This is a genomic window from Rhizobium sp. Leaf384 (genome assembly GCF_001424065.1).
GTDB lineage: Bacteria > Pseudomonadota > Alphaproteobacteria > Rhizobiales > Rhizobiaceae > Ferranicluibacter.
The window spans coordinates 280,953-338,623 of the sequence record NZ_LMQE01000001.1; the positions used below are offsets into that span (position 1 = coordinate 280,953).

The 57,671-nt window shown below is 64.0% G+C and carries 48 protein-coding genes, 2 tRNA genes and 1 pseudogene (1 of these 51 only partly in view); 14 read left to right on the top strand and 37 right to left on the bottom strand.

The genetic code is table 11. From position 1 onward, the window contains the following. Nucleotides 1–215 precede the first annotated feature (215 nt). From topA to rpmG, 6 genes are all read left to right on the top strand, one after another. Nucleotides 216–2,924 carry a type I DNA topoisomerase gene (topA, locus tag ASG25_RS01430; RefSeq protein WP_062471858.1) on the top strand — a complete coding sequence of 903 codons (2,709 nt, stop codon included), beginning with the start codon at nucleotides 216–218 and terminating at the stop codon, nucleotides 2,922–2,924. 138 nt (nucleotides 2,925–3,062) lie between these two features. Next, the gene (rnr, locus tag ASG25_RS01435) at nucleotides 3,063–5,300 is read left to right on the top strand and encodes a ribonuclease R (protein ID WP_244479335.1); all 2,238 of its coding nucleotides are present in this window, start codon (nucleotides 3,063–3,065) and stop codon (nucleotides 5,298–5,300) included. A 23-nt stretch (nucleotides 5,301–5,323) separates the two neighbouring features. Continuing rightward, nucleotides 5,324–5,782 carry a DUF983 domain-containing protein gene (locus ASG25_RS01440; RefSeq protein ID WP_062468358.1) on the top strand — a complete coding sequence of 153 codons (459 nt, stop codon included), beginning with the start codon at nucleotides 5,324–5,326 and terminating at the stop codon, nucleotides 5,780–5,782. Continuing rightward, a complete protein-coding gene (locus ASG25_RS01445) occupies nucleotides 5,782–6,552 on the top strand; it encodes an NUDIX hydrolase (RefSeq protein WP_062468360.1) in 771 nt (256 codons plus the stop codon). Before ASG25_RS01440 ends, ASG25_RS01445 begins: the two co-directional genes overlap by 1 nt. 9 nt (nucleotides 6,553–6,561) lie before the next feature. Further along, a complete protein-coding gene (locus ASG25_RS01450; protein ID WP_062468363.1) occupies nucleotides 6,562–7,746 on the top strand; it encodes an MFS transporter in 1,185 nt (394 codons plus the stop codon). 89 nt (nucleotides 7,747–7,835) lie between these two features. Further along, on the top strand, nucleotides 7,836–8,003 hold the full coding sequence (gene rpmG, locus ASG25_RS01455) for a 50S ribosomal protein L33 (protein ID WP_062468365.1): 168 nt from the start codon (nucleotides 7,836–7,838) through the stop codon (nucleotides 8,001–8,003). Nucleotides 8,004–8,548: 545 nt separating this feature from the next. Here the strand turns inward: rpmG and ASG25_RS01460 are convergent. Then, entirely contained in the window at nucleotides 8,549–9,916 is a 1,368-nt protein-coding gene (locus ASG25_RS01460; RefSeq protein WP_062468367.1) for a PleD family two-component system response regulator, read from the bottom strand. A 119-nt stretch (nucleotides 9,917–10,035) separates the two neighbouring features. Further along, complete coding sequence (locus tag ASG25_RS01465; protein WP_062468369.1) at nucleotides 10,036–10,407, bottom strand: response regulator; 372 nt, start codon at nucleotides 10,405–10,407, stop codon at nucleotides 10,036–10,038. A 159-nt stretch (nucleotides 10,408–10,566) separates the two neighbouring features. Between ASG25_RS01465 and ASG25_RS01470 the strand changes: the two genes are divergently transcribed. The 3 genes from ASG25_RS01470 to ASG25_RS01480 all read left to right on the top strand — a co-directional run bounded on the left by ASG25_RS01470 (nucleotide 10,567) and on the right by ASG25_RS01480 (nucleotide 12,940). After that, complete coding sequence (locus ASG25_RS01470) at nucleotides 10,567–10,842, top strand: DUF3572 domain-containing protein (RefSeq protein ID WP_156379917.1); 276 nt, start codon at nucleotides 10,567–10,569, stop codon at nucleotides 10,840–10,842. After that, on the top strand, nucleotides 10,839–11,504 hold the full coding sequence (locus ASG25_RS01475) for a hypothetical protein (RefSeq protein WP_062468373.1): 666 nt from the start codon (nucleotides 10,839–10,841) through the stop codon (nucleotides 11,502–11,504). The genes ASG25_RS01470 and ASG25_RS01475 overlap by 4 nt, the downstream gene beginning before the upstream one ends. A gap of 194 nt (nucleotides 11,505–11,698) precedes the next feature. Continuing rightward, a complete protein-coding gene (locus ASG25_RS01480) occupies nucleotides 11,699–12,940 on the top strand; it encodes a L,D-transpeptidase family protein (protein WP_082479980.1) in 1,242 nt (413 codons plus the stop codon). Nucleotides 12,941–13,058: 118 nt separating this feature from the next. Here the strand turns inward: ASG25_RS01480 and dnaE are convergent, their stop codons facing one another. From dnaE to ASG25_RS01595, 24 genes and pseudogenes are all read right to left on the bottom strand, one after another. Then, entirely contained in the window at nucleotides 13,059–16,568 is a 3,510-nt protein-coding gene (dnaE, locus tag ASG25_RS01485; RefSeq protein ID WP_062468375.1) for a DNA polymerase III subunit alpha, read from the bottom strand. A 442-nt stretch (nucleotides 16,569–17,010) separates the two neighbouring features. Then, a complete protein-coding gene (locus tag ASG25_RS01490) occupies nucleotides 17,011–17,697 on the bottom strand; it encodes an ABC transporter ATP-binding protein (protein ID WP_062468377.1) in 687 nt (228 codons plus the stop codon). A 13-nt stretch (nucleotides 17,698–17,710) separates the two neighbouring features. After that, nucleotides 17,711–19,099 (bottom strand): lipoprotein-releasing ABC transporter permease subunit, encoded by a 1,389-nt coding sequence (locus ASG25_RS01495; RefSeq protein WP_244475222.1) that lies wholly within the window; start codon nucleotides 19,097–19,099, stop codon nucleotides 17,711–17,713. Between the two features lie 9 nt (nucleotides 19,100–19,108). Continuing rightward, nucleotides 19,109–20,437 carry a proline--tRNA ligase gene (proS, locus tag ASG25_RS01500; RefSeq protein WP_062468379.1) on the bottom strand — a complete coding sequence of 443 codons (1,329 nt, stop codon included), beginning with the start codon at nucleotides 20,435–20,437 and terminating at the stop codon, nucleotides 19,109–19,111. Nucleotides 20,438–21,130: 693 nt separating this feature from the next. Continuing rightward, nucleotides 21,131–21,400 carry a DUF1467 family protein gene (locus tag ASG25_RS01505; RefSeq protein ID WP_062468381.1) on the bottom strand — a complete coding sequence of 90 codons (270 nt, stop codon included), beginning with the start codon at nucleotides 21,398–21,400 and terminating at the stop codon, nucleotides 21,131–21,133. A gap of 149 nt (nucleotides 21,401–21,549) precedes the next feature. Continuing rightward, nucleotides 21,550–23,220 (bottom strand): ribonuclease J, encoded by a 1,671-nt coding sequence (locus ASG25_RS01510; protein WP_062468383.1) that lies wholly within the window; start codon nucleotides 23,218–23,220, stop codon nucleotides 21,550–21,552. An 18-nt stretch (nucleotides 23,221–23,238) separates the two neighbouring features. Beyond that, nucleotides 23,239–23,979, bottom strand: a complete 741-nt coding sequence (locus ASG25_RS01515) for a biotin--[acetyl-CoA-carboxylase] ligase (protein WP_062468385.1) — start codon at nucleotides 23,977–23,979, stop codon at nucleotides 23,239–23,241. A gap of 23 nt (nucleotides 23,980–24,002) precedes the next feature. Then, nucleotides 24,003–25,442 carry an NADH-quinone oxidoreductase subunit NuoN gene (gene nuoN, locus ASG25_RS01520; protein ID WP_062468387.1) on the bottom strand — a complete coding sequence of 480 codons (1,440 nt, stop codon included), beginning with the start codon at nucleotides 25,440–25,442 and terminating at the stop codon, nucleotides 24,003–24,005. Nucleotides 25,443–25,460: 18 nt separating this feature from the next. Continuing rightward, nucleotides 25,461–26,972, bottom strand: coding sequence for an NADH-quinone oxidoreductase subunit M (locus tag ASG25_RS01525; RefSeq protein ID WP_062468389.1), 1,512 nt, complete (start codon nucleotides 26,970–26,972; stop codon nucleotides 25,461–25,463). Further along, nucleotides 26,972–28,969: an NADH-quinone oxidoreductase subunit L gene (gene nuoL / locus ASG25_RS01530; protein WP_062468391.1), complete on the bottom strand. Its 1,998-nt coding sequence runs from the start codon at nucleotides 28,967–28,969 to the stop codon at nucleotides 26,972–26,974. The genes ASG25_RS01525 and nuoL overlap by 1 nt, the downstream gene beginning before the upstream one ends. Nucleotides 28,970–28,975: 6 nt before the next feature. Beyond that, on the bottom strand, nucleotides 28,976–29,284 hold the full coding sequence (gene nuoK, locus ASG25_RS01535) for an NADH-quinone oxidoreductase subunit NuoK (protein ID WP_062468393.1): 309 nt from the start codon (nucleotides 29,282–29,284) through the stop codon (nucleotides 28,976–28,978). Between the two features lie 30 nt (nucleotides 29,285–29,314). After that, nucleotides 29,315–29,929 (bottom strand): NADH-quinone oxidoreductase subunit J, encoded by a 615-nt coding sequence (locus ASG25_RS01540; RefSeq protein WP_062468395.1) that lies wholly within the window; start codon nucleotides 29,927–29,929, stop codon nucleotides 29,315–29,317. A 144-nt stretch (nucleotides 29,930–30,073) separates the two neighbouring features. Continuing rightward, a complete protein-coding gene (gene nuoI, locus ASG25_RS01545) occupies nucleotides 30,074–30,565 on the bottom strand; it encodes an NADH-quinone oxidoreductase subunit NuoI (RefSeq protein WP_062468397.1) in 492 nt (163 codons plus the stop codon). A gap of 64 nt (nucleotides 30,566–30,629) precedes the next feature. After that, nucleotides 30,630–31,673, bottom strand: a complete 1,044-nt coding sequence (gene nuoH, locus ASG25_RS01550; protein WP_062468399.1) for an NADH-quinone oxidoreductase subunit NuoH — start codon at nucleotides 31,671–31,673, stop codon at nucleotides 30,630–30,632. A gap of 20 nt (nucleotides 31,674–31,693) precedes the next feature. Beyond that, a complete protein-coding gene (gene nuoG, locus ASG25_RS01555; protein ID WP_062468401.1) occupies nucleotides 31,694–33,775 on the bottom strand; it encodes an NADH-quinone oxidoreductase subunit NuoG in 2,082 nt (693 codons plus the stop codon). A gap of 185 nt (nucleotides 33,776–33,960) precedes the next feature. Next, entirely contained in the window at nucleotides 33,961–34,656 is a 696-nt protein-coding gene (locus ASG25_RS01560) for a hypothetical protein (protein ID WP_082479981.1), read from the bottom strand. Nucleotides 34,657–34,660: 4 nt separating this feature from the next. Continuing rightward, nucleotides 34,661–35,965: an NADH-quinone oxidoreductase subunit NuoF gene (nuoF, locus tag ASG25_RS01565; RefSeq protein ID WP_062468409.1), complete on the bottom strand. Its 1,305-nt coding sequence runs from the start codon at nucleotides 35,963–35,965 to the stop codon at nucleotides 34,661–34,663. 297 nt (nucleotides 35,966–36,262) lie between these two features. After that, a pseudogene (gene nuoE / locus ASG25_RS01570) lies at nucleotides 36,263–37,051 on the bottom strand (NADH-quinone oxidoreductase subunit NuoE); the annotation flags it as partial. Between the two features lie 17 nt (nucleotides 37,052–37,068). Further along, on the bottom strand, nucleotides 37,069–37,239 hold the full coding sequence (locus ASG25_RS22485) for a hypothetical protein (RefSeq protein WP_156379918.1): 171 nt from the start codon (nucleotides 37,237–37,239) through the stop codon (nucleotides 37,069–37,071). After that, nucleotides 37,239–38,429, bottom strand: coding sequence for an NADH-quinone oxidoreductase subunit D (locus tag ASG25_RS01575; RefSeq protein WP_062468412.1), 1,191 nt, complete (start codon nucleotides 38,427–38,429; stop codon nucleotides 37,239–37,241). Before ASG25_RS01575 ends, ASG25_RS22485 begins: the two co-directional genes overlap by 1 nt. Nucleotides 38,430–38,850: 421 nt before the next feature. Beyond that, nucleotides 38,851–39,450 carry an NADH-quinone oxidoreductase subunit C gene (locus ASG25_RS01580; protein WP_062468415.1) on the bottom strand — a complete coding sequence of 200 codons (600 nt, stop codon included), beginning with the start codon at nucleotides 39,448–39,450 and terminating at the stop codon, nucleotides 38,851–38,853. Nucleotides 39,451–39,552: 102 nt separating this feature from the next. Continuing rightward, nucleotides 39,553–40,131 (bottom strand): NADH-quinone oxidoreductase subunit B, encoded by a 579-nt coding sequence (locus ASG25_RS01585; protein WP_062468416.1) that lies wholly within the window; start codon nucleotides 40,129–40,131, stop codon nucleotides 39,553–39,555. Continuing rightward, nucleotides 40,122–40,487 carry an NADH-quinone oxidoreductase subunit A gene (locus ASG25_RS01590; protein WP_062468417.1) on the bottom strand — a complete coding sequence of 122 codons (366 nt, stop codon included), beginning with the start codon at nucleotides 40,485–40,487 and terminating at the stop codon, nucleotides 40,122–40,124. The genes ASG25_RS01585 and ASG25_RS01590 overlap by 10 nt, the downstream gene beginning before the upstream one ends. A 345-nt stretch (nucleotides 40,488–40,832) precedes the next feature. Beyond that, nucleotides 40,833–40,909: transfer RNA gene (locus ASG25_RS01595), tRNA-Asp, on the bottom strand. Between the two features lie 444 nt (nucleotides 40,910–41,353). Here ASG25_RS01595 and ASG25_RS01600 point away from each other — a divergent pair. Beyond that, nucleotides 41,354–41,429: transfer RNA gene (locus tag ASG25_RS01600), tRNA-Val, on the top strand. 225 nt (nucleotides 41,430–41,654) lie between these two features. On the opposite strand, the gene ASG25_RS01605 is transcribed toward ASG25_RS01600, so the two are convergent. From ASG25_RS01605 to ASG25_RS01630, 7 genes are all read right to left on the bottom strand, one after another. Next, nucleotides 41,655–43,256 (bottom strand): ABC transporter ATP-binding protein, encoded by a 1,602-nt coding sequence (locus ASG25_RS01605; RefSeq protein ID WP_062468418.1) that lies wholly within the window; start codon nucleotides 43,254–43,256, stop codon nucleotides 41,655–41,657. A gap of 1 nt (nucleotide 43,257) precedes the next feature. Then, on the bottom strand, nucleotides 43,258–44,388 hold the full coding sequence (locus ASG25_RS01610; protein ID WP_062468419.1) for an ABC transporter permease subunit: 1,131 nt from the start codon (nucleotides 44,386–44,388) through the stop codon (nucleotides 43,258–43,260). Next, a complete protein-coding gene (oppB, locus tag ASG25_RS01615; RefSeq protein WP_062468421.1) occupies nucleotides 44,381–45,304 on the bottom strand; it encodes an oligopeptide ABC transporter permease OppB in 924 nt (307 codons plus the stop codon). The genes ASG25_RS01610 and oppB overlap by 8 nt, the downstream gene beginning before the upstream one ends. Nucleotides 45,305–45,582: 278 nt before the next feature. Continuing rightward, nucleotides 45,583–47,172, bottom strand: coding sequence for a peptide ABC transporter substrate-binding protein (locus ASG25_RS01620; protein ID WP_162242170.1), 1,590 nt, complete (start codon nucleotides 47,170–47,172; stop codon nucleotides 45,583–45,585). Nucleotides 47,173–47,637: 465 nt separating this feature from the next. Beyond that, nucleotides 47,638–47,814, bottom strand: coding sequence for a hypothetical protein (locus ASG25_RS22490; RefSeq protein ID WP_156379919.1), 177 nt, complete (start codon nucleotides 47,812–47,814; stop codon nucleotides 47,638–47,640). A 52-nt stretch (nucleotides 47,815–47,866) separates the two neighbouring features. Then, nucleotides 47,867–48,286: a DUF4174 domain-containing protein gene (locus tag ASG25_RS01625; RefSeq protein WP_162241377.1), complete on the bottom strand. Its 420-nt coding sequence runs from the start codon at nucleotides 48,284–48,286 to the stop codon at nucleotides 47,867–47,869. Nucleotides 48,287–48,331: 45 nt separating this feature from the next. Next, a complete protein-coding gene (locus tag ASG25_RS01630) occupies nucleotides 48,332–48,610 on the bottom strand; it encodes a hypothetical protein (RefSeq protein ID WP_156379920.1) in 279 nt (92 codons plus the stop codon). A 194-nt stretch (nucleotides 48,611–48,804) separates the two neighbouring features. On the opposite strand from ASG25_RS01630, the gene ASG25_RS01635 reads away from it, so the two are divergent. From ASG25_RS01635 to ASG25_RS01645, 3 genes are all read left to right on the top strand, one after another. After that, nucleotides 48,805–50,310: an HWE histidine kinase domain-containing protein gene (locus ASG25_RS01635; protein ID WP_062468427.1), complete on the top strand. Its 1,506-nt coding sequence runs from the start codon at nucleotides 48,805–48,807 to the stop codon at nucleotides 50,308–50,310. Next, nucleotides 50,303–50,659 (top strand): response regulator, encoded by a 357-nt coding sequence (locus ASG25_RS01640; protein WP_156379921.1) that lies wholly within the window; start codon nucleotides 50,303–50,305, stop codon nucleotides 50,657–50,659. The genes ASG25_RS01635 and ASG25_RS01640 overlap by 8 nt, the downstream gene beginning before the upstream one ends. Before the next feature lie 217 nt (nucleotides 50,660–50,876). Next, a complete protein-coding gene (locus ASG25_RS01645) occupies nucleotides 50,877–51,107 on the top strand; it encodes a hypothetical protein (RefSeq protein ID WP_062468429.1) in 231 nt (76 codons plus the stop codon). A gap of 53 nt (nucleotides 51,108–51,160) precedes the next feature. Here ASG25_RS01645 and ASG25_RS01650 read toward each other — a convergent pair whose 3' ends face one another. The 3 genes from ASG25_RS01650 to ASG25_RS01660 form a co-directional block, all read right to left on the bottom strand. Next, nucleotides 51,161–51,541, bottom strand: a complete 381-nt coding sequence (locus tag ASG25_RS01650; RefSeq protein ID WP_062468431.1) for a hypothetical protein — start codon at nucleotides 51,539–51,541, stop codon at nucleotides 51,161–51,163. A 209-nt stretch (nucleotides 51,542–51,750) separates the two neighbouring features. Then, complete coding sequence (locus ASG25_RS01655; RefSeq protein ID WP_062468433.1) at nucleotides 51,751–55,275, bottom strand: AAA family ATPase; 3,525 nt, start codon at nucleotides 55,273–55,275, stop codon at nucleotides 51,751–51,753. After that, nucleotides 55,275–56,561 (bottom strand): DNA repair exonuclease, encoded by a 1,287-nt coding sequence (locus ASG25_RS01660; protein WP_062471873.1) that lies wholly within the window; start codon nucleotides 56,559–56,561, stop codon nucleotides 55,275–55,277. Before ASG25_RS01660 ends, ASG25_RS01655 begins: the two co-directional genes overlap by 1 nt. Before the next feature lie 238 nt (nucleotides 56,562–56,799). Here ASG25_RS01660 and ASG25_RS01665 point away from each other — a divergent pair, with 238 nt between their 5' ends. Then, nucleotides 56,800–57,282 (top strand): MarR family transcriptional regulator, encoded by a 483-nt coding sequence (locus ASG25_RS01665; protein ID WP_062468435.1) that lies wholly within the window; start codon nucleotides 56,800–56,802, stop codon nucleotides 57,280–57,282. Nucleotides 57,283–57,402: 120 nt separating this feature from the next. On the opposite strand, the gene ASG25_RS01670 is transcribed toward ASG25_RS01665, so the two are convergent. Beyond that, nucleotides 57,403–57,671: the 3' end of an esterase-like activity of phytase family protein gene (locus tag ASG25_RS01670; protein ID WP_062468437.1), read on the bottom strand. Its footprint extends 1,924 nt past the window's final position; only the last 269 of its 2,193 coding nucleotides appear in the window; its start codon lies off the right edge, out of view — the gene reads right to left on this strand; the stop codon is at nucleotides 57,403–57,405.

A 57,671-nucleotide genomic window follows, 5' to 3' on the forward strand; every position in this document is an offset into this window, starting at 1 on the left:
ATCGCCCGGGGTCGGCACCTTGTCGCAGGGAGATCATCAAACCCCTATAAATGAAAGGGTTTCAGATCGTCTGCCGGTTCATGCAAACTGGCTAATTTCATGCTCACCACTTGACCGCGAGGAAATCCCCCTCCATGTCGAGGCTTCAAAAGTTCCCGGCGTGACGGCCGAGGGAAGTCTGTCACCCTCCTCAATGGTTGCTGAATCCTATGACCATGAATGTCGTCGTCGTTGAATCGCCGGCCAAAGCAAAGACCATCAACAAGTATCTCGGCCCCGGCTACACGGTCCTGGCCTCGTTCGGTCACGTCCGCGACCTTCCGGCCAAGGACGGGTCGGTCAAGCCCGACGAAGACTTCGCCATGCTCTGGGAGGTGGACACCGCGTCAGCCAAGCGCATGAACGACATCGGCACCGCGCTCAAGAGCGCAGACGGTCTTATTCTGGCGACCGACCCGGATCGCGAAGGCGAGGCGATTTCCTGGCACGTGCTCGATCTTCTGCGCAAGAAGAAGCTGATCGGCGACAAGCCCGTGAGCCGGGTCGTCTTCAACGCCATAACCAAGAAGGCGGTTCTCGACGCCATGGCCAATCCGCGGGACATCGACGTGCCCCTGGTGGATGCCTATCTGGCGCGCCGCGCGCTCGATTATCTCGTCGGCTTCAACCTGTCGCCGGTCCTGTGGCGCAAGCTGCCGGGCGCCCGCTCGGCCGGCCGCGTCCAGTCGGTCGCGCTGCGGCTCGTCTGCGACCGCGAGTCGGAGATCGAACGCTTCGTCTCGGAAGAATACTGGAACCTGTCGGCCGTCCTCAAGACGCCGCGGGGCGACGATTTCGAGGCGCGTCTCGTGGCCGCCGACGGCAAGCGCCTTCAGGCGCGCTCGGTCGCCAATGGCGAACAGGCCAACGATCTGAAGGCCCTGCTCGAAGGCGCATCCTATGTCGTCGATACGGTCGAGGCGAAACCCGTCAAGCGCAATCCCTCGCCACCCTTCACCACATCGACGCTGCAGCAGGCGGCCTCCTCCAAGCTCGGTTTTTCCGCGTCGCGCACCATGCAGGTGGCCCAGCGGCTTTACGAGGGCATCGACCTTGGCGGCGAGACCGTCGGTCTGATCACCTATATGCGAACCGACGGCGTACAGATGGCGGCAGAAGCGATCGACGCCGCCCGCAGCGCCATCGGCGACCAGTTCGGAGCACGGTATGTGCCCGAGAAGCCCCGTCTCTATTCGACCAAGGCGAAAAACGCGCAGGAAGCGCACGAAGCCGTGCGCCCGACCGACTTCACCCGGACGCCCGACCAGTTGCGCCGGTTTCTCGACGCCGACCAGCTGCGTCTCTACGACCTGATCTGGAAACGCGGCATCGCCAGCCAGATGGCTTCGGCCGAGATCGAACGCACGACCGTGGAAATCCTGGCCGAGAACGGAGGCCGCAAGGCCGGACTTCGGGCCGTGGGTTCCGTCATCCGCTTCGACGGCTTCATCGCCGCCTATACAGATCAGAAGGAAGACGGCGAACAGAGTGACGATGCCGAGGACGAAGGACGCCTGCCCGAGATCAAGGCGCGCGAAAACGTCGCCAAGCAGACGGTCAATGCGAGCCAGCATTTCACCGAGCCGCCGCCACGCTATTCGGAAGCGAGCCTGATCAAGCGCATGGAAGAGCTCGGCATCGGCCGGCCCTCGACCTATGCCTCGACGCTGGCGACCCTGCGCGACCGCGAATACGTCGTGATCGACAAGCGCAAGCTGATCCCCGAGGCGAAGGGACGTCTTGTCACGGCTTTCCTCGAGAGCTTTTTCCACCGCTACGTGGAGTATGACTTCACCGCGTCGCTCGAAGAAAAGCTCGACCGGATCTCGGCGGGCGAACTCAACTGGAAGGACGTGCTTCGCGACTTCTGGAAGGATTTCTTCGCGCAGATCGAGGACACCAAGGAACTGCGTGTCACCAATGTTCTCGATGCGCTGAACGAGGAACTTGCGCCGCTCGTCTTCCCCAAACGCGAAGACGGCAGCGATCCGCGGATCTGTCAGGTCTGCGGCACCGGCAAGCTGTCGCTGAAACTGGGCAAGTACGGCGCCTTCGTCGGCTGCTCGAACTATCCGGAGTGCAACTTCACGCGCCAGCTGTCCTCGGACGGCGATGCGGAAGCGCAGGCCTCGAACGAGCCGCAGGCGCTTGGCAAGGATCCGCATACGGACGAGGAGATCACGCTGCGCAACGGCCGTTTCGGCCCCTATGTCCAGCGCGGAGACGGCAAGGAAGCCAAGCGCTCCAGCCTGCCCAAGGGCTGGACGCCGGCGAGCATCGACCACGAGAAGGCGCTGGCCCTTCTCTCGCTCCCCCGCGACATCGGGCAGCATCCGGAAACCGGCAAGATGATCTCGTCCGGCCTCGGCCGCTACGGGCCCTTCATCCTGCATGACGGGAAATACGCGAATGTCGAGACCATCGAGGACGTCTTCTCGATCGGCTTGAACCGGGCCGTTTCCGTGCTCGCCGACAAGGCGTCGAAAGGTCCGGCCGGACGCGGCGCGGCCGTCGCGGCGCTGAAGGAGCTCGGCGAACATCCCGATGGCGGCGCCATCACCGTGCGCGACGGACGCTACGGCCCCTATGTCAACTGGGGCAAGGTCAATGCGACCCTGCCGAAGGGCAAGGATCCGGCCTCGGTCACGCTGGAGGAGGCCTTGCCGCTTCTGGCAGAACGTGCCGGCAAGACGAAACCTGTGAAGGCCAAGGCCGTTAAGGCAAAGACGGCCAAACCGACCAAGGCGAAAGCTGCGGCAGACGGCGGCGAGACGGTCGCCAAGCCGCGCGCCGCGGCAAAGGCCAAGCCGGCCGCGAAGACGACGAAAGCAAAGGCTGCCGCAAAACCCAAGACGGCGGCAGCCGCCAAGGCACAGAAGGGATAGACCGTGAGCAAATCGCCTCGCATCGGCATGAGACGGACCGCAAAGCCCTCGGTCCGGCTGGCCCGTGCGGGCACGGCCCTGCCGCCCGCAGATGAAGCGCCGATCATTCATGGCGCCGTGCCGCCGCGCGACGTGCTCATGCGGTTCATCGCGGAAAACCCCGACAAGGCCTCCAAGCGCGAGATCTCGCGCGCCTTCGGTTTGAAGGGCGAGGCGCGCATCGAGCTGAAGGCGGCTCTGCGCGATCTTGAGGACGACGGCCTGCTGGAAAAGAAGCGCAAGGCGCTCGTCCGGCCGGGCGCCCTGCCTCCGGTGGCGGTTCTCGATATCACGACCCGGGACAAGGATGGCGAACTCGTCGCCCGCCCCGCCGAATGGCCGGACGATGCGGGCGTCGCACCCGCCGTCCTCATCCGCCAGTCGAGCGTCGCGAAGGCCAAGGGCAAGATGCCTGTCGGCGGGATCGGCGACCGGGTGCTCGCCAAGATCTTCCCCTCCAAGGAACCGACGGGACCAGCCTATACCGGTCGCATCGTCAAGGTTCTCGATCGCCGCCGCAACGCGAACGCAGCGCTCGGCGTCTTCCGGGAAATGCCCGCCGGCACCGGCCGCATTCTGCCGATCGACAAGCGCGGCGAGGAGATGGATGTCGAGGCAAGCGGCGTCCACGATGCCAAGGACGGCGATCTGGTCGAGGTGGAAATCGTCCGCTCCGGCCGCTTCGGCCTTGCGAAGGCGGAGGTGAAATCGGTCATCGGCTCTGTCGCTTCGGAAAAGGCGATCTCGATGATCGCGATCCACGCGCACGGCATCCCCTATATCTTTCCCGACAGCGTGCTGCGCGAAGCCGATGCCGCGGGTCCGGCCACCATGTCGCATCGCGAGGACTGGCGATCCCTGCCGCTGATCACGATCGATCCTGCCGACGCCAAGGACCATGACGACGCCGTGCATGCGGAACCGGACACCGCGCCGGAGAACGAGGGCGGCGTGATCGTGACGGTCGCGATCGCCGATGTTTCCTGGTACGTGCGCCCGAAATCCGCGCTCGACAACGAAGCGCAGAAGCGCGGCAACTCCGTCTATTTCCCCGACCGTGTCGTGCCGATGCTGCCCGAGCGCATCTCCAACGAATTGTGTTCGCTGAAAGAAACGGTCGATCGGCCGGCGCTGGCCGTGCGCATGCGCTTCACCCGCGAGGGCCGGAAGATCGGGCACACGTTCCACCGCATCATGATGAAGAGTGCCGCCAAGCTCTCCTATCAGCAGGCGCAGGCTGCGATCGACGGCGCGCCGGACGAGAAGACCGGCCCGCTGCTCGAGCCGATCCTGAGGCCGCTCTGGGATGCCTATCGCATCCTCACCGTCGGGCGGAATCGTCGCCAGCCGCTCGAGCTCAACATGCCGGAGCGAAAGATCATTCTGAAGCCGGACGGAACGGTCGACCGTGTCTTCGTGCCGGACAGGCTCGACGCGCACAAGCTGATCGAGGAGATGATGATCCAGGCGAACGTGGCTGCGGCCGAGACGCTGGAGATCAAGCGCCAGCCCCTGGTCTACCGCGTTCACGATGCGCCGTCGCTCGCCAAGCAGGAGACCCTGCGCGAGTTCCTGGCGACGCTCGACCTGACCCTGGTCAAGGGCGGCAACATGCGCGCCAACCATTTCAACGGGATCCTCGCGAAAGCCGAGGATCAGGCCTATGAGACGATCGTCAACCAGATGGTGCTCCGGTCGCAGAGCCAGGCGGTCTACAGCCCCGAGAACATCGGCCATTTCGGTCTGAACCTGATGAAGTACGCGCACTTCACCTCGCCGATCCGCCGTTATGCCGACCTCATCGTCCACCGGGCGCTGGTCGGTTCGCTCGGGCTTGGCGAGGGCGGCATCACGCCGGCGGAAGAAGGGGCGCTCGAAGACATCGCCGCAGAGATTTCGACATTCGAGCGCCGGGCGATGGCAGCGGAACGCGACACGATCGATCGCCTGATCGCGCACCATCTCAGCGGCCGTGTCAACGAAGAGTTCGACGGTCGCGTGTCCGGCGTCACCAAGTCCGGCCTGTTCATCTCGCTGCCCCAATATGGGGCCGACGGCTTCGTGCCGGTCTCGACGCTCGGCCGTGACTATTTCATCTTCGACGAAGCCCACATGGCGCTGGTCGGCGACAAGACGGGTCTCGGCTATCGCCTCGGCGACGAGGTGCGGGTCAAGCTTGTCGACGCCGTGCCGCTCGCGGGCGCCCTGCGCTTCGAAATGCTGGACGAGGGCCGCAAGATGCCGGCGGCAACGCGGTCGTTCCACAAGGCCGGACGCCGCGACAGGGCGGGCGCACGCAAGGCGCCCGGCACCCGACCGCCGCGCGGGCGGCGCTGACTCCCATGAAAGATGGTGACCGCATGAACGAGACATCCTCGGACGTTGCAACGCTGCATCTCGGCGATACGCCGATCCGCGATCGGCCGATCGGCCGATCCATTGGGCGGGGGCTCTTCAACCGCTGTCCGAACTGTGGTCAGGGACGCATGTTCGGGCGGTTCCTGAAGGTCAACGACACGTGCACCACCTGTGGAGAGGCGCTTCATCATCACCGTGCGGACGACTTTCCGCCGTACATCGTCGTCACGATCGTCGGCCATCTGGTCCTCGGAGGCTTCATGATGACGGAAATGCTGGTGTCGCTGTCGAACTGGCAGCACTTGGCCATCTGGGTGCCGATCACGGTCCTTGGTTCGCTTGCCCTCATGCAGCCGGTCAAGGGCGGCGTCGTGGGGCTGCAATGGGCGCTTCGCATGCATGGCTTCGGTGGCCACGAGGATCGACCGGAAGACGAGCTGCCAGCGCAGGATCGCACCTGATGCGCAACGATGCCGCCGCAGCGGGCGGCGCGTTCAAGGCCGTCTCCAGGACGACGAGCGGGCCGACCAAGCCGACCGACGCCACCGAGGCGCCAGCGCCGGCAAAGGCGTTGCGCCCCCGGCTGGCGGCCTCGATCCTGCTTCTGGATCGAAGCGGCCGCGATGTCCGCGTGCTGGTCGGACGGCGCAGCCGGCAGCATGTGTTCATGCCGAACGTCCACGTGTTTCCCGGTGGCAGGCGCGATCCGGCCGATCACCGCATCGCCTATGCGCGCGATCTTCCCGAAGCCCTGCTCGAGCGCCTGGTCGGCATCTATCGCGGGCGCCTTTCGGTTTCCGCAGTGCGTGCCCTGGCTCTGGCCGCGATGCGGGAACTGCACGAGGAGACCAACCTCGCCGTCGGGCCTGCCTGGCCGGGGTCCGTCCGCCCTGAAGGAAGCCTGCCCTTCCAGCCGGATCTCGAGCGGCTGCGCTATGTCGCCCGAGCCGTGACGCCGACGGGACTCGTGCGACGATTCGATACGCATTTCTTCGCGCTGTTCACCGACGAGGTGGATCTCGATCTCGGCGCGCTGCAGGACAGCCGGGAGCTGGAGGACTTTCGCTGGATCTCCGTCGGCGATCCGTCCGGGGTTGCCATCCCCGATATCACCGCACGCATTCTTGCCGCGTTGCATGCAAGGCTTGACGCCGACCCGCTGCTCCGCTTTGACGGCACCGTGCCGTATTTCCATGTCCGGAATGGACGCCCCATCCGCGATCTTCTGTGAGGACACCGAATGTCTCTGACGACCCCTGGCTCGTCTCAGCCGGTTGAGGATATCCATTGGCTGTCGCTGATCGCGGCCCTTGCGGCCGTGACCACGGTCGGCATCGCCATCGGCCTCGGCGTCCCCCTGCTCAGCTTCATCATGGAGCGCCGCGGCGTTTCCTCGACGCTGATCGGCCTCAATTCGACCGTGGCCGGGCTCGCCTCCATGGTCGCGGCGTCCTTCACGACGCGGCTTGCCCATCGATTCGGCGTTGCGCAGATCATGGTGGTGGCCGTCGTGCTCGCGGCGGCGCCCGCGCTGGGCTTCTATTTCGTGGAGAATTTCTGGCTGTGGTTCCCGCTGCGGATCGTCTTCCAGAGCGGCATCACCATCCTGTTCGTCCTGTCAGAGTTCTGGATCAACGCCACGGCGCCGCCCCACCGGCGCGGGCTCGTCTTCGGCATCTACGGGACGGTTCTCTCGCTCGGCTTCGCGGCGGGCCCCCTGCTCTTCTCGCTCCTCGGCAGCGAGGGTATTCTGCCCTTCGCGGTCGGCGCCGGCATTATCCTGCTGGGCGCCATCCCGATCATCATCGCCCGCAAGGAAAGCCCGGATATCGACGAGATGCCGGAGATGCACTTCCTGCGCTACGTGTTCATGGTGCCGATGGCGACGGCCGCCGTCTTCGTCTTCGGCGCGGTGGAATATGGCGGCCTGTCGCTGTTTCCGGTCTACGGCACACGCGTCGGCTTTTCCGAATCGCAGGCTGCGCTTCTCCTGACCATCATGGGCGTGGGCAATCTGATCTTCCAGATCCCGCTCGGTCTCCTGTCGGACCGCATGAAGGACCGCCGAAAGCTGCTGGTCGCGCTGACCGTGATCGGCCTTGTCGGTGCGCTCTGCCTGCCCGTCCTGTCGACCAACTGGTATGCGCTGGCGACCATTCTGCTTCTGTGGGGCGGCATCATCTCCGGCCTTTACACGATCGGCCTCAGCCATCTCGGGACGCGTCTCCACGGGCCCGAGCTTGCAGCCGCCAATGCGGCGTTCGTGTTCTGCTATGCCCTGGGAACGGTCGCCGGCCCGCAGGTCATCGGCGCCTCCATGGATGTGTTCGGCAATGACGGCTTTGCCTGGTCCATCGCCGCGTTCTTCGGGCTTTACATCGTGCTTTCCCTGGCTCGGCTGGTTTATAACCCGAAACGGGGTTGACTTTTCGGGCGCGATTTGTAGTTTCGCGCCAAGCTCGCCGGGACCTTTGAACGAAGTCCGGCTTTGTTATTTCAGAAGGCAGGACGACCATGGCGAAAGCTGCAAAAATCAAGATCAAGCTGCTGTCGACGGCCGACACAGGTTTCTTCTACGTGACCTCGAAGAACAGCCGTACGAAGACGGACAAGTTCAGCATGACGAAGTACGACCCGGTCGTGCGCAAGCATGTCGAATTCAAGGAAACCAAGATCAAGTAAGATCGGGTTCCCGCGCTGCCAGAAAGGCGCCGGCGATATCGTCAGGCGCCTTTTTTGCGTCCGGGCTTGGGCGCAGGCGCGCCGGGCTGTACTGATCTCTGCCTGCTTCTGGCACCCGAAATGAAAAAACGCCGCTCCTGAAACCAGAAGCGGCGTTTGATGGATGCCGGCCGGCACGCAAGCGGCACGAGGAACCACTGTTACGCACCGGCCGACGACCCCACGACCCAGGAGATGCGGCGGACCTGACATCATGGGGTAACTGATCGGCTTGGGAGCTTTACGTCTCCCTGCATAGAACATCGGCGAGATACCGAAGAAAATCAATGAAATCTTAAAGCTTGGCCCGCTTTGATACAGTCATGGTTAACGATAACCATGACCTGCAGGGCGATTCGGGAGAAATTGCGGCCAGATTTCGCCACAGATCATCGAACGTGTCTTCGCATCGCACAACTGCGTGATACGGCCCCGCGGCAGGATGCCATGGTTCGATGTCAGGTGAAAGACGGCGTTCGATGCGCGGTCTCCCTGCGCGCACCTCGTCAGGCGGCCGCGCCCACGACCTGATTGCGCCCGTTGCGCTTGGCCTGATACAGCGCCGTGTCGGCACGCTTCAGCAGGCTGTCGGGCGTTTCTCCCGCGGGGTCGAGGACGGCGATCCCTATGGACGCCGTGATGGTCAGCGCGATGCTGCGATCCTGCACGAAGAAGGGCGCCGTCTCGACACTGACGCGCAGCCGCTCGGCAATCGCGCTTGCGGTCGCGGCATCCGTGTCCGGCATCACCAGCACGAATTCCTCCCCCCCGAAACGGCAGGCAAGGTCCGCACCGCGCACGGTCGAGCGCAGGCGCCGGGCAAAGTCGCGCAGCACCTCGTCCCCCGCATCGTGCCCATAGGTGTCGTTGACGGCCTTGAAACGATCGATGTCTGCGACGCAGATCGACAGGTTGCGGCCTCGCTTCGTGGCACGCTCGATCAGCAGCTTGAGATGGTTGTCCAGATAACGCCGATTGTGAAGCCCTGTCAGGCCGTCCGTGATGGCAAGCTCGATCGTCTGGTGGACGCTCAGCCGGAGCCGGTCGTTGCACTGCTTGCGCCGGATCTGCGTCAGCGACCGTGCGATCAGCTCGTTCGGATCCACCGGGCGCATGATGTAGTCGGTCACGCCGAGGTCGAGCGCGCGCACAACGAGGTCCTCGGCCCCCTGCTCGGCCACCAGGAGGATCGGGATATAGCGTGTGCGTTCCAGGGAGCGCAGCTGCGAGCAGAGCCTCAGAGGGTCATAGTCGTCGAAGTTCGCGTTGACGATGACGAGATCGAAGGATTGCTCGGCCGCTTCGAAAAGGGCTGCCTGTGGATCGCTGATGACCGTCAGGCCCGCGACGGGCTTCAGCGCCCGGGCGATCCTGTCCTGCGAGCTGGCCCGCGCATCGACGAGCAGGATGTTTCCGGGCTCGTCGGGGCGCTCGGCCCGCGAGAGATCCTCGAAACCCACGCTCTTGGCCGTCTCGGCACGCAGGCGGAGCTCGTCGCTGACATTCTTCAGCCGCACGAGGCTCTTCACCCGCGACATCAGCTGCAGATCGTTCACCGGCTTGGTCAGGAAGTCGTCGGCACCGGCTTTCAGTCCGCGGACACGATCGGAGGGCTGGTCAAGCGCGGTGACCATGACCACCGGGATATGCGCGGTCTTCGGGTTGGCCTTCAACCGCTCGCAGACCTCGAATCCGTCGATGCCGGGCATCATGATGTCGAGAAGGATGATGTCGACGGGCCGGCTGTCGCAGATGGCCAGCGCCTGATAGCCGTCAGACGCCGTGAGGACGTCGAAATATTCCGCCACGAGCCTCGCTTCCAGCAATTTGACGTTTGCCGGTATGTCGTCGACGACAAGTATGCGTGCAGTCATGCGGTTCGTCCTGTCCTATCGCCCCGGCCTTCAGAGCCCGTTCCGGCCGATGCGAGGAATACCATGATCACGTCGGCGCACCGTCATGGCCGCCTTGTTGCAGCCGTCACAGGCGTCGGTCAGCCATCGCCGAGATAGGTCTTGATGGTCTCGATGAACTTCGGCACCGAGATCGGCTTGGAGACATAGGCCTCGCAGCCCCCCTGACGGATGCGCTCCTCGTCGCCCTTCATGGCAAAGGCCGTAACGGCGATGACAGGAATAACATGCAGTTCGTCGTCTTCCTTCAACCACTTGGTCACCTCCAGCCCCGACACCTCGGGAAGCTGGATGTCCATGAGAATGAGGTCCGGTCGGTGCTTGCGGGCCAGGTCCAGCGCCTCCAGGCCGTTGCGTGTCTGAATGGTCGTGTAGCCCGATGCTTCGATCAGGTCGCGGAAGAGCTTCATGTTCAGCTCGTTGTCCTCGACGATCATAACCTGTTTCGGCATATCAGAACCTTCCGCGTCTACGGCCATGGCCGGGGGTCATTCCATCGGCTGCAAGACCAGCAATCGCGCATGACGCATGAAGGATTAGGCCTATTTGGTTGAAAAAAAGGTAATCATGGGCCAGAAAAGCCGATGTGTTCGACGAGAGGGTGGAAAACCGTGACGACAGCCGATGAGACCGCCATTGCCGTGCTCGGCTGGCTCGCAGGCGAGCCGGAGCTTCTCGGCCGCTTCCTGGCCCTGACCGGCACCGATCCGACGAGCCTGCGCGGTGCTGTCGGCGACCCCGGGTTCATGGCCGGCCTGCTCGATTTCGTCATGGATCACGAACCGACGCTGCTGCAATTCTGTGAGGCGACGGAGACGAAGCCGGAAACCGTCGCACGTGCGCATGCCGCCCTTTCCGGCTTTCGCGGGGATACGGGCAGCGCATGACGATCGAGACCTTCGATCCACAGGCACCCCTGTCGTTCGACCATATCACGCTGACCGACCGGCCGCTGATCGTCTGCGATATCGATGAGGTCGTGCTGGAATTCGTGACACCCTTCCAGAACTTTCTGAGGGCGGGCGGGCGCGACCTCGTGCCGCGGTCGTTCCGGCTGCACGGCAATATCGTGCAGAAGGACAATGGCGAGCCCGTTGCCGACGCGACCGTGGCAACCCTCATCGAGGACTTCTTCCTCAAGCAGGATGCGTGGCAGACGCCGGCGCATCAGGTGGCGGAGACGCTCGAGGATCTCTCGGGCGCGGCAGACATCTTCTTCTTGACCGCGATGCCGCCGCGGCACACCGAGATACGCCGCCGCCTGCTCGACCAGCACGGACTGTCGGCCTACCCGCTGCTGGCGACCGAAGCGCCGAAGGGACCGGTCGTGCGGCAGCTCCATGATGCACGCGACGTGCCGGTGGTGTTCATCGACGATATCCTGCGCAATCTGGAGTCCGTACGCGAGCACGCGCCCGACTGTCTGCTGATCCGCCTGATGGCCAATGCGACCTTCCTGGCGATGGCCCCTGCCCCGGACGACGGAATCGAGACGGCAGCGGACTGGCACGAGGCGGCCCGGATCATCCGCCAGCACCTCCTGCGGTGAAGGCTGATCCCGGCCACGGCCGGCCCCGTTCCGTCGCCATCCACGGCGTCACGCCCGACGCCGGCGTTATCCACAGGCTTCACGTCTTCGTGCACGGAATACGACGATCTGCCCGCTCCCCGAACGCTTGCGCAAAGCTTCCTTAAATCTCTTCCCATAGGCTTCACCCTGTTCGAGTGATCCGGATGGTGTCGATGGTTTTGCGTTCTACTCTCGGTCTCGGGCTGCTGCTCCTTGCCCTCGCCAGCACGACGGTACAGGCCGCCGATGGCAAGGCGCCGCTGCAGATCGTCGTTTCCAAGGACAAGCAATCGCTTGTGGTCTACGACGGCGACACCGTCGTTGCGACATCCAAGGTGTCGTCGGGGAAACGCGGCCACGAAACCCCGACCGGCATCTTCTCGATCCTTGAAAAGAGCCGCTATCACGAATCCAATATTTATTCGAACGCGCCCATGCCGTTCATGCAGCGCCTGACATGGTCCGGCATTGCACTGCATGCCTCCAACAGCGTGCCCGCGCATCCGGCATCGCATGGCTGCGTGCGCCTGCCGAACGCGTTTGCCAAGACGCTCTTCAAACTGACCGAGCGAGGCCTGCATGTCGTGATCTCCGATCGGCAGATCGCGCCGCAGGCGGTGTCGCACCCTTTCCTGTTCCAGCCATCCGCGCCGGAGCAGCAGCTGCTGTCGGATGCCACGCTGCGCCCGGCCATGTCTCAGGTCGCGAGCGGCGCCGTGGAGGTCGCGATGAGCGAACCTCCGCCTCCGCCGCCGGCAGCGCCTGCGGTCCGCGCCGACGATACCCGCGCGCCGATCCGGATCCTCATCACCCGGCGCGGGCCCCGGGAGCTGGCGCTCGACGCGCAGGCGGCGCTCAACACTCTCGGCTATGACGCGGGCGTCCCGGATGGCGCGCTCGGCAGCCGGTCCATCGCCGCGATCCGTGCATTCGAACTGGCCGAGGGACGCGAGCCCAAGGGCCGGCTGACGCCTGATCTGGTGGACGCCCTGTTCAGGAAGGCGAACCTGCCGCCACCTGCCAACGGCCAGCTCCTGGTCCGCCGCGATTTCACCCCTCTGTTCGAGGCGCCCGTGACGATCGCGGAGCCGGACGTGGCCTTGGGCGCCCACTTCTACCAGTTTCAGGATATCGATGCCGCCACCGGCAAGGGCAGCTGGTTCTCGCTCTCGCTGGACAACACCATTCCTAAGGGCATGAAGGCGCGGCTCGGGATCACCGTGGACGACGATGCACTCGCCTATAACGCGGCGACACGCGTTCTCGATCGCATCCAGATGACGGACGCGCTGCGCGAGAAGGTCGAGGATCTCCTTGCGCCCGGCTCCTCGCTCACGGTTTCCGACATGGGCCTCGGACCGGAGACCGGACGCGGTACGGATTTTGTGACCGTAACGCACCCCGCCAAGGGCTGAACAGCGGCCGCCGTCGGGCGGCTTGTCATCTCGGACGCCAGACGGCCTGCTCGCGCACGCTGCCGCCTGCGGATGGCGCCCGTGAGCGCGGACGCGATCCGCCGCGGTCCGCCGCCTTTTACGACACCAGTTCCACGTCGATCACGCCCGGTGCCGTCTTCAGTGCGGCGGCGATCTCCGCGGAGATCCGGTACTTGTCGCCCAGTTCCACCTCGATCTCGCGCTGCCCATTGTCCTTGACGATGATGAAGGACACCTGCCCGTCGCCCTTCGTGTTCAGATGCGTGGCGACGGAGCGCAAGGGCCCGCTGTCCCGGACATAGACGCGCAAGGCCTTCTGCATCTGGAACGAGCGCTCCTCCAGAGACTGCAGGGTCTGGATGCGCAGGCCGATTCCCTCCGGGCGCTCCTCTGCCTGCACGGTCAGCACCAGCGATTTTCCCGGCTCCAAGAGGTCGCGATACTGCTGCAGCATTTCGGAAAACAGGACGGCTTCGTACTGCCCGGACGAATCGGAGAAGGTGACGATGCCCATCTTGTTGCCCGTGCGCGTCTTCCGCTCCTGCTTGGAGGTCACGGTACCGGCCAGCCGACCGGCCGTGTTGCCCTTCTTCACCGACAGGGCAAAATCCGCAAACGTCTGGCACCGGATCTTCGCGAGAAGATCGTTATAGGTGTCGAGCGGATGGGCCGACAGATAGAAGCCGAGCACCTGGAACTCGCGCTGCAACTTTTCCGAGGCCAGCCAGGGCGTGAAATCCGGAAGGCTGATCTTTTCCGGCCCCGTGGCCGCACCGGCGCCGAACATGTCGCTCTGTCCGCTGACCTTGTCGGTCAGCGCCCGTTGCGCAAAGCCGAGGATCCGGTCCAGACCGCCGCTCAGCTGCGCCCGGTCATAGCCGAAGCCATCAAAGGCGCCGGCGAAGATCAGGCTTTCGAAAACGCGGCGGTTCAGCAGTTTCGGGTCGATCCGCAGGCAGAAGTCCTCGAGGCTCTTGAACGGGATCTCTCCCCGCACGGCCACGATATGATCCACGGCCGCCTCGCCCACGCCCTTGATGGCCGAGAGCGAATAGAAGATGCGGTTATCGCCCGTCTCGAACCGGCGGAACGAGGTCTGGACGGAGGGCGGAACGACGGTGATCCCCAGACGGCCGGCATCCTGGCGGAAATCGACGAGCTTTTCCGTGTTGCCCATGTCGAGCGTCATCGACGCGGCCAAAAACTCGACCGGATAATGCGCCTTCAAATAGGCCGTCTGGTAGGAGACGATCGCATAGGCCGCCGCATGGCTCTTGTTGAAGCCGTAGTTGGCGAACTTGGCGAGCAGGTCGAAGATCATGTCGGCCTGGGGTTTCGCCACGCCGTTCTTCACGGCGCCGTCGACGAAACGCGCGCGCTGCTTGTCCATCTCCTCCTTGATCTTCTTGCCCATGGCGCGGCGCAGAAGATCGGCCTCGCCGAGCGAGTAGCCGGAGAGAACCTGGGCGATCTGCATCACCTGTTCCTGATAGACGATGACGCCCTGCGTTTCCTTGAGCAGGTAATCGATGGTCGGGTGGATCGACTCGATCTCTTCCTCGCCATGCTTTCGCGCATTGTAGACCGGAATATTCTCCATCGGGCCCGGCCGATAGAGCGCGACGAGCGCGATGATGTCCTCGATGCAGTCCGGCCGCATGCCGATCAGCGCCTTGCGCATGCCGGCGCTTTCCACCTGGAACACGCCGACCGTGTCGCCCTTGGACAGCATCTCGTAGGTCTTGGCATCGTCGAGCGGCAAGGCTTCCAGCGCGACGTGGATGTCGCGCTTGGCGAGGAAATCCACGGCCGTCTTCAAAACCGTTAGCGTCTTCAGGCCGAGGAAGTCGAATTTCACGAGACCCGCCTGCTCGACCCACTTCATGTTGAACTGGGTTACCGGCATGTCGGAGCGCGGATCGCGGTACATCGGCACCAGCTTCGACAGCGGCCGGTCACCGATGACGATGCCGGCGGCGTGGGTCGATGCGTGGCGGTAGAGGCCCTCGATCTTCTGGGCGATATCGAGCAGACGGCCAATCACCGGCTCCTTGTCGACCTCTTCCTGGAAACGCGGCTCGTCCTCGATGGCCTTCGCCAGCGTGACCGGATTGGCCGGGTTGTTGGGCACCATCTTGCAGATCTTGTCGACCTGGCCATAGGGCATTTCCAGCACGCGGCCGACATCGCGCAGCGCGGCGCGGGCCTGGAGCGACCCGAAGGTGATGATCTGGGCCACCTGCTCGCGTCCATATTTCGCCTGGACGTAGCGGATGACCTCTTCCCGCCGGTCCTGGCAGAAGTCGATGTCGAAGTCGGGCATCGACACGCGTTCCGGATTGAGGAAGCGTTCGAACAGCAGCGAGAAGCGCAGGGGATCGACGTCGGTGATCGTCAGCGCATAGGCAACGAGGGAACCCGCACCCGAGCCGCGGCCGGGGCCGACCGGAATGTCCTGCTGCTTTGCCCATTTGATGAAGTCGGCAACGATCAGGAAATAGCCCGGAAACTTCATGCGTTCGATGACGCCGAGTTCGAAGTCCAGGCGCTCGCGATAGTCCGTCTCGCTGTAACCCGGCGACAGGCCGAGCTTCTGTATCCGCTCTTCGAGGCCCTCGATGGCCTGGCGGCGAAGCTCGCGCGTTTCCGCCCTTTCGGCTTCGGCCGGATCATCGGACGCGCCGGTAAAGCGGGGCAGAATCGGTGCCCGCGTCTTCAACACGAAGGTACAGCGACGCGCCACCTCGATCGTGTTGTCGAGCGCCTCCGGCAGATCGGCAAAGAGCTTCGCCATTTCCTGCCGGCTCTTCAGATAATGATCGGGCGTCAGCCGAAAACGCGTGTCGTCGGAGACCATGGCATTGTGCGCCACGGCCATCAGCGCATCATGCGCGTCGTAGTCGCCGGGGGTCGGGAAAAACGGCTCGTTGGTCGCCACCAGCGGCAGTTCCAGCCGGTAGGCAAGGTCGATCATCCGGTTCTCGTGCTGCCTGTCGTGGCGCCCATGCCGTTGCAGTTCGACATAGAGACGATCGCCGAAGAGGTCCATCAGGGCGTGCGCCCGGGCTTCCGCCAGCGCCGCGTGTCCGGACCGGATCGCCATGTCGATCGGCCCGCCGCTTGCGCCCGTCAGCGCGATCAGGCCATCGGTGCCGATCTCCCTCAGCCAGGAAACACAGACCCGAACACTCTGGTTGCCCTCCCCGCCGAGATAGGCGCGGCTGACGAGGTCGACGAGGTTGACATAGCCCTGATCGCTTGCCGCGATCAGCACGATGGCGGGAAGCTTGGCGAGATGCTGGGCATGCCCGCGCTTCTCCCCTTCGACCTCGTCTTCCATATCGATCGACAGCTGGCAGCCGATCAGCGGCTGGATCCCGTCGTCCATGCATTTCAATGAAAATTCGAGCGCCGCGAACAGGTTGTTCGTATCGGCAATACCGATCGCCGGCTGGGCATCGGCCACGGCCTTGCCGATGATCTTCTTGATCGGCAAGGCGCCTTCGAGCAGGGAGAACGCCGAATGGGTTCTCAAATGGACGAACTGGGGCACCGGCTTGTTGCCATTGCCTGTGTTGCCCGCCAAGCTCTCGCCTGCATCCGCCATAGGTCACTCCGACTCTTGCATGAGGTGGGAGCATACGCCCTTCGACGTCGCGAAGCGACAACGGTGTCGCCTTTCTCCCCCGGAACTTGCCCGGCGACGAAAGGACGAGAGGTCAGAGACCAAGCAGCAGGATGGAGAAGCTGGCAATGAACATGGCGACGGAGGTCAAGGCAGCGAGATCGCGAAGGAAGTCGGACATGGCGGGCTCCTTTTGGTTGTGTTCCCTTTATGTTCTAATTCCGTTCCCGTTTCAAGCTGCATCTGTGATGGACGGTTAACAAATTTCGATCGGAAACCGCGACCCTGATCCGCCGGATGGTGGCGGCCGACAGCGCAGACGCCCGCAGAGCGGCACGCACCAGGGGTGTGAGCCGCTCTGCGGCGCGGGGTTCGTGTTGTTGCGGGAGGGGTCCCCGAAGCGCTTCTGCGCGGGGAAGAGGCGTCAGGCGAGCTCGACGACCTTGCCGTCCTGCAGGGTGATGCGACGGTCCATCTTGGACGCGAGCTCGTAATTGTGAGTCGCGATCATCGCGGCAAGGCCGGATTGCTTGACCAGCGCCTTCAGAGCTTCAAAGACGTAGCCCGCGGTTTCCGGATCGAGATTGCCGGTCGGCTCGTCGGCCAGCAGGACGAAGGGGGCATTGGCCACGGCACGGGCGATCGCCACGCGCTGCTGCTCGCCGCCCGACAGTTCCGACGGGCGGTGGTCGGCGCGATGGCCGATGCGCATGTAGTCGAGCAAGGCCGACGCCCGTTCCCGCGCCTCCTTCTTGGAGAGCCCGGCGATCAGCTGCGGCATCATGATGTTCTCCACGGCCGTGAACTCCGGCAGCAGATGGTGGAACTGGTAGACGAAGCCGATCTCGTTGCGGCGGATGGCCGTGCGCTCGGGATCGCTGAGCGAGCCGCAGGCACGACCATTGATCGAGACTTCGCCGCCATCGGGCCGCTCCAGCAGGCCGGCAAGGTGCAAAAGCGTCGACTTGCCGGTGCCCGAGGGAGCGACCAGCGCGACGGTCTGCCCACCGAGCAGGCGGAAGTCCGCGCCCTTGAGGATCGAGAGCGCCTGTTCGCCCTGGCTGTAATGGCGCTCGACGCCGGATAGCTCTAGTGCCACGCGAGGGGCCATGATGTCGTTCCTGTCACTCGTAACGCAGCGCCTGGACCGGATCCAGTCGCGAGGCCCGCCAGGCGGGGAAGATGGTTGCCAGGAACGACAGTCCGATTGCCATGCCGACGACGGCGACGGTCTCGCCGAGATTCATGTCGGCCGGCAACTGGCTGAGGAAGTAGAGTTCCGGGTTGAAGATCGTCGTGCCCGAGATCCAGGAGAAGAACTGGCGGATCGATTCGATGTTGAGACAGACGACGACGCCGAGCGCGACGCCTGCCAGCGTCCCGACGATGCCGATCGCCGCGCCGGTCATGAAGAAAATGCGCATGACGGCGCCGGACGATGCCCCCATCGTGCGCAGGATGGCGATGTCGCTGCCCTTGTCCTTTACCAGCATGATGAGGCCCGAAACGATGTTGAGCGCCGCCACCAGCACGATAAGCGTCAGGATCATGAACATGACGTTGCGCTCGACCTGAAGCGCCGAGAAGAACGTCTTGTTGCGGTCGCGCCAGTCGCTGATCAGAACCTGTCTCTGGGCGGCATCCTCCACCGGTTGGCGCAGGCTGTCGACGAGGTCGGGATTTTCGACGAAGAGTTCGATCGACTGCGCGATACCCTCCGCATTGAAGTAGAGCTGCGCTTCTTCCAACGGCATGAAGATGATCGACGCGTCATATTCCGACATGCCGATCTCGAAGATCGCGGAGACGGTGTAGGACTTCACGCGCGGGTTGACGCCCATCGGGGTCACGTCGCCTTCGGGGGCCACGAGCGTGATCGTGCTGCCGGCCTGAAGGCCCAACTGGTCGGCCATGCGCGAGCCGATGGCCACGCCGCCGCCAGCCGCATAGCCGGTCAGGTCGCCCGATTTCAGATGCTCGGAGATCGACTTCATCTTCAAGAGATCGTCGGCACGCACGCCGCGCACCAGCGCACCGGTGCCGGCTCCACCCGGACCGGAAGCCAGTGTCTGGCCCTCGATCATGGGAATCGCCATGGTGACGCCCTTGATGCCGGAAAAGCGCGTGGCGAGATCGGCATAATTGTCGAGCGGGCCATCCAGCGGCTGCACGATCATATGGCCGTTGATGCCGAGAATGCGGGAGATGAGCTCCGTGCGGAAGCCGTTCATCACCGCCATGACAATGATCAGGGTGGCCACGCCGAGCATGATGCCGATGAAGGAGAAGCCGGCGATGACCGAAATAAAGGCTTCCTTGCGCCGCGAGCGCAGGTAGCGCCAGGCCACCAGCCGCTCGAAGCTCGAGAAGGGGCGGCTGGAGCCGCCCTTCGATGCCTGCCCGCCCGACGGCGTTTCCTTCGGCGCCGCGCCCTTCGAGGCTGTCTTCAGTCCGGTCTGGGACGGCGGTGCCGACGCCTTTGCCGGTTTCGGGTCCGTGGAAGCGGCGCTCATGCCTGGTCCTTATTTCGCAGCGGTCAGCTTGTTGATCGCAGCTTCGATGGTCATGGTCTCACGCGCACCGGTCTTGCGGTCCTTCAGCTCGACCTCGCCCGCGGCGACGGCGCGCGGCCCGGCGATGATCTGCGTGGGAACGCCTATCAGGTCGGCCGTCGCGAATTTCGTGCCCGCACGGTCGTCGGTGTCGTCGTAGAGCGTGTCGATGCCGGCCTTCGACAAGGCGGCATAAAGGGTTTCGCAGGCGGCATCGCACGCTGCGTCGCCGGCCTTCATATTGATGATGATGGCGTCGAAGGGCGCAACGGACGCCGGCCAGATGATGCCGTTTTCGTCATGCGACGCCTCGATGATCGCCGGCACGAGCCGTGTGGGGCCGATGCCGTAGGACCCCATGTGGACCAGATGTTCCTTGCCGTCGGGGCCTTGAACCTTGGCGCCCATCGGCTCGGAATACTTGGTGCCGAAATAGAAGATGTGACCGACCTCGATGCCGCGGGCCGACAGGCGCTCGCCCTCGGGGATCGCGTCGAACGCGGCTTCGTCGTGCATTTCCGAGGTCGCGGCGTAAACGGAGGTCCACTGGTCGAACACGCCCTGCAGCGTGGCGACGTCATCGAAATCCGTGGTCTCGGCGGGAATGTCGAAGTTCACGAAATCCCGATGGCTGAATACCTCGGACTCGCCGGTCTCCGCGAGAATGATGAACTCGTGGCTGAGATCGCCACCAATCGGGCCGGTGTCGGCCCGCATCGGAATGGCGCGCAGGCCGAGCCGCGAAAAGGTGCGCAGATAGGCCGTGAACATCTTGCGATAGGAGTGCTCGGCCCCTTCCTTCGTCAGGTCGAACGAATAGGCATCCTTCATCAGAAATTCGCGCGACCGCATCGTGCCGAAGCGCGGACGGATCTCGTCGCGGAATTTCAGCTGGATGTGATAGAGGTTCAGCGGCAGGTTCTTGTAGGACTTGACCGACGAGCGAAAGATGTCGGTGATCATTTCCTCGTTGGTCGGCCCATAGAGCATGGGGCGCTCCTGGCGATCCTTGATGCGCAGCATTTCCTTGCCGTAATCGTCGTACCGACCGCTTTCCTGCCAGAGCTCGGCCGACTGCAACGTTGGCATGGAGAGCTCGATGGCGCCCGCGCGGTTCTGCTCCTGGCGGATGATGCCGTTGACCTTGTCGAGCACGCGCTTGCCGAGCGGAAGCCACGAATAGATGCCCTGGCTCTGCTGGCGGATCATGCCGGCACGCAGCATGAGGCGATGCGAGACGATCTCCGCTTCCTTGGGGTTTTCCTTCAGGATCGGCATGAAATAGCGGGACAGACGCATGAACGGGTTCCGGAGTGGCGCCTTCCGTCTAGTCACGGATTCGGGCGAAATGAGGTTTGCTTACGGCATCTGCCTTGTGCGGGGCCGTATCGACGAACGAAAGACGATGGGATCCGGTCGTTCGAATCCGGCATCATCTTCGTGGCTCGTCTTAAACGCTTCGCGGCGGGAAGAAAACCCGTGCATGACCGATGGCGCGGAGAGCCTGCGCCATCGGGGGCGGAGACACTTTTTTGCTGCGGAAACAGCCGGAAAAAGGGGCGTCGAGTAACGTCAACAGGCCTTCGAGTGTCAATGGAAATTTTTTGCTGGACTATGGCATAAATGCAAAAAAACAGGATGACACCCCTTGGGAATTCGGCTATTTTCAGCCCACAAAACAGGCAGGAAGATTAAATTCTTGCCGACGTCGCGGAAAAGTCTTGGGAGGATCAGATCTTAGGCGCGGTCATACGCAGCCACCGGCAACGGTTACGGGTCACGCGATTTCTTAGAAACAAGGCTTCTGGCCTTGTTTTTTTTTGGTTTTCTCATACCACATTCAGGTCGGCCTGGGGGACGCGTCAGGGATGCGACCCCTCTCTCTCAGCGAGCACAGAGCCGATCGAAGATATGCCCATCTGTTGGGCAATTGCCGAAACACAACCGGACTTCTCAGGCACCGACGTCCATGCCGCTGCGCCTTGATGCCGCTCAGTAGAACTTCGGCGCGAACTGCGGGATCGAATCGATGCCGTAGCCGTATCGGACCGACAGCACGTACCACGCGACGTGGATGACGGCCGCGAGCGCCGTGGTCAGACCGAAAACGCGAAGCGCGCGAAAGCGGGCCGGCGCGCTCTCGACACTCCCCGGCACCACATCCCTCTCGTCCGCCTGGGTCCGCAGGCCGATCGGCAGCACGATGAAAAGTGTCATCCACCAGATGACGAAATAGATGGCAAAGACGGAAAACAGCGGCATGGCGATATCCCGGTTGAACGGATGCCGCCCTTATACGCTGCACCCTGCCCGGCTGGAAGCAGGATCAAACGGAAAAGGCCCCGACGCCAACGCATCGGAGGCCTTCTGAATGGCGATGTGGCCGTCTTTCGACCGGAAACGGCGCGCCGTCAGGACAGGCGGTTGATAAACACCGTCACCACCGGCTTCTTGCCCCAGACGTCATTGGCGGTGCCCCGAATGGCGCGGCGGACGGCCTCCTGCACCATGGCGAGATCCTTGCGGCGCGCGCGCGGAATGCTTTCCACCGCGCCGAGAACCGCGTCGTACAAGGTATCGTTCATGTCCTCGCCCTCGTCGTCGAACTCGGGAAGACCGATGGGCACGACGATCGGGTCGGACGCGAAATCATAGCGTGCATCCAGCACGACATTGACCGAGACATGACCCGCAAAGGACAGCTTGCGGCGGTCGCCGATGCCCATCTCCTGGAAATCGCCGATCAGGCCGCCATCCTTGAAGATGCGACCATGCGGCGCTTCGCCGATCACCTGCGCCATGCCGGGTGCAAGCCGGAGGATATCGCCGTTGCGGACCCGCGGGACGTTGGGAACACCGGACTGGAGCGCAAGCTCCATCTGTCCGACGAGATGCGCGGCTTCGCCATGAACGGGAACCAGAAGCTTCGGACGGATCCACTGATACATCTGCTTCAGCTCGTTGCGGCGGGGGTGGCCCGACACGTGCACCAGCGCATCGCTGTCGGTGACGATCAGGATGCCCTGCTCGATCAGGCCATTCTTGATGTCGTTGATCGCCTTCTCGTTGCCGGGGATGGCTCGGGAGGAGAACACGACCGTATCGCCGGCCGAAAAGGCCACGTTGCGCATCTCGTCGCGCGCGATCTTCGCTAGAGCGGCCCGGGGCTCTCCCTGGCTGCCGGTGAGGATCACGACGACGCGTTCGCGCGGGATGAAGCCGAACTCGTCTTCGCTGATGAACGGGGGAACGCCTTCCATGAGGCCGACGTCGCGCGCGACCTGCACGACACGCTTCATGGATGACCCCATCAGCAGAACCTCGCGGCCAGCGCCTGCGGCCGCCTTGGCGATCGAGCGGATGCGGCCGACATTCGACGAGAACGTCGTGATCGCGACGCGGCCCTCCGCCGCGCGGATGACCTTCTCGAGGCTCGCCGACACCTCCTCCTCGGACGGCGAGACGCCATCGCGCAGGGCATTGGTCGAATCGCACATCAGGGCGAGAACGCCCTCGTCGCCGACGGCGGTGAACCGGTCGCCATCGGTCAGCGGGCCGAGCGACGGCGCATGGTCGATCTTCCAGTCGCCGGTGTGTACGAGATTGCCGAGCGGCGTCCGGATGACAAGCGCCATCGGCTCGGGAATCGAGTGGTTGACGCCGACGGCCTCGACCTCGAACGGGCCGATCTGCACGCGGTCGCCCTGCTTGAAGATGGTGATCGGCACCTCGTTGCGGCTGCGCTCGTACTGGCGCTTTGCTTCCAGCATGCCGGCCGTGAAGGGCGAGGCATAGACAGGGACGTTCAGGCCCGGCCACAGATCGGACAGTGCGCCGTAGTGGTCCTCATGCGCATGCGTGATGACGATGCCCTTGAGGTTCTTGCGCTGGTCGGCAAGGAAACGGATATCGGGGAGCACCAGGTCCACCCCGGGCAGGTCCGGTCCGGGGAAGGTCACGCCGCAATCGACCATGATCCATTCGCGGTTCGCGGCCGGGCCGTAGCCATAGAGCGCGAGGTTCATGCCGATTTCGCCAACGCCGCCGAGGGGCAGGAAAACCAGTTCGTTTTTCTCAGTCATCAGAGAATATGCCTTGTTTCATCCGAAGAAGACATCGCCGGCCGCAATGTGCCGGCGCATGCCGTGTTCGTCCGTGAGAATAAGTTGGCCGGAGCCGTCGATGTCGTCAAAAATGCCTGTGATGGAGCGATCCGGAAGGTTGACCGTGATCGGGCGTCCGATGCCCACGGCGTAACGCCGCCAAAGGGCGATGATGTCACCGATCCCGCGTCCGGCGTCCCAGATGCCGAGCGTATCGGCCATGCTCATGAAAAGATGCGCGAACACGTCCTCCGCCGAGGCGGCCGAACCTTCGCTGCGCAGATCGGTCAGCGGGTAAAGCCCGTGATCGGGCGCCGTCGCCACATTGATACCGCAGCCGATGACCAGCGCATACCGTCCGTCCGGGAGACGCTCGCCTTCGAGCAGGATGCCGCAGGTCTTCTTGCCGCCGATGAGGATGTCGTTCGGCCACTTGATGTCAGCGGTCCGGGCGCCCGCCGGCAGCACCGCCTGCATCGCGTCGCGCACGGCAACGGCCACGGCAAGCGGCAGAGACGGGATCATCTCCAGGGGCGCCGGGTCGATCACCAGGAGCGAGGCATAGAGGTTGCCGCGCTCGGAACGCCAAGCACGACCGCGCCGGCCGCGACCATCGGTCTGCCGGCCGGCCGTGATCCAGAGATGCCCCGGATCGCCGGCGCGCGCGCGCGCCAGGCATTCGGTGTTGGTGGAGCCCACCTCGTCCAGAGCGACGTGGCGGAAGTCGTCTACGGACATGCGGGCGAGCGGGCTCGGGCCGCTCAAAAGAATGTCCGGGCTGCCGCTTCGGCCGCAGCACCGATCGGGCCGCCAACGAGGACATAGCCGACGATGAAGAGGCCGGAGAGACCATAGATCAGCTTCAGCGAGCCCGCCGGACGCGCGAATTCGCCGGCCGGCTCATCGAACCACATCAGCTTGATGACGCGCAGGTAGTAGTAGGCACCAACGACCGAGGCGAGCACGCCAATGACCGCGAGCGCGTACAGCTTCGCCTCGATGGCCGCCATGAACACGAAGTACTTGGCGAAGAAACCGGCGAGCGGCGGGATGCCGGCAAGCGAGAACATCAGGATCGTCAGGACGACGGCCATGAACGGATTGGTCTGCGACAGGCCGGCGAGGTCCTCGACCTGCTCGACATGATGCCCTTCCTTGCGGCGCATGGCGAGAATGCAGGCGAAGGTGCCGAGCGTCATGACCATGTAGATCAGCATGTAGAGCACGACGCCGCGGACGCCCGCCATTGAACCGGCCGAGAGGCCGACCAGCGCATAGCCCATGTGTCCGATGGACGAATAGGCCATCAGGCGCTTCAGGTTCTTCTGGCCGATGGCGGCGAAGGAGCCGAGCACCATGGAGGCAATCGAGATGAAGACGATGATCTGCTGCCAGTCGAGCTGGATCGGTTCGAAGGCGGTGATGACGACGCGCACCAGCATGGCGATCGCGGCAATCTTGGGCGCGCCGGCAAAGAAGGTCGTTACCGGGGTCGGCGCGCCTTCGTAGACATCCGGGGTCCACATGTGGAAGGGCACGGCCGAGATCTTGAACGCGACACCGGCAAGCACGAAGACGAGGCCGAAGACCAGTCCGAGCGAGCGCCCGTCAGCCGACAGGGCCGCCGCGATTTCCACGAAGCCCGTATGGCCGGTGAAACCGTAGACCAGCGACATGCCGTAAAGCAGCATGCCCGAGGACAGGGCGCCGAGAACGAAGTACTTCAGGCCGGCTTCGGTCGAACGCAGATCGTCGCGGTTCATGGCGGCGACGACATAGGCCGCGAGCGACTGCAGTTCCAGCGCCATGTAGAGCGACATCATGTCGTTGGCCGAGATCATCAGCAGCATGCCCAGCGTCGCGAGGACGACGAGAACCGGATATTCGAACCGGTCGAGCCCGAAAATCTTCGCCTGCCCTGCCGAGAGGAAGAGCGCGACGATGGACGCAAACAGCGTTAGCATCTTCATGAAGCGGGCGAAGGGGTCGGCAACGAAGGCCCCGTTATAGGCGACGCCGTCGCCCGTGGTGGTCAGCAGAACGCCGGCAACCACCAGAACCGCAATCGCTAGCCAGGTGACGAGGCCGGACGAGCGCTCGCCCGAGAAGACGCCGATCATCAGGAGCGCGAGCGCGCCGATGGCAAGCGTCACTTCGGGAAGCGACAGATGAAGACTAGCGACCAGAATATCAGCGTTCATGTTTCTCTCGCCCCGTCGTCAGTTTGCCGAGAGCGCAAGGGACTGCGCTGCCTGAACGGCGGTCGTGTAGTTATTGACCAGCACATCGACGGAAGCCGCCGTGGCATCGAAGACCGGCGCCGGATAAACGCCGAAGAAGATGGTGAGCACTGCCAGCGGATAGAGGATCACCTTCTCCCGCGGCGACAGATCGAGCAACGCCTTGAGCTTCTCCTTCTCCAGCGCGCCGAACATGACGCGACGGTAGAGCCAGAGGGCATAGCAGGCCGAGAGGATGACGCCGGTTGTCGCGAAGAAGGCGACCCATGTGTTGGCGCGGAACGCTCCGAGCAGCGTCGTGACTTCGCCGACGAACCCCGACGTGCCGGGCAGCCCGACATTCGCCATGGTGAAGATCATGAACATCACGGCGTATTTCGGCATGTTGTTGACGAGACCACCATAGGCAGAGATCTCGCGGGTGTGCAGGCGATCATAGACCACGCCGACGCAGAGGAACAGCGCGGAGGACACGATGCCGTGCGACAGCATCTGGAAGAGTGCCCCCTGAACGCCCTGGACGTTGGCGGCGAAGATCCCCATCGTCACGTAGCCCATGTGGGCGACGGACGAATAGGCGATCAGCTTCTTGATGTCCTGCTGCATCATCGCAACCAGCGACGTGTAGATGATGGCAACGACGGACAGGGTAAAGACCAGCGGCGCGAACTGCTCGGATGCGAGCGGAAACATGCCGAGCGAAATGCGGACCATGCCGTAGCCACCGAGCTTCAGCATGACGCCGGCCAGGATGACGGAGCCGGCCGTTGGCGCCTGAACGTGGGCGTCCGGAAGCCAGGTGTGGACGGGCCACATCGGCATCTTCACGGCGAAGGCCGCAAAGCAGGCGAGCCAAAGCCAGGTCTGCATTCCCGCGGGGAAGCCGGCCTTGGTGAGCTCGATCATGTCCGTCGAGCCGGTCTGCCAGTACATCGCCATGATGGCGAGCATCATCAGCACCGAGCCGAACAGCGTGTAGAGAAAGAACTTGTAGCTCGCATAGACGCGCTCCTTGCCGCCCCAGACGCCGATGATGACGAACATCGGAATGAGGGTTGCTTCGAAGAACACGTAGAAGAGCACGATATCGAGCGAAACGAAGACGCCCGTCATCACCACCTGCAGCAGCAGGAAGGCGATCATGTAGGACTTGATGCGCTTCTCCACCGAGTGCCAGCTGGCCAGCACGCAGAACGGCATCAGGAAGGTGGTGAGGATGACGAACAGCATCGAAATGCCGTCGACGCCCAGATGGTATGAAATGCCGGTTCCAAGCCAGGCGTGGCGCTCGACCATCTGGAATCCCGGATTCGCATTGTCGAACCCGGTCCAGATGAACAGCGACAGCAGGAAGGTGACGACCGTCGTTGCCAGCGAAATGTTGAGCACGTTGCGGCGACCGGCGGCGCTGTCGTCGCGCATCAGAAGCAGGAGCACAACGCCGACCAGCGGCAGGAAGGTGACCGCCGAGAGAATGGGCCAATCGGTCATCAGAAGGAGCTCCCGAGCATCATCCAGGTAACGAGCGCGGCAATGCCGATCAGCATCACGAACGCATAGTGATAGAGGTAACCGGTCTGAAGGCGTACGACGCCGCGCGTGACGTCCATGACCCGGGCGGCAACGCCGTTCGGACCGAAGCCGTCGATGACGCGACCGTCACCCTCTTTCCAGAGGAAGGTGCCAAGGCGCTTGGCGGGCCGAACGAACAGGAAGTCGTAAAGCTCGTCGAAGTACCACTTATTCAGAAGGAACTGGTAGAGGCCGCGATGCTGGCGGGCCAGCGCCTTCGGCGTTTCCGGCGACTTGATGTAGAAGTACCAGGCCGTCACGAAGCCGAGCACCATCGCGATGAACGGGCTGAGGGCGACCAGAGCCGGGACATGGTGGAACTCTTCGAGCAGTTCGTTCTCCGCCGAGGTGAAGAGCGCGCCCTGCCAGAATTCGGCATATTCATGACCGTAGAAATAGCCTTCGCCGAGGAAGCCCGCCACGACGGCGCCGAAGCCGAGCACGAAGAGCGGCAGCAGCATGACCATCGGCGATTCATGCACGTGGTGCATGACCTCATGGCTCGCCCGCGGCTTGCCGAAGAAGGTGAGGAACATCAGGCGCCACGAGTAGAAGCTCGTGAAGAGCGCGGCGATGACCAGCAGCGTGAAGGCAAAGCCCGAGAGCGGCGAGTGCGAGGCATAGGCCGCCTCAATGATCACGTCCTTGGAGAAGAAGCCCGCAAAGCCGACCGGCGTGAACGGAATGCCGACGCCGGTGATGGCGAACGTGCCGATCAGCATCATCGCGAAGGTGATCTTGATGTGCGGACGCAGGCCGCCCATGTGGCGCATGTCCTGCTCGCCGTCGACGGCATGGATGACCGAACCGGCGCAAAGGAACAGGAGCGCCTTGAAGAAGGCGTGCGTGAAGAGGTGGAAGACAGCCGCGCCATACGCACCGACGCCGAGCGCCACGAACATGTAGCCGAGCTGCGAACAGGTCGAATAGGCGATGACGCGCTTGATGTCGTTCTGCACGAGACCGACGGTGGCCGCGAAGAAGGCGGTGATGGCACCGATGAGCGTCACCACCGTCAGGGCGGTCGGCGACAGCTCGAACACCGGCGACATGCGGGCGACGAGGAACACACCGGCGGTGACCATGGTCGCGGCATGGATCAGCGCGGAGACCGGAGTCGGGCCTTCCATCGCGTCCGGCAGCCAGGTGTGCAGCAGGAACTGGGCAGACTTGCCCATGGCGCCCATGAAGAGAAGCAGCGCGACGCCGGTCACGGCATCGGCGCGATCGAGATGCATGCCGAACAGCGTGATGACCGGATCGGCCGCGTTGGCGGCACCCTCGGCCGGGAGATAGGTCGCGGCGGCGGCGAAGATGGTTTCGAACGAGATCGAGCCGAACAGGACGAACACGCCGAAAATGCCGAGCGCAAAGCCGAAGTCGCCGACGCGGTTGACGATGAACGCCTTCATCGCCGCGGCGCTGGCCGACGGCTTCTTGTACCAGAAACCGATCAGCAGATAGGAGGCAAGACCGACGCCTTCCCAGCCGAAGAACATCTGCAGCAGGTTGTCGGAGGTCACCAACATCAGCATGGCGAAGGTGAACAGCGAGAGATAGGCGAAGTACCGCGGACGGTGCGGATCGTGGTGCATGTAGCCGATCGAGTACAGATGCACGAGGAACGACACCGTGTTGACGACCACGAACATGACGGCCGTCAGCGTATCGACACGGAAGGCCCATTCGGCATCGAAGTTGCCGGTCTGGATCCAGCGCATGACGGAGACGCGGATCATCTCCGTTTCGCCGAGGCCGACATGGACGAACACGACCCAGGACAGGACGGCAACGACGGCCATCAGGCCTGTCGTGACGTATTCCGAAGCCTTCGCGCCGATCTTGGTGCCAAACAGGCCCGCGATCAGGAAGCCGACGAGCGGCAGGAAGACGACCGCTTTGATGATGGTATCCATGGCCGATCAGCCCTTCATCATGTTGACGTCTTCGACCGCGATGGAGCCGCGGTTACGATAGAAGACGACGAGAATTGCAAGACCGATGGCAGCTTCCGCCGCGGCAACCGTCAGGATGAACAGGGCGAACACCTGGCCGGTGATGTCGTTAAGGAACGACGAGAACGCGACCATGTTGATGTTCACCGCGAGCAGGATGAGCTCCACCGACATCAGGATGACGATGATGTTCTTGCGGTTGAGGAAGATGCCGAAGACGCCCAGCGTGAACAGGATGGCGCTGACGGTCAGATAGTGGGAAATGCCGATTTCCATGATGTCGTGTCCTTGACCTTCAGTACCGCCTCAGAGCCCCTGCCCCGGCTTCACCTTTACCACCTCGACGGCGGTGGCGGGAACGCGGGCGACCTGCTCTGAAATATTCTGACGCTTGATGTTGGGGCGATGGCGCAGCGTCAGGACGATCGCGCCGATCATGGCGACGAACAGCACGAGGCCGGCAATCTGGAAGTAGTAGATGTAGTGGGTGTAGATGACGTCGCCGAGCGCGGCGGTGTTCGTCCGGTCCGCAACGGACGGGATCGGCATCGAGACGGTCTTGGCGAGTTCGGGAGAAAACGTGCTGCCGGCCACGACGATGATCAGTTCGGCTGCGAGGATCAGGCCGACCAGCGCACCGACGGGCGCATAGTCGAGCACGCCTGCGCGGAGCTGGTTGAAGTCGATGTCGAGCATCATCACGACGAAGAGGAAGAGAACCGCGACGGCGCCGATATAGACCACCAGCAGGATCATCGCGAGGAACTCGGCTCCCGTCAGCAGGAAAAGACCCGCCGAGTTGAAGAAGCACAGGATGAGGAACAGGACCGAATAGACCGGGTTCCTGGCCGAAATCACCATGAACGCCGACGCCACGGCGATGAAGGCGAAGAGATAGAAGAATAGAGTCTGCAGACCCATGACCGGTGCCTTTTTCGTCTTCCCCGGAGCGGTGTGCCTTTGCGCAGACCGTTCCTGGCCGACCGGAGAGGTCCGGCCGACACCCAAATTTGCAGTGTAGCGCCGCCCGGGCGGGCGGCGTTTGACAGAGATGCCGCCGAAACCTTAGCGGTAGGGCGAGTCCATGCCGATGTTGCGGGCGATTTCACGCTCCCAACGGTCGCCGTTCGAGAGAAGGCGTTCCTTGTCGTAGTAGAGCTCTTCGCGCGTTTCCGTGGCGAACTCGAAGTTCGGCCCTTCGACGATGGCGTCGACCGGGCAGGCTTCCTGGCAGAAGCCGCAATAGATGCACTTCACCATGTCGATGTCGTAGCGCACCGTGCGGCGGGTGCCGTCATTGCGGCGCGGACCGGCCTCGATGGTGATGGCCTGGGCGGGACAGATCGCTTCGCACAGCTTGCAGGCGATGCAGCGCTCTTCGCCGTTGGGATAGCGGCGCAGCGCATGCTCGCCGCGAAAACGCGGGCTGATCGGGCCTTTTTCGAACGGATAGTTCAGCGTCGCCTTCGGCGCGAAGAAGTAGCGCATCGACAGGAAGAACGCGCCGACGAACTCCTTGAGGAACAGCGATCTGACGGCTTGCGAAATGGCGGCCATCATTTACCTCCGAATGAGCTGGCCTGGGAGATGCCAGCGACTGTCGCGAAACTGGGGACGGGCATCAGGCCCATCCGCCGAGCTTCAGCGTGATTGCAACGATAAAGACCATGACGAGCGAGAGCGGAAGGAAGACCTTCCAGCCGAGACGCATCAACTGGTCATAGCGGTAGCGTGGCACGAATGCCTTGACCATCGCGAACATGAAGAACACCAGCGACGCCTTGAGAACGAACCAGATGATCCCCGGAACCCAATTCAGGAACCAGATGTCCACCGGAGGCAGCCAGCCGCCGAGAAAGAGAATCGTGGTCAATGCGCACATCAGGCAGATCGCGGCATATTCGCCGAGCATGAACATCATGTACGGCGTCGAGCCGTATTCGACCATGAAGCCCGCGACGAGCTCCGACTCGGCCTCAACAAGGTCGAAGGGCGGGCGGTTCGTCTCGGCCAGCGCCGAGATGAAGAACACGATGAACATCGGGAACAGCGGCAGCCAGTACCAGTCAAGGAACGAGCCCGGCAGGCCCATCATCGTGCCGAGACCGTCACGCTGCGAGTTGACGATGTCCGTCAGGTTGAGCGAACCGACGCACAGCAGGACGGTGACGATGACGAAGCCAATCGAGACTTCGTAGGACACCATCTGTGCCGCCGAGCGCAGTGCCGACAGGAAGGGATACTTCGAGTTCGACGCCCAGCCGCCCATGATGACGCCGTAGACTTCAAGCGACGAGATCGCGAGAACGTAGAGAATGCCGACATTGATGTTCGCCATCACCCAGTTGTCGTTCAGCGGAACGACGGCCCAGGCGGCGAGCGCCAGCGTCACCGACACGAGCGGCGCCAGAAGGAAGAGAACCTTGTTCGCGCCGGCCGGAATGACCGGTTCCTTGACGACGAACTTCAAAAGATCGGCGAAGGACTGGAAAAGGCCGAAGGGACCCACCACGTTTGGTCCACGGCGCAGCTGCACCGCTGCCCAGATCTTGCGGTCCGCCAGCAGAATGTAGGCGATGAAGATCAGGAGAGCGACCAGCAGCAGAAGCGACTGGCCGATCATGATGGCCGCCGGCCAGACGTAGGTCGAAAGAAAACCGTCCATGGTGCCTTATTCTCCCGCGCTCATTCCGCTGCCGCTTTGAAATTGTTGCGAGCCAGCGCCGAACATTCGGCCATGACCGCGGAAGCGCGCGCTATCGGGTTCGTCAAATAGAAGTCTTTCACCGGAGACGCAAACGCGGATTTGGTCATCTCACCCGCTTTTTGTCCCAGTGCGGCAATTTCGCCGTCGACCGCCGGGGCGATCATGTCGACATCGCCGAAATGCGGATATTCCGAGACCAGCTTGCGGCGCAGTTCGGCCAGCGAGTCGTAGGGCAGCTTCTTGCCGAGCACGTCGGACAGTGCCCGGAGAATCGCCCAGTCTTCGCGGGCCTCACCCGGTGCAAAGCCGGCGCGGTTGCCCATCTGGACGCGGCCTTCGGTGTTGACCCAGAGACCGGACTTTTCCGTGTAGGTCGCACCCGGCAGGATGACATCCGCGCCGTGGGCACCGTTGTCGCCGTGGGAACCGATATAGACGGTGAAGCCGCTCATGCGCGTCGCCAGGTCGATCTCATCTGCGCCGAGCAGGAAGAGCACGTCCGTGCCCGTCACCATCTCGTGCGCCGTCTTGCCGTTGGCGCCCGGCACGAAGCCGAGGTCGAGACCGCCGACGCGCGCCGCCGCCGTGTGAAGGACGGCAAAGCCGTTCCAGCCGTCGGACACCGCACCGATCGCCCCGGCAAGCTTGGCAGCGGACGCAAGGACCGATGCCCCACCTTCGCCGATCAGGGCGCCCTGCCCGATGATGATCATCGGACGCTCGGCCTTGCTCAGCACCTCATAGAAACTGCCGCGGCCGGCGAGGAGTTCGCCCAGCGTGTCGGTCCCGGCGCCGAGGTAGTCATAGGCGTAGCGCAGCTCGGCTGCCTCGCCGATCACGCCGATCGGGAATGGGCCCATGCGGAAGCGCTTGCGGATGCGGGCGTTGAGCACCGAGGCCTCGAAGCGGGGATTGGCACCGATGATCAGGAGAGCGTCAGCGTTTTCAATGCCCTGGATGGTGGGATTGAAGAGATAGCTCGAACGTCCGAACGACGGATCAAGCGCTGCGCCGTCCTGACGACAATCGATGTTCTCGGAGCCGAGCGCCGTCATCAGGCCTTTCAGCGCATACATTTCCTCGACGGACGCAAGGTCCCCGGCGATCGCGCCGATGCGGTCGCCGCTGGTTGCCGACACGGCCGTCCGGATCGCGGCGAAGGCCTCGCCCCAGCTCGCGGGCTGCAACCGGCCGTCCTTCTTGACGTAAGGGCGATCCAGACGCTGCGTCTTCAGGCCGTCCCAGATGAACCGGGTCTTGTCGGAGATCCACTCTTCGTTGATCTCTTCGTTGATGCGCGGCATGACGCGCATGACTTCGCGGCCGCGCGTATCGACGCGGATGGCGGAGCCGACGGCGTCCATGACGTCGACCGACTCGGTCTTGCCGAGTTCCCAGGGGCGCGCATTGAACGCGTAGGGCTTGGAGGTCAGAGCACCGACCGGGCAGAGATCGACGACATTGCCCTGCAGCTCCGACGTCATCGCCTGCTCGAGATAGGTGGTGATCTCGGCGTCCTCGCCGCGACCGATCAGGCCGAGCTCGGCAATGCCGGCCACTTCGGTGGTGAAGCGGACGCAGCGTGTGCAGTGAATGCAGCGGTTCATCACCGTCTTCACCAGCGGGCCGATATACTTGTCCTCGACCGCACGCTTGTTCTCGTTGTAGCGGGTCGAGTCGACGCCGAAGGCCATGGCCTGGTCCTGCAGATCGCACTCGCCGCCCTGGTCGCAGATCGGGCAATCCAGCGGATGGTTGATCAGCAGGAATTCCATCACGCCTTCACGGGCCTTCTTGACCATCGGGGTGGTCGTGAAGACTTCCGGCGTCTCGCCGTTCGGGCCGGGGCGAAGGTCGCGCACGCCCATGGCGCAGGAGGCCGCCGGCTTCGGCGGGCCACCCTTCACCTCGATCAGACACATGCGACAATTGCCGGCAACCGACAGCCGCTCGTGGAAACAGAAGCGCGGAACCTCGGCGCCGGCTTCCTCGCACGCCTGAAGCAGCGTGAAATGATCCGGGACCTCGATCTCTTTTCCGTCGACTTTCAGCTTTGCCATCTTCGCACTCAATCCTGTCCTCTTCCGCCGGTCTTCAAGCGACGGATCGATCGTCAAAGGGCCTCGTCGGCCCTGTCTGTCCCGAGGCCAGCGGCCTCGATCGTTTGTAGGGGCCCGCAGGCACCCGAAGCGTCGGTCGGTCACCCAGGCAGCGCGCCGCCGTGACCGGCGGCCCCGCCAGGCGCTCAGCCTTTGGCGAGCACCTTTGCCTGTTCGACCCAGCGATCCCGCGCGATGCGGCCGCTCACATTCAGTTCCCGGTCGAACCGGGCAATGTCGTCCTCGTTCCAGGCCGCAATCTGGCTGAACCGCGTGACCTCAAGATTTTTCAGCACCTGCTCCAGCTTCGGGCCGATGCCGGAGATCTTCTTCAGGTCATCCGCCGCCTTGCCGCGACGCGCACGGGCCGGCTTGTCGGCGACGCCCGTGACCTTGGCGTCTGCTGGTAGCGGTGCGGAAGCCTTTGCGGCCGCATCCGATGCGCGCGCCATTGCGGCCGCCGTCACCTCGGCTGCCTGTGCCGCCATGTCGGCGGAGGGTTCGGGCGCAAGCGCGTCGTCCGCCGTCGGCTCTGCGGGTTCAGCGGGCGCTGCCCCCTGCCCTGCCTGTCGTTCAGCCTCGGCGGTGGCTGCGGCCTTCTGTGCCGCCTCCATGAAGCCCTGCATCGCACCGAGCATGAAGCCGGCAATATGGCTTGCCATTCCAAAGCCCATCGCGGCGGCTGCCGCGACGGATGCCGTCGGGTTCTGCATCAGCGGCGGCAAGGGCGGCCCGCCCTCCTTCGTCCAGCCGGCAAAGCCCCTGGGGTCGCCGCTCGACGAGGAAGTATCATGCGCGTCTGCAAAACCTGCCTGCCCTTCCTCGATCGACGACTTTACCATCTTGTCACTCCGCGGCTTGCAGAACGGCCCCATGCGATGAGGCGTTGCGTGTGTATTCATCGATTCGCGCTTCCATCTCGGGACGGAAATTGCGGATCAGTCCCTGGATCGGCCATGCCGCTGCGTCGCCCAGCGCGCAGATCGTGTGGCCTTCGACCTGCTTCGTCACGTCGAACAACATGTCGATCTCGCGTTTCTGCGCACGACCCTGAACCATGCGCTCCATGACGCGCATCATCCAGCCGGTGCCTTCGCGGCACGGCGTGCACTGGCCGCAGCTCTCATGCTTGTAGAAGGCGGCCAGACGCCAGATGGCCTTGATGATGTCGGTCGAGCGATCCATCACGATAATGGCGGCGGTGCCGAACGACGACTTCACGTCGCGCATGCCGTCGAAGTCCATCGGCGCATCGATGATGTGCTCGGCCTTGACCACCGGGCAGGATGAGCCGCCCGGAATGACGGCGAGAAGATTGTCCCATCCGCCGCGGATGCCGCCGCAATGGCGCTCGATCATCTCGCGGAACGGCGTTCCCATGGCGTCCTCGAACGTGCACGGCTTGTTGACGTGGCCGGAGACCATGTACAGCTTGGTTCCGACATTGTTCGGACGGCCGATCGAGGAGAACCAGCCGGCGCCGCGACGCAAGATGGTCGGCGCCACGGCAATCGACTCGACGTTGTTGACCGTCGTCGGGCAGCCATAGAGACCCATATTGGCTGGGAACGGCGGCTTCAGGCGCGGCTGGCCCTTCTTGCCTTCCAGGCTCTCGAGCAGGGCGGTTTCCTCGCCGCAGATATAGGCACCGGCGCCGTGGTGGACGAAGATCTCCATGTCCCAGCCGAGCTTGTTGTTCGTGCCGAGCAGACCAGCGTCATAGCATTCGTCGATCGCCGCCTGCAGCGCCTCGCGTTCCCGCATGTATTCGCCGCGGACGTAGATGTAGGCCGCATGAGCGCCCATGGCGAAGCTCGCGATGACGCAGCCTTCGATCAGCGTGTGCGGATCGTGCCGCATGATGTCGCGGTCCTTGCAGGTGCCGGGCTCCGATTCGTCGGCGTTGACGACGAGATAATGCGGACGCCCGTCGCTTTCCTTCGGCATGAAGGACCATTTGAGGCCCGTCGGGAAGCCCGCGCCACCGCGGCCGCGCAGACCGGAGGCCTTCATCTCGTTGATGATCCAGTCGCGACCTTTTTCCAGGATCTGCTTGGTGCCGTCCCAATGGCCGCGCGACATCGCGCCTTTCAGCGACTTGTCGTGAAGGCCGTAGAGATTGGTGAAGATGCGATCTTTATCGTCAAGCATGGCTCAGTCCGCCGATTCTTCGAGAATATGGGTCCGCCATGTCGGCGGGTCAGTCTTGCGTCCATTCATCGGGCTCGCGCCGTCCGCCTCGTGGCACCGATCGTCGGCGGTCGCCGATCTCTCCGGTGTACTCGGCTTCGCAGCCCGTGGCCAGTGCAACCGTGCGCCGAACCGGCGCGACGGTGCCCGACCGTCCTGTCACTTCGCTTCTGGTGCCGGCTTGCCGGCACCGGCCGTGAGGTCGGTCTTTTCGCCGCCCTCCGGCGTGTCGACGGTTGCGGCATCCTTGGTTTCGCCGCCTTCGCTCTTCGCGTTCGCCGCCGCCTCGCTCTTGGCCGTGGCCGGCGTCTTCATCGTCGGGTTGGTCTCGGCGTCCGTGCTCTTCGGGCGACCGGCCTCCGATGGAGGAACGGACGCGCCTTCCGCCGGTGCCGGCGGCGCCACAGGTTCGGTTACCTGGTTGCGCTGGGGCGTCGGCTCTTCGGTCAGCGTCGTCAGTCCGTCGATCGGCGCGGAGAAGATCCGGTCGATCTGCGGACCCGGGACGATCTCGGCGCCACGGCCGGCATCGAAGGCATCGATGATCTCTTCCAGCCGCTCGACCGTCAGGTCTTCGTAGCTGTCCTTGAAGATCATCACCATCGGCGCATTGACGCAGGCGCCCTGACACTCGACCTCTTCCCACGACAGCGTGCCGCTCTCGTTCTGCGTCAGCGGCTGGCCGTGGATCTTGCGCTTGCAGAGCGCGATCAGCTCTTCGGAGCCCCGCAGCATGCAGGGTGTCGTGCCGCAGACCTGGATATGGGCGCGGGTGCCGATCGGCTTCAGCTGGAACTGGGTGTAGAAGGTCGCGACTTCGAGAACGCGGATATAGGGCATGTCGAGCATGTCCGCGACGCTCTCGATCGCCGCCTTGGTCACCCAGCCATCCTGTTCCTGTGCCCGCATCAGCAGCGGGATGACAGCGGACTGCTGGCGGCCTTCCGGGTACTTCCGGATCGTGGTCTGCGCCCAGGCAGCATTGGCTTCGCTGAACGCGAACTGCTGCGGCTGGACGGCTTCATCGGCTAGTCGACGAACGGACATGTTTACCGCACCCTATTTCAGTTTCTCGACCCGGCAAACAGGCTGCTCAGCAGCTGCTCGGATCCGGATGTATTTTGTTCGCGGCGATCGACCGCGGCGGAAGACGCGCCGGTCTTGGCCGACTGGGCCAGAAGACGATCGAGCGTCTGGATGACGAAGCGGCGGGCGGCGACGGAACGATCCAGCATCAGCGGTCGACCTCCCCGAACACGATGTCGAGCGAGCCGAGAATCGCCGAGACGTCGGCGAGCTGGTGGCCGCGACAGATGTAGTCCATCGCCTGCAGATGCGCGTAACCCGGTGCCCGGATCTTGCAGCGATACGGCTTGTTGGTGCCGTCGGAGACGAGATAGACCCCGAACTCGCCCTTGGGGGCCTCGACCGCGGCGTAAACCTCGCCGGCCGGAACGTGGTAGCCCTCGGTATAGAGCTTGAAATGGTGGATCAGCGCTTCCATCGACCGCTTCATCTCGCCGCGCTTCGGCGGAACGACCTTGCCGTCGAGTGAGGAGACCGGTCCGACCTTGGCGTCGCCCAGAAGACGATCGACGCACTGGCGCATGATCTTCGCCGATTCGCGCATTTCGATCATGCGGATCAGGTAGCGGTCGTAGCAGTCGCCGTTCTTGCCGATCGGAATGTCGAAGTCCATGTCGGCATAGCATTCGTAGGGCTGCGACTTGCGCAGGTCCCACGCGGCGCCCGAGCCGCGGACCATGACGCCCGAAAAGCCCCAGGCCCAGCAATCCTCGAGGCTCACGACGCCGATATCGACGTTGCGCTGTTTGAAGATGCGGTTGCCCGTCAGGAGGTCGTCGATATCGTCAACGGTCTTCAGGAACGGATCGATCCATTTGCCGATGTCTTCGACCAACTCGTGCGGCAGATCCTGGTGGACACCGCCCGGGCGGAAATAGGCGGCGTGCATGCGCGAACCCGAGGCGCGCTCATAGAACACCATCAGCTTTTCGCGCTCTTCGAAGCCCCAGAGCGGCGGGGTCAGCGCGCCGACGTCCATCGCCTGCGTTGTCACGTTCAGAAGGTGCGACAAGATGCGGCTGATTTCGGAATAGAGAACCCGGATCAACTGGCCGCGGATCGGCACTTCGGTACCCGTCAGCTTTTCCACCGCCAGCGAGAACCCATGTTCCTGGTTCATCGGCGCGACATAGTCGAGACGGTCGAAATACGGCAGGGCCTGCAGATAGGTCTTCGCCTCGATCAGCTTCTCGGTGCCGCGGTGCAAGAGACCGATATGGGGATCGACCCGCTCGACAATCTCGCCGTCCAGCTCCAGCACCAGACGCAACACGCCATGCGCCGCCGGGTGCTGTGGCCCGAAGTTGATGTTGAAGTTGCGGATGTTGTGTTCGTTCATTCGCTTCGCGCTCCGCGCTCTCTGCAATTAGCCAGGTGCCAGTCGGCAGTCGGGTCGTTCATATCACACGTCACGCTGATACCGTCCTTCTCGCAAGAGCCCTATCAGGACACGCGACATTTTTCCAATGTCCGTCGCATCCTCCAGAGACGTCGTCACGCGGTCCGCGTCGATCATGCCCACCCGCACCGATCGGATGCGGTGCGCTTTGCGTTCCCTTGAAGACCCTTGTGCGATCGTCAGATGATGCACGGAAGAGCCCCATTCTCTGCTGTACCGTCCGGAGATTTCGGCCGCAACGGATGCGACCGATCTCCGGATGCGGGAGACGAAGCCGAAACCTGTTCCCGAGGAAGGGGATCGCCGTCCGACCCTCTCCTTCAAACGATTGCCGATGGGCAAAGCCCCGTTTTCCAGACCGTCACTTCGCCTTCTCGTCTCCGGGCAGGACGTAATCCGTCCCTTCCCAGGGCGACAGGAAGTCGAAGTTGCGGAATTCCTGCTTCAGTTCGACCGGCTCGTAGACCACGCGCTTGGCTTCGTCGTTGTAGCGGACTTCGACATAGCCCGTCAGCGGGAAGTCCTTGCGCAGCGGATACCCCTCGAAACCGTAGTCGGTGAGAATACGGCGCAGGTCGGGATGCCCCGTAAAAAGGATGCCGTACATGTCGTAGGCTTCACGCTCGAACCAGTCGGCGCCCGGAAAGACGCCGCAGATCGAGGGAACCGGCTCTTCTTCCGATGTCGCGACCTTCACGCGGATCCGCTGGTTCTGCTTGGGCGACAGGAGATGATAGACCACATCGAACCGCTCGGGGCGCGAGGGATAGTCCACGCCGCAGACGTCGATGATGTTGACGAAACCGCAGCGGGCGTCGTCGCGCAGGAACGTGAGCAGCGCGACGATGTTCTCGCCGGTCGTGGTCAGCGTCAGGTCGCCGAACGCGATCGTCGCCTCGGCGAACAGGGCGCCGTTCGTTTCCCGAAGATAGGTGGCGAGGCTGTTCAGAGCTTCACTCATGGCGTGTCCTTATCCGGATGACCACCCGGCCAGGGACAAGACGTCCCTGAAGCCTGTGGCCGAAGACCCCCGGCGCCGAACGCGCGGGGGCTGCAGTTGGGCCTAACGTTCGATCGTACCCGTGCGGCGGATCTTCTTCTGCAGCAGCAGCACGCCATAGAGCAGCGCTTCTGCCGTGGGAGGACAGCCCGGCACGTAGATATCGACAGGCACGACGCGATCGCATCCGCGCACCACCGAGTAGGAATAGTGATAGTAGCCGCCGCCATTGGCGCAGGAGCCCATCGAGATGACGTAACGCGGCTCCGGCATCTGGTCATAGACCTTGCGAAGTGCGGGCGCCATCTTGTTGGTCAGCGTGCCGGCGACGATCATCACGTCGGACTGGCGCGGCGACGCACGCGGCGCAAAGCCGAAGCGTTCGGCATCGTAGCGCGGCATCGACATCTGCATCATTTCCACGGCGCAGCAGGCGAGACCGAAGGTCATCCACATCAGCGAGCCCGTGCGGGCCCAGTTGATCAGCTCGTCGGTGGAGGTGACGAGGAAACCCTTGTCGGCGAGTTCATTGTTGATTTCGCCGAAAAACGGATCATTGGCGCCGACCGGCTTGCCCGTCGAGGGATCGATGATGCCCTTGGGGGACTGTGCCACCATGGGGTTCGTGGTTGCTACTCCCATTCGAGCGCTCCCTTCTTCCATTCGTAGATGAATCCGATGGTCAGCACGCCGAGGAAGGCCATCATGGACCAGAAGCCGAACCAGCCCATGCCCTTGAACGCCACGGCCCAGGGGAAGAGGAACGCGACTTCCAGGTCGAAGATGATGAACAGGATCGACACGAGATAGAACCGGATGTCGAACTTCATGCGCGCATCGTCGAACGCATTGAAGCCGCACTCGTAGGCCGAAAGCTTTTCATCGTCCGGCGCCTTGAAGGCAACCGCAAACGGCGCCGCCAGGAGGGCGAGACCGATGACCAGCGAGATGCCGATGAAGATGGCGATCGGGATATAAGAACCGAGAAGGTCTGTCATTATTTTGTCCCTGCCCGCGGCCGCACCGGTGAGGCGCGAATGGCGTCTGCCTGCAGGCCGAAAAATGTTGCAACGCCAAAGTCGTTAGCGCAGCCCGCGCCATGGCGCAAGCCTCGCTTCCTGTTTTCATCCGCTCGTTCGAGCGAATGAAGAGTCCCGCTATTTCGTGGTTCTCCTCCAGCCGTCCGGACCATGTCCGAGGCATTGCAGAGCTACAACCTACATAGTCGTTTCCGGGAAGATTACCAGTCTGGGGAAGCCCTCAAAAGGGCGAAGGGGGCAAAATGTCGCGGTCCTCTTTCGAGGACCGCTGATCGACATTTTCATTTTACTGTGAAAGTAAAATGGCGCGAGTGACGGGGCTCGAACCCGCGACCTCCGGCGTGACAGGCCGGCACTCTAACCAACTGAGCTACACCCGCGCATTGTTTGGAAAACCGTTCTTTTCAGTCCGTCTTCCGTGACCGTCCGGCGTTGCGCCGTTCGATGAGCGGCTGTTTACGGGGGGTTTCGGGGAGTGTCAAGCGCGTTCAAATACAAAATGATGACAATCTGGATTTTCTTCCCGAAGGCCCGCCTGTCGATCCCTCGCCGCTGGCCGGCAAACCCCGGCAACACAGGGCGTCGGGGCGAAAATCGTCTCGTTTTCCGTATCTTAGAAAATGAAGCGGCTTTTCCACACCCCCTCGTCTTCGCCCGAAACGCTTGCGAAAAAGGCGGAAAACATCCTTCGCGGCGCGCGCGATGCCGGGAAATGCGGGAGAAAAGAGGGAGAGGTGCGGCCTCCATAAAAAAACACCGGAAAACCCGTCATCCGGTCTTGCGGTTTGCAACGGTTCCGAATACATCACGGCCACCAACGCGGCGGGCGATTAGCTCAGTTGGTAGAGCGCCTCGTTTACACCGAGGATGTCGGCGGTTCGAGTCCGTCATCGCCCACCATTCTTCCCCGCCTTGCTATCCCACTCCGAACGTTATCCAGGTGCTCCCTCACGGGACGCAAGACGCGTGTTCCCACATGCTTGTCGGGCGTGGACCCGACGCGCGTCCGCGCGCCGGTATGGTTCGTGTGCGCGTCCGCGCGCAGATACGTTCAGGGTGCGCGTCCGCGTACCGGTATGTCTCGTGCGCGTGACGACGCCGGCCTGCCGCAGCGGCGCTGCACCGTCAGGCGGTGTAGGCCGCGCTGAGCAGCGTCTGCGTATAGGCCTGCCGCGGAGCCGCAAACAGGGCCTCGGTGTCCCCCTCCTCCACGATCTCACCATCCTTCATGACGATGACGTAGTCGGCCATGGCCTTGATGACGGCAAGGTCGTGGCTGATGAAGACATAGGAGAGGCCGTGGGCATCCTGCAGGCGGCGCAGAAGGTCGATCACCTGCCCCTGCACCGAGCGGTCGAGCGCCGATGTCGGCTCGTCGAGAACGACGAGGCGGGGTTTGAGAATCATCGCCCGCGCGATCGCGATGCGCTGCCGCTGGCCGCCGGAGAATTCGTGCGGATAGCGGTTGCGCGCCTGCGGATCGAGCCCGACCTCTTTCAGCGCCTCGATGGCACGTTTATCGCGGTCGGCGCGGCTCAGATCCGGCTCGTGGACATAGAGCCCCTCCGTGATGATCTCGCCGACGGTCTGTCGCGGAGATAGCGAACCGAACGGATCCTGGAAGACGAGCTGCATCTCCCGGCGGAGCGGGCGCATCGCCTTCCGGTCGAAGCCCGAAACGTCCTGCCCGTCGAAGCGGATGATGCCCGAGGCCGGCACGAGCTGCAGAAGCGCCCGTCCGAGCGTCGATTTTCCCGAGCCCGATTCGCCGACCACGCCGATCGTCTGCCCTTCGCAGAGCCGGAGGCTGACACTGTCGACCGCGCGGAAGGTGCTGGAACGCTTGGAAAAGAGGCCACCTCCGATCGCATAGTCGACCGAGACACGCCGCCCATCGAGAAGGACGGGCGCGGAGGCCGGCACCGGCTGCTTCTCGCCGCGCGGCTCGGCATCCAGCAGCATCTTCGTGTAGTCGGCCTGAGGCCGTTCGAAGATGTCCGTCGTCGCGCCCCGTTCCACCACCTCTCCCCGCCGCATCACGACGACGCGGTCGGCCACGTGTCGGACGACGCCGAGATCATGGGTGATGAGAACCACCGCCATCGCGAAGCGCGCCTGGAGCGACTTCAGGAGATCGAGGATCTGCGCCTGGATCGTCACGTCGAGGGCCGTCGTCGGCTCGTCGGCGATGAGGATGTCGGGATCGTTGGCAAGTGCCATGGCGATCATCACGCGCTGGCGCTGGCCGCCGGAAAGCTCGTGCGGATAGCTGTCGATTCGCCGCTGCGGATCGGGAATGCCGACGAGGTCGAGCAGCTCGAGCACGCGCGCCCGCGCCTGCCGGAAGCTGCCGCCGCGATGGTGGACGATCGGCTCGGCGATCTGTCGCCCGATGGTATAGAGCGGATCGAGCGAACTCATCGGTTCCTGGAAGATCATGGTGATCTTGGCGCCGCGCACGGTGTTCAGCGCCTTCACCGGCAGGCCGATCAGGTCCTGCCCGCGATAGGCCGCTTGGCCGCTGACGCGTCCGTTGGCGGCGAGCAGGCCCATGATTCCCATCATGGTCTGGCTCTTGCCTGAACCGCTTTCGCCGACGACGGCCAGCGTTTCTCCGGCCCGGACGTCGAGGTCGATGCCCCTCACCGCCTCGACCGGTCCATCCGGCGTGTCGAAGGTCACCTTGAGATTGCGAACGTCGAGAATGATGTCATCTGGTTCCGACATGTCAGCGGTCCCTCGGATCGAGTGCGTCACGCAGCCCGTCGCCGACGAAGTTCAAAGAGAACAGGGTCAGGACGAAGAAGAAGGCGGGAAAGATCAGCAGCCATGGCGCCGACTGGATGTTGTTGGCCCCTTCGGAGATCAGCGCGCCCCAGCTCGTCAGCGGCGCCTGAACGCCGAGGCCGAGGAAAGAGAGGAAGCTCTCGAGGAGAATCACCTTGGGCACCACGACGGTGACGAAGACGACGACCGGTCCGATGGTGTTGGGCACGACGTGGCGGCGGATAATCTGCCAGTCGGTCAGGCCGAGCGCCTGCGCGGCGGCCACGAACTCCCGGCGCTTCAGCGCCAGTGTCTGCCCGCGCACGATTCGCGCCATGTCGAGCCATTCCACCGCACCGATCACCAAGAAGATGAGAATGAAGGAGCGGCCGAAGAAGACCACGAGCACGACGACGAGGAAGACGAAGGGCAACGAGTAGAGAATCTCGACGAACCGCATCATGACATTGTCGACCCGACCGCCGAGATAGCCCGACGTTGCGCCGTAGAGAACGCCGATGCCGAGAGAGACGAGGCTGGCGAGCAGTCCGACCGCGAGCGAGATCTGCCCACCGAGCATGACGCGCGCGACGAGGTCGCGGCCGTTCGAATCGGTGCCGAACAGGAAATACTCGCGCGACACGCGCCCCTCGACCACGATCGTGCGTCCATCGTCGCGTGTTTCCGTGACCTTCGTGTCGTCGAACTCGTTGGCGCGATCGATATAGCGCGTCGTTCGCGGATCGATCGCCGCGTCGGCCGTGAAGGTCGCCGTGAAGGTCTGTCCTTCGACCTCGAACGCCTGCAGCGTGACGCGGGCCCGGGCGGCTGCGGCCGAGATCGCGCCCTCCAGGCTGTCGGCACCGGGCCGCGGCTCGAGGCTCGGCGGCACGGAGACATAGGAGGGAAAGACCTGGTCGTAGGCGTGACTGATGAACAGCGGCCCGAGGAACGAGAACAGGGCGACGAGCACCAGCACGACGCTGCCGGCCATGGCGGCGCGGTTGCGCCGAAAGCGCGTGGCGGCGAGCTGGAACAGGCTGCGGCTTGCCGCTTCCGGCATTACCGCCGGCATCTGGGCGAGATCACTCATGGCGAACCCTCGGATCGAGCAGGCCGTAGAGAATGTCGACCACTAGGTTGAAGACGATGACGAAGACCGCGATCAGCACGACCGTGCCCATGACCAGCGTATAATCGCGATTGATGGCGCCGAGCACGAAGAAGCGGCCGACACCGGGAATGGTGAACAGCGTCTCGATGACGGCGGAGCCCGTCAGCAGCGCTGCGGCGCAAGGCGCGAGATAGGAGACGACCGGCAGCATGGCCGCGCGCATCGCATGCGTCACCACCACCGTGCGGGTCGGCAGGCCGTAGGCGCGTGCCGTGCGGATATGGTCCGTGTGCAGCGCCTCGATCATCGCGCCGCGCGTTAGGCGGGCAAAGACGGCGAGCTGGGGAAGCGCCAGCGCGATCATCGGCAGGATCAGAAACCGCAGCGATCCGTCCCCCCAGCCGCCGGCCGGCAGCCAGGACAGGGTGACCGCGAAGATGAGGGTCAGGACAGGCCCGATGACGAAATTCGGCACCGTGACACCCACCGTCGACAGGGTCATCAGGCCGACGTCGAGCAGGCTGTTCTGCCGGAGGGCGGCAAACGTGCCCGCGGCGACACCGCCGACCAGCGCAAGCCCGAGCGCCCAGAGGCCCAGTTCGATCGAATACGGCAACCCCATGCCGATCAGCTGATCGACCGTGTTGTCGCGATAGATGTAGCTCGGCCCGAAATCGCCGCGCACGACATTGCCGAGGTAGCGCAGATACTGCTGCCAGAGCGGCAGATCCAGCCCATAGGCCTTGTTGATGTTGGCCATGGTCTGGGGCGAGAGCGGCCGCTCGAGATTGAACGGGCCACCGGGCGCAAAGCGCATGAGGAAGAACGAGATCGTGACGACGATGAACAGCGTCGGCACGGCACTCGCAAGGCGGCGAAGAACGAAGGATAGCATGGCCGTCTCCATGGGAGGGCGGAAGGAACAGCGACACGTGCCCCGATCGACCGGACCGACGACGCCGGCACGAGGCCGGATCGGTTGCGGTCGTTCGCAAGGCGGGCGGGAGCGAGGGGCCGTCCGGCGCGGAACGTTTGAAAAAGGCTCGCGCGACCGTGACGTTTTGAAAGCGTGAAAGGCGGCGGCGCGCAGGGCAGCGGCCGGGACCCGCCATGTCAGGCACACTCGGCCAGGGCTCACTCAGCCATGACCGAGCAAGCCCTGACTCATTTGGCTTACTCGCCGATGCTGAGGAAGCGGCTCAGATGCTGGTTGTTGGCATTGTCGACCCAGCCCTTGACCTTCTTGGACACGAGCCACAGCTCGTTCTGGTACAGAAGGGGGGCCACCGGCTGCTCCTTCATGAGCAGCGCCTCTGCCTCGTGCAGCAGTTTTGCACGGGCCGCGGGGTCCTTCTCGTCGTTCGACTTCGCCATCAATGCGTCGTAGTCCGCATTGCTCCACTTGGCGTAGTTGAAGGTCTTGTTGCTCGTCGTGTTCATGGCGAGGAAGTTTTCCGGATCGCCGTAATCGGCCGTCCAGCCGGCGCGCGCCACCGAGAACTTGCCGCCCTCCTGCAGGTAGGCGTAATGCGACGACACGTCGAGATTGACCAGCGTCACCTTGGCGTTGAAGGCCGTCTTCCACATGTCGGCGACCGCCGTTGCGACGCGCTCGTGATTGGGGTTGGTGTTGTAGCGGATCTCGATCTCGAGCGGCTTGCCACCCTCGCCGAAGCCCGCCTCCTTCAGAAGCGCAAGAGCCTCGTCCTCACGGTCGAGCTGGCTCTTCGTCGCGAAATCGGCGAGCGACGGGGCGCCGTAGTCCGGCAGGCCCGGAGGCACAAAGCCGTAGGCCGGCTGCTGCGAGCCGCTGTAGATTTCCGTCGCGAGGAAGTCGCGGTCGATGCCCATGGACAGCGCGCGCCGGACACGCACGTCGTCCATTGGCGCGGTCCGGGTGTCGAACACGTAGTAGTAGGTCGCAAGCGCCGGCGAGATATGGACCTCGTCGCCGAACTGCTTCTTCAGCCGCTCGATCTGGTCGGCCGAGAAATTGTAGTTCACCTGCAGCTCGCCCGCCTCGTAGCGACGGACCGCGGCGGCCTGATCCTCGAGCGGGTAGATGACGACCTTGTCGAGCTTGATGTTGGCCGCGTCCCAATGGTTCTCGTTTCTCGTCAGGGTCAGATGATCGTTGGCGACATGTTCCGTCAGCTTGAAACCACCGTTCGACACCATGATGCCGGGCTTGACGAAATCGGCACCGTTCTTCTCGAAGCTCGCCTTCGAGATCGGCAAAGCCGTCTGGTGCGCCAGCAATTCGAGGAAGTAGGGCGTCGCGCGCTCGAGCGTGATCTCCAGCGTCTTCGAATCGATCGCCTTCACGCCCAGCTGGTCGAGCGGTGCGCCGCTCTTGTTGACCTTTTCGGCATTCTTGATCGGATAGAGGATGTTGGCATAACCGGCCGCCGTCTTCGGGTCCTCGATCCGCATCAGCGAAAACACGAAATCCTCCGCCGTCACCGGGGATCCGTCCGACCACTTGCCATTGTCGCGCAGCTTGAAGGTGTAGACCGTCCCGTCGTCGGACACGGTCCAGCTTTCCGCCGCACCGGGCACGATCTCGCCCTTGGCGTCATAGATCGTCAAACCTTCGTAGAGATCCTTGAGGATGAACTCCTCGATGTTGATCGAGGTATGCGCCTGGTCGAGCGTCTGGGGCTCACCGGCGTTGCCGCGATTGAGCACGACCTCGGCCAATGCGGGGCTCGCGCCCAGCAACAGCGAGCCGATCAAGGCGGCCCGTCGCAGGGTCCGCGTCATGGTCGTCATCGGCAAAGGCCGGCGTCCAGTCAGGGGTGCGGTCATCGATACTCTCCTTGCCCGTTTGCGCCATCTCGGGGCGCCAAAGCGGCAGCAAAGGCGAAAAATTGGGGAAACGCAACCCTTGCCCGATCTCGTCCGCCAGCACCGGGCGGACCGGCGGCGGGCCGTCGATCATCCCGCCGGTTGCAAGAAAGGCTGTCCATCCGAACCCGGTGAACAGCAGAGGACCCGGGCAAACAGACGGCCGGGAAGCGGCGTCAAACTCCTCCCGCACCTTACGTCAAAGGCCGTATCCGCGGAAGACGTCGCCGCGGGATCGGCCGCGCCGTGCGCTCGCAGACACGCAAAACACGACAGCCGAAAGTTGTGATCAACCTTTTCCCGCATGTGCCGAGCACGGATTATTTCGCACCAAAGAAGCTGTGCGCAATCCTCAAGGCCGACCAAACCGATGCCGACTGCTCATACCGACAAGGGCGGCGCGTCGGTCTCGTCGGGATTGGGATTCGGCGTCTCGTCCGGCAGCCGGTCCGGCTCCGGTTCCGTGATCGGCGGCATGGGCGTGGGGATCGGCGGATTGCCGGGGACCGGCGGAAGAACGGGATCGGGTACGGTGGACATATCGGCTACGGTGGACATGGGGTCTCCTGTCAGACGGGAATTCCAGAAACGTCGGCGGCGGGGTGCAGGCCTAAAGGCCGGCCTCGGCTCGCCGCATGGGCATGCTGTCGATCTCGGCGAAAACAAGGGCGGGTTCGACGACGTCATCGTACCGAGCCTTCACATGGCCATCCTTTCCGACGAGCACGAGGGCGAAGGTTCCGGGTGTGCAGCCGAGTTCCTTGCGCAGCATATGCGCCTGCGGCACCACATCCGAGCCGAACTCCGGGCGGACATCATTGCCGTCGACGGAGAACACGGCGAGATCGCGATCGCGCAGGGCATCCTTGTCCGCCTTGAGCGCCAGCAACTGGGCCTGCGACTTGATGCCTGCGGGATCGGAGAAGATCACCAGAATGCGCTTTTCCCATTGCAGGTCATGAAGATGGCCGGACGTTTCCTCCGGATGGGGGCCGACGCCGAAGATTTCGGTCATCAGGGATTTGAGCATGATCGTCTCCTCAGCCGTATCGTCGTTCAGCATTTCCGTCGAAGTTCAGTCGAAGGCGGCACCGCGGGCGCCGAGAAGTTCACGCGCCAGCTGGCGGATCGCCTCTTCCGCGACATCGCGGTGCCAGCCGGAGGCTTCCGCCTGCTTGACCAGCTCCTGCAGTTCGTCGGGCAGTTCGGCACCGGCCGCCGAGCCCATGCTGACCTCACCGCTGCGCGTGATCGACTGGAAGGCATCGGCGAGGTTCGTCTTGCACGCCTCGACATCCTTTTTGCCTTCCATGTTTCCGTGCCCGAACGTTCTCGGTTCGACATTGCTGCTCATGACCGTCATCCTCCCGCGCCTCTTGCTCCGGCGTTGTCTTAGCAACACGTAAATCGGCGCGATTGTTCCGGAGGGCATCGCGACTTCTCGCCACGACACCTTGCCAGACGAGGCCGGATTGCTATGTCGTCAGAGAAATGAGGCGCGCCACTGGAGCCGTCGCCTCACGGACGGACGGACAGACGGTGGTGGGAATGACCGAGAACAACCGGACCGAAGACGCGTTCGCCTTTCTCGGGAAAGGGAATGGGATCAGGCAGTTGATCCGCGACTTTGAATGGGGTGCCACGCCGCTCGGACGCGTGGAGACGTGGCCGGGCAGCCTCAGAACGGCGACAGCGCTTCTGGTGCAGTCGTCCGTGCCGATCGTCATGCTGTGGGGCGAGCATGGCATCATGATCTACAACGACGCCTATTCCGTCTTTGCCGGCAAGCGCCACCCGCAGCTTCTGGGCTCCAAGGTCCGCGAGGGTTGGGCCGAGATTGCGGATTTCAACGATCACGTCATGAAGGTCGGCCTCGCCGGGGGTACGCTGGCCTATCGCGACCAGGAATTGACCCTGCACCGGCGCGGCGTCCCGGAACAGGTCTGGATGAATCTCGATTATTCGCCGGTGCTCGACGAAGCGGGAACGCCGGCCGGTGTCATCGCCATCGTGGTGGAAACGACCGGCGAGGTCGTGGCGCGCCAGCGCATTGCCCGCGAACACGAACGCCTGTTGCAGCTGTTTGCCCAGGCACCGACCTTCATGGCGATGCTGCGCGGCGAAAACCACGTGTTCGAGATGCTCAATCCCAACTATCAGGCGCTGATCGGCGACCGCGACGTCATCGGCAAGCCCGCTCGCGACGCCTTGCCGGAACTTGCCGACCAAGGCTTCTGGGCGCTCCTCGATCAGGCCTATCACACAGGTGAGCCTGTCAGCCGCTGGTCCGAGCGCCTCGTCATCATTCGCTCGCCCGATATCGGCCCCGAGGAGCGCTTCATCGATTTCGTCTATCAGCCCATCAAGTCCGACAGCGGCACCGTCACGCATATCTTCGTGCAGGGCTCGGATGTCACCGAACGGGTCATCGCCGAGCATCGCCAGCGCCTGCTCGTCAACGAGCTCAACCATCGCGTCAAGAACACGCTCGCCTCGGTTCAGGCCATCACCACGCAGACCTTGCGCGGTGCGATGTCGCTGCGGGAAGCATCCGATTCCATCAATGACCGGATCCTTGCCCTCTCGCGGGCGCACAACATGCTGACGGCGCAGAACTGGACGGGCGCCGATCTCTCCGACGTCCTCGACACGGCACTTGTGCTCGACGGGGATCCGGGCCGTCCCCGGTTCGACGTAACCTCCCCGGCCCTTCGTCTGGAGCCGCATGCCGCCTTGTCCCTTGCGCTCGCGCTCCACGAACTCGCCATCAATGCCGCGAAGTTCGGCGCGCTGTCGCGCCCGGACGGCCGCGTGGACATCGTCTGCGAGACCGCCCGGCTGGAGGATGAGGAGGTCTTCCGGATGACCTGGCGCGAGAAAGGCGGGCCGCCCGTGCAGACGCCGCAGCGGCGCGGTTTCGGCTTCCATCTCCTGGAACGCGCCCTTCCCGTCGAGCTGTCCGGAAAAGTGCGCATCCACCACAGGCCCGAGGGCCTTGTGTTCGAACTTTCGGCGCCGCTGTCCGCCATCCGCGAAAGCGCCGATCTTGGATAAGCTTGCCGGTAAACGTGTCCTGATCGTCGAGGACGAGATGCTGGTCGCGCTCCTCATCGAGGATTTCATTATCCAGTTGGGCTGCGAAATCGCCGGCATCGCGATGCGTCTCGAACCGGCCCTCGAGCTCGCCCGCACGATCGACGTCGATATCGCCATCCTCGATATCAACCTCGCCGGCAAACAGTCCTTTCCCATCGCCGAACTGCTGCGCACGCGCGGAATCCCCTTCGTGTTCGCCAGCGGCTATGGCGCTGCCGGGCTCGAAGGCTCCGGACTGTCCGCGCCCGTCCTGCAGAAGCCGTTCAATGTCGGCGATGTCGGCCGCCTTCTGGCGTCTGCGCTCTGACGCGGAGCGCCTGCCTCCGCATTGTCACGGAACGGTCATGTCTGCGTCATCGCCGTTGCGTAGGATATTTCACGACGCTCGGAATAATTCATCGCGGCTGCGACGAATGACAGGTCAGATCTGGTAATCGCCAGTCCGGCTGGGTCCTGTACAATCGGACGTCTGTTTATGTGCGCGCGCGTATCTCGGCACGCCCGTCAAATCGGTGGAGATCACCATGCCCACACGGAATTTCGGCCATCTCGCCGAAGGACATCCGGACGCACAGCATGCCTCTCGCGGAGGTCATGCGCTGGAACGCGTCTTCGAGGATCATTGCACGGCCGGTGCGGAGACGGGGGACATCGCCGCCGCGCGCCGGATTCACGTCTTCCAGTGCGGCATGATCAGCGAAGCCGCGCTGCAGGATCTGCTGCAGGACAGCGCCCGCGGCAGAAGCGAGCGCTAAGCGCGCCGTTCCGTTGCGCGGAGCCTCATCCAGCCGACAGCGCTTGCACCGGCTCAGGTGTCGACCTTTTCCTTTTCTCGCTTGGGCGCCGCGCGCTTCGGCTCTTCGGGTGCCGGAGGGGCGTAAGGCGTCTCGCCTTTGGGTGTCGGGGCCAGGAGGTTCTTCAGCGTCGACAGCCGGTCCTTCAACAGCGGCCGGAACCGGGTCGCGCGATACGGCATGTCGGCAGCGCCATAGCCTTCTGGCCCGTCGTCATTGCCCCGGTGGATCTCCTCGAGCTTCACGCCGATGAACTCGCCGTCGATATAGTGGCTGTAGGCGCCGACCCAGCGGATGGTGTAGATCTCGCCCTTGCGGATCAGCTGGTCGATCGAGACGTTCTTGAACTTGTCGTCGATGCAGACGACCTTCTGGCCGACATGGAAATTGTTCATCGCTGCCTCCGGCCGGACATGGCCCACCTCGGTTGATCGGTCACCTGCCCTGCAGGCGCCGCGGCGCTCCGTCGGCCTCTCGAGTTGTCTAAACGCAAGAGCCGCACGGCCCCGTCACGACCGCGCCCGGGACGCCGACTGGCTGCCTCCCTATAGAGCCAGTTGCCGCCCGCCCGCAAGTCCACCCCATCATCCCGTCCGGCAATCGCTCAGAGACGATGCAGAACCACGTCCGGACAGGCCTCGCGTGCGATCGCGCAGAGATGCTCGTGGTGCGTCAGGTAGATCACCTGTCCGACCCCCGCCATCTCCGCCATCAGCCGGAAGGCGTGGAAGGCGCGACCATCGTCGAAGGTCTCCATGATATCGTCCGCGATGAACGGCAGGGCCTCGCGCTGGGCGCTGATCTCGTGGAAGCCCGCCATGCGCAGCGCGAGATAGAGCTGGAACCGTGTTCCCTTCGACAGATCCCTCGCAAGCTTGGTCGCCCCCGTCACGGAGCGGACCAGCAGGAATTCCGTCCCCTTTTCCATCTCGGTCGACAGGCCCTCATATTCCCCGCCGCTGATGGTGGCGAAGGCGGCGGAGGCACGCTGCATCATCGCGCTGCGATGCCGTTCGCGGTAGAGCCGCAAGGCCATGTCAGCGGCCAGAAGCCCGGCGCGCAGCCGGAGATAGGCCAGCGCCTGCTCCTCGATATCGGCGAGAACCGTGCGGCGGCGTTCCTCGATAAAGGCGGCCGCATCGTCGCCGGCCGCCTTTTCCAGCCCCCGCTCCGCATCGCGCAGCTCGGCATGCCGATCCTGGACCATCCGATCCGCCTCGTCATGGCGCGCGGAGAGCTCGGCCGCCTCGCGGCGCAGCCCCTCCGCGTCGAGCGCAACGAGGATCATCTCGGCCTCCTCCGCTGTCGCGACCCGCAGGCGGGCTGCGAGATCGGACTCGGTTTCGCCGATACGTTCGCGCAATCGGGTTCGGTTTTTCGCGGTTTCGAGGTGGCTCGCGACGTCGCCGAGTTCGGTGCAGCCGAAGAAGGCCAGCATATCGCGCTTGCTGGCGTCGTGCCGCTCCTGGCTCTCGGCCAGCGAATGCGCTTCGCGCGCGCGTTCGTCCAGCTCCTGGGACAGACGGTCGAACAGCGCCTCGACCTGCTCGGCAGCCGCCACGCGCTGTAGCAGCCGTGTGTATACCGCCAGCGGATCGTCGCCGACCTCCAGATCGAGCTGCGTGCAGCAGGCGGAAACGGCCGCGACGAAGGCGGCCTGGTCGCGCCCCATCGCCTGGATCCGATGGTCGAAATCGTTGCGGCGCTGGACCAGCCGGTCGATCTCGGCCAGCACCGTCAGGGACGGCATGACCTCGGCCGGGCTCGGCACCACGCCGTCCGGCGCCAGCCAGAGCCCGGAGAGGACGTCCGCCCAGGATTGCGCCCATTCCGCCACCGCGGCCTCCGCCGCCTGTGCGTCGCTCCGCCGCGATGCGAGCGCGGCTTCCGTGCGCTTTAGAGCCTCCGAACGCGCACGCCCTTCGGCCGCCTCGGCCTGTGCCGCAGCCAGCACGCGCTCGCCGAAGGCCAGCGCCGTCTCGAAATCGTCGGGCAGCGCGGCATCCTCGCCGAAAGCGGCCGCCAACCGGGCCATGGCGCGCGCCTCGTCGGCGTCAGCCTGTGCCTGTTTCTGCCGCATGGCGCGCAGGGCCGTCCGGGTTTCCAGCGTCTTCAGGCGACGCTGCAACCAGTCCTCCAGCCGTGGGAGCGACAGGTCCGCCGGCAGGTTGCAGGCCTCCGCCGCCTGCGCGATCGCATCACCGAGCGCGCTGCGCTCCGCCAGCTGCTCGGCACGTTGCTGATCGTAGGCTGTCTGACGCGCGACGAGGTCGGCGATCGTCACCGCCAGAGCGCGGCTCCGGGCGATCTGTTCGGTCTGCGTCAGCCGCAAGGCGCTCGCCCGGTCATCCCTGTCCAGCGCGCTCTCGAACCTGTCGGCCGTGTCGGCGGCCAGCGTCTCGCGGTGTGCCCGCCAGGCGGCATCGCGCGCCCGGCGCAGCTCGGCCACGCGCCCGTCATCGGCAAATTCCGCCTGGGCGAGCAGGGAATCGCGCTCGGCCTGCGCGGTGGCCAGCTGTAGGGCGATTTCTGCGCGGCGCTCGTCGATGAGCCGCAGGCGCTCGGCCACACGCTCGCTTCGGAACGACCAGTCCGCCAGATCGCCCTCGGCGGGAACGGGCACGCGGGCGAGGCTCTCGCCATCGTGCCGGCCCGGAAGCGACGCCAGTTGATCGGAAAGGAGATCTTCGAGCCGCGCCGTCTCTTCGCGCGCGGCCGTCTGGCGAAGCGGGAAATCTTCACGCCGCAACGCGCGCAGGAGATCGGACAGGGCTTGCAGGCCGCCGGCTTGCAGGTCGCCGGCTTGCAGGTCGCGCGCCTGCAGATCGCGAGCGGGGGTCGCGCCCGGCGCCCGCCCTGCCCGTGGTTGGCCGTTCGTGTCCACGTCGTCCAGCGCCGTGCGGTGCGCGGCCTCGCTCAAGGCAAGCTCCCTGCGGGATGCGTCCTGCCGCTCGGTCAGGCGTGCATGGGACTCGGCCAGGGCTCGCAGCCGGCCAATGATCGCTGCGGGAATGAGAAGCGCTTCAGGGTTCTCGTCGGTGCGCCGGCCGAGCTGCAGCAGCCGCGCCGCCAGATCCGCGGCAACGACGGCGCGTTCCTGAGTGCGCGACGGCATGTCCTGGGCCGCCGTGCGGTAGCGGGCTTCGAGCCCCGAGCTTTCGAGACGACGCAGGTCGTCGCGCAGGGCGAGAACGGCTTCGTCACGCGCGAGCAGATCCCGCTCCTGCGTGCGCCGCGCGATATCGGCAGCGACCTGCGCAAGACGGATGCCGATCTCCGTTTCGGCCCGCATCAGGTCCGGCAGCATCTGGTGCCAGACGGCGGGCGGATCCGGGAGGTCGCTCAGGGCGGCCAGATCACCGCGCAACGCGCGCAGCCGCAGGAGCAGCGGCAGGCCCTCGAGCTTGGCATTCGCCGCGTCCCACTGGACGCGGAGCGCAGCGCGCATGGCAAGGGCGGCCTCGTGCCGTTCCGTCGCGAGGTCACGGGTCTTGCGAAGCGCTGTGTACTCCCGCTGGCTGACATCGATCGCCGCGCGCTCGTCCTTCAGCGCATCGAGTTCGGCCTTGAGTTCGGCCAGCCGATGCTTGCGCGCCTGCGGACGATAAAAGGCATCCGTCCGGCCCTTGAGGTCGGCCATGACGCCGGTCAGGTCCGGCAGCCCGGAGCTGGCGGAAAAGAGCAGCGCTCCCAGCTCGCCCTCGCTGCGCAGGATGCTTTCCCCGCCTTTTTCGATGCTGTCGTCATCGAGCGAGAACATCAGCTGGTAGGTTGCCCGGTCCACCGTGCCGAAGGCATTGGCGAGAAGGCCCTCGGGCAGTGGCTGGTCATGGGCGTCGATCAGCGTGTTCTGCTGCCGCTTGACCCTAAACAGAGACTGGCTGCGCCCGCCGGTGTCCACCGTCGCGCCGATGCGCATGGCGGGATAGGGATGAAGGAAGTTATAGGGGCTGCGGCCTTCGATGCCGAAGAACAGGTCGAGCACCGCCGAAAACAATGTCGACTTGCCGGCCTCGTTCGGTCCGTAAACCAGATGAAGGTCCGGCTTGCCGGGCCGGGCCGGCCCGAAATCGAGCTGCTTGCCGGTGAATTTTCCATAGCGGACGAGATCGAGGGCGGACAGACGCATCAGAGATCCCCTTCGCCGGCCCGCACATGCGCCAGCACCTCGTCGCTGCCGTCGCGCGCGATCTCGGCCAGCAGCGCCTCGACAGCGGCTTCATCCGTACCGAAGGTCTCCCGCAATTCGCGCGGCAGCTGGCCGAGAAGCTCGGCCATCAGGTCGGCCGCCTGCTGGCGAAACCCGTGCGCGCCGAGCACGTCGCGATGGATCAGCACCGAGAGTTCCGCAGCCGGGTCGAGGCCCGTCGCGGCGTCATGACCGGGGGTCGTCGCAAGATCAGGCGCCTGGCAGTCGATCTCGATCTTCTCCACCCAGCAGCCGGGCAAGGCATTGGCAAGCCCGGTCACCTCATCCGCCAGAAAACCCGGATCGCGCTTGAGCCGGAAGGCGAGCGCGGTGGTGCCCGTCAGCTGCAGGCGCAGAATGAGATGCTGCGCACCCGCCGCCGCGACGCGGCGCGCAAGATCGTCGCCGATCCGGGCGAGCAGCGCCCGCCATTCCGAGATGCCTGTCAGGTCGACGATCGCCCGCTCGAACACGGCGCTGCCGATGCGCCGTTCGTCATGACGGATGTCGCCCCCTTCGCCGACGGTGACGAGCGTCACGCTCTTCGGACCGGCTTCGTTGATGTCGCGGCCCTGCGGCATCCCCGGCATGACGATCAGCGGCCTTTCGCTGTGGACGAGACGATGATGCACGTGTCCGAGCGCCCAGTAATCGAAGCCGTGCGCGACAAGCTCCGTCGCGCTGCACGGGGCGTAGAGATCGTGGCCGGGCGCCCCGGCCAGACTCGTGTGCAGCATGCCGATATTGACGGCCTCCGGCTGGGGCCCGGGAAAGGACGGCAGGAGGCTGTCGGGCGCATGCGCCTGGTCGAAGCCGATCCCGTGGATATAGACGGCGCGCCCGTCGGCCAGGGTCGCCGCCTTGACGGATTTCGCACGGTTGGAAAAGACATGCACGTTGTCGGGAAAGGTCAATTCGCGGCGAATGGCCGACTGGTTGTCGTGATTGCCGCGAATGACGAAGACCCGCACGCCGGCCGTCTCCAGCCGGCGCATCTCGCCCATCAGGAACAGGGCCGTGTTCATCGAGGTCTGCGACCCGTCGTAGAGGTCCCCCGCGATCAGGAGGGCATCCACCGCCTCTGCGATGCAGAGATCGACGATGGCCGTCAGCGCGGCGCGGGTGGCACCGCGGACATGTTCTGCGAGCTCCCCGTTGCGGAGCGCCAGACTGCGGAGCGGAGAATCAAGGTGAAGGTCTGCGGTATGAACGAAGCGGAAAGCCATGCCCGACCATGGCCCTGCCGGCGCACGGACGTCAATCGTTTCGGCGTTCTCGCCGTCGTCTTTCCACCGGGCGGTCGCCTTCCGACCTGCACACGCCCTCACTGGCCAGATGCCGCGGCGCATGGTCTCCGGTGGCTTGTGTTGCTCTTCAGGAACCCCGATCCACTTTCACGCGACCCGGTTTCAGATCGCCGCGAAGGCATTTGACATGGGCCCTCATAACGTCCATCTCCACGTGATGAAAACGACATTCGACGTCTCCGACAAGCTGTTCGAGCTCTATCATCGCGTCCACCGGCTCATCAACCAGTCGATGACGGAGGAAGGCGTGTCGCTGGCCCGCAGCAAATTCCTGTTCTTCCTGAACAAGCTCGGTCCCTGCCGCTCGACGGATATCGCCTGCGCGCTCAACTTTGCGCCCCGCACGGTGACCGAGGCCATCGACGGACTGGAGCGCGACAAGCTGGTGGTCCGCCAGCCGGACCCCGAGGATCGCCGCGCCAAGATCGTGTCCATCACCGATGTCGGCCGGATCGCGCTCGAGGCCGCGGAACATCCGCGCAAACAGCTGATCGAGGAAATCTTTTCGGCGCTGGACGACGAGCAGCTCGACCAGCTGCACGACATCGTCAGCAAGCTGGTCCGCCGCACGGACGAAATCCGCGAGCGACGCGAGCAGGACGAGGCCGCCATGGCGTCGGCGACGGTACACGAGGCCTGAGCGCCGACAGCCGGCGCTGCGCCAACGCGATCGGGCCATCGCACCGGCCGAAAGGCCAGGACGAACGCCGGACGGCCAAGAGAACCGGGCACGAGGCCCGGTCCTGTCCTCCGACAGCGGTCACATCGCGTTGATCGTGCCGATGGTCCAGAACATCGTCTCGCCCGAGCTGTCATCGACGCCATCATTGTCGGTGACGACATAGCCGGTGCCCGTCCCGTCGATCGCAAAACCCTCGACCTTGTCGAGCACGTAGCCGTTCAGCGCCTTCAGATCGGGGAGCAGATCCCGGAATTCCTCCTTGGCGACGACCGGCAGCGGACCACCGAGCTTGGCCGGCTTCAGTTGGGCGAGTGACACCCGAAAGATCTTCTTCAGTTTCGCGGCCT

Coding starts and splice junctions, on each gene's coding strand:
- ASG25_RS01610 (WP_062468419.1), bottom strand. CDS start 44,388: ATGAGTGATCTCGCCCAGATGCCGGCGGTAATGCCGGAAGCGGCAAGC.
- nuoG (WP_062468401.1), bottom strand. CDS start 33,775: ATGGCAAAGCTGAAAGTCGACGGAAAAGAGATCGAGGTCCCGGATCAT.
- ASG25_RS01575 (WP_062468412.1), bottom strand. CDS start 38,429: ATGAACGAACACAACATCCGCAACTTCAACATCAACTTCGGGCCACAG.
- nuoI (WP_062468397.1), bottom strand. CDS start 30,565: ATGGCCGCCATTTCGCAAGCCGTCAGATCGCTGTTCCTCAAGGAGTTC.
- ASG25_RS01540 (WP_062468395.1), bottom strand. CDS start 29,929: ATGGGTCTGCAGACTCTATTCTTCTATCTCTTCGCCTTCATCGCCGTG.
- ASG25_RS01490 (WP_062468377.1), bottom strand. CDS start 17,697: ATGGCCCCTCGCGTGGCACTAGAGCTATCCGGCGTCGAGCGCCATTAC.
- ASG25_RS01450 (WP_062468363.1), top strand. CDS start 6,562: ATGTCTCTGACGACCCCTGGCTCGTCTCAGCCGGTTGAGGATATCCAT.
- ASG25_RS01475 (WP_062468373.1), top strand. CDS start 10,839: ATGACGATCGAGACCTTCGATCCACAGGCACCCCTGTCGTTCGACCAT.
- nuoF (WP_062468409.1), bottom strand. CDS start 35,965: ATGCTTGACGATAAAGATCGCATCTTCACCAATCTCTACGGCCTTCAC.
- ASG25_RS01635 (WP_062468427.1), top strand. CDS start 48,805: ATGACCGAGAACAACCGGACCGAAGACGCGTTCGCCTTTCTCGGGAAA.
- ASG25_RS01560 (WP_082479981.1), bottom strand. CDS start 34,656: ATGGTAAAGTCGTCGATCGAGGAAGGGCAGGCAGGTTTTGCAGACGCG.
- ASG25_RS01585 (WP_062468416.1), bottom strand. CDS start 40,131: ATGGGAGTAGCAACCACGAACCCCATGGTGGCACAGTCCCCCAAGGGC.
- ASG25_RS01590 (WP_062468417.1), bottom strand. CDS start 40,487: ATGACAGACCTTCTCGGTTCTTATATCCCGATCGCCATCTTCATCGGC.
- nuoK (WP_062468393.1), bottom strand. CDS start 29,284: ATGGAAATCGGCATTTCCCACTATCTGACCGTCAGCGCCATCCTGTTC.
- ASG25_RS22485 (WP_156379918.1), bottom strand. CDS start 37,239: ATGCTGGATCGTTCCGTCGCCGCCCGCCGCTTCGTCATCCAGACGCTC.
- topA (WP_062471858.1), top strand. CDS start 216: ATGAATGTCGTCGTCGTTGAATCGCCGGCCAAAGCAAAGACCATCAAC.
- ASG25_RS01445 (WP_062468360.1), top strand. CDS start 5,782: ATGCGCAACGATGCCGCCGCAGCGGGCGGCGCGTTCAAGGCCGTCTCC.
- nuoL (WP_062468391.1), bottom strand. CDS start 28,969: ATGGATACCATCATCAAAGCGGTCGTCTTCCTGCCGCTCGTCGGCTTC.
- dnaE (WP_062468375.1), bottom strand. CDS start 16,568: ATGGCGGATGCAGGCGAGAGCTTGGCGGGCAACACAGGCAATGGCAAC.
- ASG25_RS01495 (WP_244475222.1), bottom strand. CDS start 19,099: ATGAGCGCCGCTTCCACGGACCCGAAACCGGCAAAGGCGTCGGCACCG.
- ASG25_RS01625 (WP_162241377.1), bottom strand. CDS start 48,286: ATGCTCAAATCCCTGATGACCGAAATCTTCGGCGTCGGCCCCCATCCG.
- ASG25_RS01465 (WP_062468369.1), bottom strand. CDS start 10,407: ATGCCGAAACAGGTTATGATCGTCGAGGACAACGAGCTGAACATGAAG.
- ASG25_RS01630 (WP_156379920.1), bottom strand. CDS start 48,610: ATGAGCAGCAATGTCGAACCGAGAACGTTCGGGCACGGAAACATGGAA.
- ASG25_RS01660 (WP_062471873.1), bottom strand. CDS start 56,561: ATGGCTTTCCGCTTCGTTCATACCGCAGACCTTCACCTTGATTCTCCG.
- ASG25_RS01480 (WP_082479980.1), top strand. CDS start 11,699: ATGGTTTTGCGTTCTACTCTCGGTCTCGGGCTGCTGCTCCTTGCCCTC.
- ASG25_RS01605 (WP_062468418.1), bottom strand. CDS start 43,256: ATGTCGGAACCAGATGACATCATTCTCGACGTTCGCAATCTCAAGGTG.
- ASG25_RS01655 (WP_062468433.1), bottom strand. CDS start 55,275: ATGCGTCTGTCCGCCCTCGATCTCGTCCGCTATGGAAAATTCACCGGC.
- rpmG (WP_062468365.1), top strand. CDS start 7,836: ATGGCGAAAGCTGCAAAAATCAAGATCAAGCTGCTGTCGACGGCCGAC.
- ASG25_RS01620 (WP_162242170.1), bottom strand. CDS start 47,172: ATGACGCGGACCCTGCGACGGGCCGCCTTGATCGGCTCGCTGTTGCTG.
- ASG25_RS01440 (WP_062468358.1), top strand. CDS start 5,324: ATGAACGAGACATCCTCGGACGTTGCAACGCTGCATCTCGGCGATACG.
- nuoH (WP_062468399.1), bottom strand. CDS start 31,673: ATGGACGGTTTTCTTTCGACCTACGTCTGGCCGGCGGCCATCATGATC.
- nuoN (WP_062468387.1), bottom strand. CDS start 25,442: ATGAACGCTGATATTCTGGTCGCTAGTCTTCATCTGTCGCTTCCCGAA.
- ASG25_RS22490 (WP_156379919.1), bottom strand. CDS start 47,814: ATGTCCACCGTAGCCGATATGTCCACCGTACCCGATCCCGTTCTTCCG.
- ASG25_RS01525 (WP_062468389.1), bottom strand. CDS start 26,972: ATGACCGATTGGCCCATTCTCTCGGCGGTCACCTTCCTGCCGCTGGTC.
- ASG25_RS01580 (WP_062468415.1), bottom strand. CDS start 39,450: ATGAGTGAAGCTCTGAACAGCCTCGCCACCTATCTTCGGGAAACGAAC.
- ASG25_RS01515 (WP_062468385.1), bottom strand. CDS start 23,979: ATGTCCGTAGACGACTTCCGCCACGTCGCTCTGGACGAGGTGGGCTCC.
- proS (WP_062468379.1), bottom strand. CDS start 20,437: ATGCGTCTGTCCCGCTATTTCATGCCGATCCTGAAGGAAAACCCCAAG.
- rnr (WP_244479335.1), top strand. CDS start 3,063: ATGCGGTTCATCGCGGAAAACCCCGACAAGGCCTCCAAGCGCGAGATC.
- ASG25_RS01650 (WP_062468431.1), bottom strand. CDS start 51,541: ATGAACAATTTCCATGTCGGCCAGAAGGTCGTCTGCATCGACGACAAG.
- ASG25_RS01505 (WP_062468381.1), bottom strand. CDS start 21,400: ATGCCGCTGTTTTCCGTCTTTGCCATCTATTTCGTCATCTGGTGGATG.
- ASG25_RS01665 (WP_062468435.1), top strand. CDS start 56,800: ATGAAAACGACATTCGACGTCTCCGACAAGCTGTTCGAGCTCTATCAT.
- ASG25_RS01510 (WP_062468383.1), bottom strand. CDS start 23,220: ATGACTGAGAAAAACGAACTGGTTTTCCTGCCCCTCGGCGGCGTTGGC.
- oppB (WP_062468421.1), bottom strand. CDS start 45,304: ATGCTATCCTTCGTTCTTCGCCGCCTTGCGAGTGCCGTGCCGACGCTG.
- ASG25_RS01645 (WP_062468429.1), top strand. CDS start 50,877: ATGCCCACACGGAATTTCGGCCATCTCGCCGAAGGACATCCGGACGCA.
- ASG25_RS01460 (WP_062468367.1), bottom strand. CDS start 9,916: ATGACTGCACGCATACTTGTCGTCGACGACATACCGGCAAACGTCAAA.